The organism is Variovorax sp. LjRoot130 (assembly GCF_964253755.1).
GTDB lineage: Bacteria > Pseudomonadota > Gammaproteobacteria > Burkholderiales > Burkholderiaceae_C > Variovorax.
The window spans coordinates 333,293-390,117 of record NZ_CAXURM020000002.1 but is presented as its reverse complement, the minus strand read 5'-3'; the positions used below and the strand labels follow the sequence as shown (position 1 = coordinate 390,117).

The 56,825-nt window shown below is 63.0% G+C and carries 47 protein-coding genes and 5 pseudogenes (2 of these 52 running past the window's edge); 24 read left to right on the top strand and 28 right to left on the bottom strand.

From position 1 onward, the window contains the following. Positions 1-453: the final stretch of an IS91 family transposase gene (locus ACSQ86_RS31535; RefSeq protein WP_436310448.1), read on the top strand. It extends 726 nt beyond the left edge of the window; only the last 453 of its 1,179 coding nucleotides appear in the window; its start codon lies beyond the left edge, outside the window; its stop codon occupies positions 451-453. Between the two features lie 1,036 nt (positions 454-1,489). Continuing rightward, positions 1,490-1,837, top strand: coding sequence for a hypothetical protein (locus ACSQ86_RS31530; RefSeq protein WP_436307244.1), 348 nt, complete (start codon positions 1,490-1,492; stop codon positions 1,835-1,837). Positions 1,838-1,896: 59 nt separating this feature from the next. Here ACSQ86_RS31530 and ACSQ86_RS31525 read toward each other — a convergent pair. The 4 genes and pseudogenes from ACSQ86_RS31525 to ACSQ86_RS31510 form a co-directional block, all read right to left on the bottom strand. Beyond that, positions 1,897-2,079, bottom strand: a pseudogene (locus ACSQ86_RS31525) (ABC transporter ATP-binding protein); the annotation flags it as partial. Positions 2,080-2,314: 235 nt separating this feature from the next. Further along, positions 2,315-2,710 carry a DUF2917 domain-containing protein gene (locus ACSQ86_RS31520; protein WP_436310447.1) on the bottom strand — a complete coding sequence of 132 codons (396 nt, stop codon included), beginning with the start codon at positions 2,708-2,710 and terminating at the stop codon, positions 2,315-2,317. Positions 2,711-3,016: 306 nt separating this feature from the next. Next, entirely contained in the window at positions 3,017-3,427 is a 411-nt protein-coding gene (locus tag ACSQ86_RS31515) for a hypothetical protein (RefSeq protein WP_436310446.1), read from the bottom strand. Positions 3,428-3,448: 21 nt separating this feature from the next. Next, positions 3,449-3,682, bottom strand: a complete 234-nt coding sequence (locus ACSQ86_RS31510) for a hypothetical protein (protein ID WP_436307248.1) — start codon at positions 3,680-3,682, stop codon at positions 3,449-3,451. Between the two features lie 139 nt (positions 3,683-3,821). Between ACSQ86_RS31510 and ACSQ86_RS31505 the strand changes: the two genes are divergently transcribed. The 4 genes and pseudogenes from ACSQ86_RS31505 (at position 3,822) to ACSQ86_RS31490 (ending at position 9,417) form a co-directional block, all read left to right on the top strand. Further along, positions 3,822-7,637, top strand: coding sequence for a BTAD domain-containing putative transcriptional regulator (locus tag ACSQ86_RS31505; protein ID WP_436310445.1), 3,816 nt, complete (start codon positions 3,822-3,824; stop codon positions 7,635-7,637). Between the two features lie 142 nt (positions 7,638-7,779). Then, positions 7,780-7,929, top strand: a pseudogene (locus tag ACSQ86_RS31500) (IS30 family transposase); the annotation flags it as partial. Between the two features lie 352 nt (positions 7,930-8,281). Next, positions 8,282-8,929: a DUF4272 domain-containing protein gene (locus tag ACSQ86_RS31495; protein ID WP_436307250.1), complete on the top strand. Its 648-nt coding sequence runs from the start codon at positions 8,282-8,284 to the stop codon at positions 8,927-8,929. A 65-nt stretch (positions 8,930-8,994) separates the two neighbouring features. Further along, positions 8,995-9,417 (top strand): hypothetical protein, encoded by a 423-nt coding sequence (locus tag ACSQ86_RS31490; protein ID WP_436307251.1) that lies wholly within the window; start codon positions 8,995-8,997, stop codon positions 9,415-9,417. Between the two features lie 300 nt (positions 9,418-9,717). Here the strand turns inward: ACSQ86_RS31490 and ACSQ86_RS31485 are convergent, their stop codons facing one another. Beyond that, positions 9,718-10,044 carry a hypothetical protein gene (locus ACSQ86_RS31485; protein ID WP_436290834.1) on the bottom strand — a complete coding sequence of 109 codons (327 nt, stop codon included), beginning with the start codon at positions 10,042-10,044 and terminating at the stop codon, positions 9,718-9,720. 126 nt (positions 10,045-10,170) lie between these two features. Here ACSQ86_RS31485 and ACSQ86_RS31480 point away from each other — a divergent pair, with 126 nt between their 5' ends. From ACSQ86_RS31480 to ACSQ86_RS31465, 4 genes and pseudogenes are all read left to right on the top strand, one after another. Further along, the gene (locus tag ACSQ86_RS31480) at positions 10,171-11,937 is read left to right on the top strand and encodes a winged helix-turn-helix domain-containing tetratricopeptide repeat protein (protein ID WP_436310444.1); all 1,767 of its coding nucleotides are present in this window, start codon (positions 10,171-10,173) and stop codon (positions 11,935-11,937) included. Positions 11,938-12,583: 646 nt separating this feature from the next. Beyond that, entirely contained in the window at positions 12,584-13,459 is an 876-nt protein-coding gene (locus ACSQ86_RS31475; RefSeq protein WP_436310443.1) for a tyrosine-type recombinase/integrase, read from the top strand. Positions 13,460-13,468: 9 nt separating this feature from the next. Next, positions 13,469-14,663: pseudogene (locus ACSQ86_RS31470) on the top strand (IS91 family transposase). A 579-nt stretch (positions 14,664-15,242) separates the two neighbouring features. Next, a complete protein-coding gene (locus tag ACSQ86_RS31465; RefSeq protein ID WP_436310442.1) occupies positions 15,243-16,208 on the top strand; it encodes a LysR family transcriptional regulator in 966 nt (321 codons plus the stop codon). Positions 16,209-16,243: 35 nt separating this feature from the next. Here ACSQ86_RS31465 and ACSQ86_RS31460 read toward each other — a convergent pair whose 3' ends face one another. Genes ACSQ86_RS31460 through ACSQ86_RS31450 form a run of 3 tightly spaced genes read right to left on the bottom strand, consistent with a single transcriptional unit; the run spans position 16,244 to position 18,530 of the window. After that, positions 16,244-16,963 carry an alpha/beta hydrolase gene (locus ACSQ86_RS31460; protein ID WP_436310441.1) on the bottom strand — a complete coding sequence of 240 codons (720 nt, stop codon included), beginning with the start codon at positions 16,961-16,963 and terminating at the stop codon, positions 16,244-16,246. Between the two features lie 3 nt (positions 16,964-16,966). After that, the gene (locus tag ACSQ86_RS31455) at positions 16,967-17,893 is read right to left on the bottom strand and encodes a Bug family tripartite tricarboxylate transporter substrate binding protein (RefSeq protein ID WP_436310440.1); all 927 of its coding nucleotides are present in this window, start codon (positions 17,891-17,893) and stop codon (positions 16,967-16,969) included. 31 nt (positions 17,894-17,924) lie between these two features. Further along, the gene (locus ACSQ86_RS31450; protein WP_436310439.1) at positions 17,925-18,530 is read right to left on the bottom strand and encodes a cupin domain-containing protein; all 606 of its coding nucleotides are present in this window, start codon (positions 18,528-18,530) and stop codon (positions 17,925-17,927) included. Between the two features lie 201 nt (positions 18,531-18,731). Here ACSQ86_RS31450 and ACSQ86_RS31445 point away from each other — a divergent pair, with 201 nt between their 5' ends. Beyond that, entirely contained in the window at positions 18,732-20,294 is a 1,563-nt protein-coding gene (locus tag ACSQ86_RS31445) for an acetolactate synthase large subunit (RefSeq protein ID WP_436310884.1), read from the top strand. A 127-nt stretch (positions 20,295-20,421) separates the two neighbouring features. Here the strand turns inward: ACSQ86_RS31445 and ACSQ86_RS31440 are convergent, their stop codons facing one another. From ACSQ86_RS31440 to ACSQ86_RS31425, 4 genes are read right to left on the bottom strand one after another with little or no spacing between them, the layout of a single operon-like run. Continuing rightward, entirely contained in the window at positions 20,422-21,822 is a 1,401-nt protein-coding gene (locus tag ACSQ86_RS31440; RefSeq protein ID WP_436310438.1) for an FAD-binding oxidoreductase, read from the bottom strand. Beyond that, complete coding sequence (gene hglS / locus ACSQ86_RS31435; protein ID WP_436310437.1) at positions 21,819-23,201, bottom strand: 2-oxoadipate dioxygenase/decarboxylase HglS; 1,383 nt, start codon at positions 23,199-23,201, stop codon at positions 21,819-21,821. The genes ACSQ86_RS31440 and hglS overlap by 4 nt, the downstream gene beginning before the upstream one ends. Then, positions 23,198-24,184: a Bug family tripartite tricarboxylate transporter substrate binding protein gene (locus ACSQ86_RS31430; RefSeq protein WP_436310436.1), complete on the bottom strand. Its 987-nt coding sequence runs from the start codon at positions 24,182-24,184 to the stop codon at positions 23,198-23,200. The genes hglS and ACSQ86_RS31430 overlap by 4 nt, the downstream gene beginning before the upstream one ends. Beyond that, complete coding sequence (locus ACSQ86_RS31425; RefSeq protein ID WP_436310435.1) at positions 24,181-25,320, bottom strand: cupin domain-containing protein; 1,140 nt, start codon at positions 25,318-25,320, stop codon at positions 24,181-24,183. The genes ACSQ86_RS31430 and ACSQ86_RS31425 overlap by 4 nt, the downstream gene beginning before the upstream one ends. An 843-nt stretch (positions 25,321-26,163) precedes the next feature. Here ACSQ86_RS31425 and ACSQ86_RS31420 point away from each other — a divergent pair. The 3 genes from ACSQ86_RS31420 to ACSQ86_RS31410 all read left to right on the top strand — a co-directional run bounded on the left by ACSQ86_RS31420 (position 26,164) and on the right by ACSQ86_RS31410 (position 30,055). Further along, on the top strand, positions 26,164-27,153 hold the full coding sequence (locus ACSQ86_RS31420) for an ABC transporter substrate-binding protein (protein WP_436310434.1): 990 nt from the start codon (positions 26,164-26,166) through the stop codon (positions 27,151-27,153). Positions 27,154-27,234: 81 nt separating this feature from the next. Beyond that, positions 27,235-28,155: an alpha/beta fold hydrolase gene (locus ACSQ86_RS31415; protein WP_436310433.1), complete on the top strand. Its 921-nt coding sequence runs from the start codon at positions 27,235-27,237 to the stop codon at positions 28,153-28,155. 400 nt (positions 28,156-28,555) lie between these two features. Continuing rightward, the gene (locus tag ACSQ86_RS31410) at positions 28,556-30,055 is read left to right on the top strand and encodes a phospholipase D family protein (RefSeq protein WP_436310432.1); all 1,500 of its coding nucleotides are present in this window, start codon (positions 28,556-28,558) and stop codon (positions 30,053-30,055) included. 1,307 nt (positions 30,056-31,362) lie between these two features. Here ACSQ86_RS31410 and ACSQ86_RS31405 read toward each other — a convergent pair. From ACSQ86_RS31405 to ACSQ86_RS31395, 3 genes and pseudogenes are all read right to left on the bottom strand, one after another. Next, positions 31,363-32,032: pseudogene (locus ACSQ86_RS31405) on the bottom strand (RraA family protein). A 46-nt stretch (positions 32,033-32,078) separates the two neighbouring features. Continuing rightward, the gene (locus tag ACSQ86_RS31400) at positions 32,079-33,287 is read right to left on the bottom strand and encodes an alpha-hydroxy acid oxidase (RefSeq protein ID WP_436307255.1); all 1,209 of its coding nucleotides are present in this window, start codon (positions 33,285-33,287) and stop codon (positions 32,079-32,081) included. 84 nt (positions 33,288-33,371) lie between these two features. Continuing rightward, entirely contained in the window at positions 33,372-34,172 is an 801-nt protein-coding gene (locus ACSQ86_RS31395) for an IclR family transcriptional regulator (RefSeq protein ID WP_436293121.1), read from the bottom strand. 122 nt (positions 34,173-34,294) lie between these two features. Between ACSQ86_RS31395 and ACSQ86_RS31390 the strand changes: the two genes are divergently transcribed. Continuing rightward, positions 34,295-35,266, top strand: a complete 972-nt coding sequence (locus ACSQ86_RS31390; RefSeq protein WP_436310431.1) for a Bug family tripartite tricarboxylate transporter substrate binding protein — start codon at positions 34,295-34,297, stop codon at positions 35,264-35,266. 547 nt (positions 35,267-35,813) lie between these two features. On the opposite strand, the gene ACSQ86_RS31385 is transcribed toward ACSQ86_RS31390, so the two are convergent. The 3 genes from ACSQ86_RS31385 to ACSQ86_RS31375 form a co-directional block, all read right to left on the bottom strand. Further along, entirely contained in the window at positions 35,814-36,884 is a 1,071-nt protein-coding gene (locus ACSQ86_RS31385) for a hypothetical protein (protein ID WP_436307257.1), read from the bottom strand. Between the two features lie 941 nt (positions 36,885-37,825). Continuing rightward, the gene (locus ACSQ86_RS31380; RefSeq protein WP_436307757.1) at positions 37,826-38,254 is read right to left on the bottom strand and encodes a VOC family protein; all 429 of its coding nucleotides are present in this window, start codon (positions 38,252-38,254) and stop codon (positions 37,826-37,828) included. A 127-nt stretch (positions 38,255-38,381) separates the two neighbouring features. After that, the gene (locus ACSQ86_RS31375) at positions 38,382-38,867 is read right to left on the bottom strand and encodes a hypothetical protein (protein WP_436307258.1); all 486 of its coding nucleotides are present in this window, start codon (positions 38,865-38,867) and stop codon (positions 38,382-38,384) included. A gap of 356 nt (positions 38,868-39,223) precedes the next feature. On the opposite strand from ACSQ86_RS31375, the gene ACSQ86_RS31370 reads away from it, so the two are divergent. Together ACSQ86_RS31370 and ACSQ86_RS31365 are read left to right on the top strand one after the other, a co-directional pair. Then, the gene (locus ACSQ86_RS31370) at positions 39,224-39,709 is read left to right on the top strand and encodes a hypothetical protein (RefSeq protein WP_436307259.1); all 486 of its coding nucleotides are present in this window, start codon (positions 39,224-39,226) and stop codon (positions 39,707-39,709) included. 181 nt (positions 39,710-39,890) lie between these two features. Then, positions 39,891-40,916 carry a lysyl oxidase family protein gene (locus ACSQ86_RS31365; RefSeq protein WP_436310430.1) on the top strand — a complete coding sequence of 342 codons (1,026 nt, stop codon included), beginning with the start codon at positions 39,891-39,893 and terminating at the stop codon, positions 40,914-40,916. A 62-nt stretch (positions 40,917-40,978) separates the two neighbouring features. Here the strand turns inward: ACSQ86_RS31365 and ACSQ86_RS31360 are convergent, their stop codons facing one another. After that, positions 40,979-41,461, bottom strand: a complete 483-nt coding sequence (locus tag ACSQ86_RS31360) for a response regulator transcription factor (RefSeq protein WP_436307261.1) — start codon at positions 41,459-41,461, stop codon at positions 40,979-40,981. 1,140 nt (positions 41,462-42,601) lie between these two features. Between ACSQ86_RS31360 and ACSQ86_RS31355 the strand changes: the two genes are divergently transcribed. The 3 genes and pseudogenes from ACSQ86_RS31355 (at position 42,602) to ACSQ86_RS31345 (ending at position 44,978) form a co-directional block, all read left to right on the top strand. Next, on the top strand, positions 42,602-43,573 hold the full coding sequence (locus ACSQ86_RS31355) for a JmjC domain-containing protein (RefSeq protein ID WP_436310429.1): 972 nt from the start codon (positions 42,602-42,604) through the stop codon (positions 43,571-43,573). Between the two features lie 68 nt (positions 43,574-43,641). Continuing rightward, a pseudogene (locus ACSQ86_RS31350) lies at positions 43,642-43,968 on the top strand (IS21 family transposase); the annotation flags it as partial. 170 nt (positions 43,969-44,138) lie between these two features. Beyond that, complete coding sequence (locus ACSQ86_RS31345; RefSeq protein ID WP_436310428.1) at positions 44,139-44,978, top strand: phosphate ABC transporter substrate-binding protein; 840 nt, start codon at positions 44,139-44,141, stop codon at positions 44,976-44,978. A 138-nt stretch (positions 44,979-45,116) separates the two neighbouring features. Here ACSQ86_RS31345 and ACSQ86_RS31340 read toward each other — a convergent pair whose 3' ends face one another. The 7 genes from ACSQ86_RS31340 to ACSQ86_RS31310 form a co-directional block, all read right to left on the bottom strand. Continuing rightward, positions 45,117-45,431, bottom strand: coding sequence for a helix-turn-helix domain-containing protein (locus ACSQ86_RS31340; RefSeq protein WP_436310427.1), 315 nt, complete (start codon positions 45,429-45,431; stop codon positions 45,117-45,119). Positions 45,432-45,846: 415 nt separating this feature from the next. Next, a complete protein-coding gene (locus ACSQ86_RS31335) occupies positions 45,847-46,362 on the bottom strand; it encodes a cupredoxin domain-containing protein (protein ID WP_436310426.1) in 516 nt (171 codons plus the stop codon). Positions 46,363-46,500: 138 nt separating this feature from the next. Then, positions 46,501-47,190: an amino acid ABC transporter permease gene (locus ACSQ86_RS31330; protein ID WP_436310425.1), complete on the bottom strand. Its 690-nt coding sequence runs from the start codon at positions 47,188-47,190 to the stop codon at positions 46,501-46,503. Continuing rightward, positions 47,190-47,927: an amino acid ABC transporter permease gene (locus ACSQ86_RS31325; protein WP_436310424.1), complete on the bottom strand. Its 738-nt coding sequence runs from the start codon at positions 47,925-47,927 to the stop codon at positions 47,190-47,192. Before ACSQ86_RS31325 ends, ACSQ86_RS31330 begins: the two co-directional genes overlap by 1 nt. A gap of 37 nt (positions 47,928-47,964) precedes the next feature. Beyond that, a complete protein-coding gene (locus ACSQ86_RS31320; RefSeq protein WP_436310883.1) occupies positions 47,965-48,852 on the bottom strand; it encodes a transporter substrate-binding domain-containing protein in 888 nt (295 codons plus the stop codon). A gap of 37 nt (positions 48,853-48,889) precedes the next feature. Next, positions 48,890-50,044: a trans-sulfuration enzyme family protein gene (locus ACSQ86_RS31315; protein ID WP_436310423.1), complete on the bottom strand. Its 1,155-nt coding sequence runs from the start codon at positions 50,042-50,044 to the stop codon at positions 48,890-48,892. A gap of 105 nt (positions 50,045-50,149) precedes the next feature. Beyond that, positions 50,150-50,602 (bottom strand): hypothetical protein, encoded by a 453-nt coding sequence (locus ACSQ86_RS31310; protein ID WP_093110930.1) that lies wholly within the window; start codon positions 50,600-50,602, stop codon positions 50,150-50,152. A 97-nt stretch (positions 50,603-50,699) separates the two neighbouring features. Here ACSQ86_RS31310 and ACSQ86_RS31305 point away from each other — a divergent pair, with 97 nt between their 5' ends. Beyond that, on the top strand, positions 50,700-51,638 hold the full coding sequence (locus ACSQ86_RS31305; protein ID WP_093110928.1) for a LysR substrate-binding domain-containing protein: 939 nt from the start codon (positions 50,700-50,702) through the stop codon (positions 51,636-51,638). Positions 51,639-51,921: 283 nt separating this feature from the next. Here ACSQ86_RS31305 and ACSQ86_RS31300 read toward each other — a convergent pair whose 3' ends face one another. Then, entirely contained in the window at positions 51,922-53,106 is a 1,185-nt protein-coding gene (locus ACSQ86_RS31300; protein ID WP_436310422.1) for an acetyl-CoA C-acyltransferase, read from the bottom strand. A gap of 414 nt (positions 53,107-53,520) precedes the next feature. Next, entirely contained in the window at positions 53,521-54,084 is a 564-nt protein-coding gene (locus ACSQ86_RS31295) for a TetR/AcrR family transcriptional regulator (RefSeq protein ID WP_436310421.1), read from the bottom strand. A 190-nt stretch (positions 54,085-54,274) separates the two neighbouring features. On the opposite strand from ACSQ86_RS31295, the gene ACSQ86_RS31290 reads away from it, so the two are divergent. The 3 genes from ACSQ86_RS31290 to ACSQ86_RS31280 all read left to right on the top strand — a co-directional run. After that, the gene (locus tag ACSQ86_RS31290; RefSeq protein ID WP_436307270.1) at positions 54,275-54,778 is read left to right on the top strand and encodes a DinB family protein; all 504 of its coding nucleotides are present in this window, start codon (positions 54,275-54,277) and stop codon (positions 54,776-54,778) included. A 369-nt stretch (positions 54,779-55,147) separates the two neighbouring features. Beyond that, the gene (locus tag ACSQ86_RS31285; RefSeq protein ID WP_436310420.1) at positions 55,148-55,678 is read left to right on the top strand and encodes an AAA family ATPase; all 531 of its coding nucleotides are present in this window, start codon (positions 55,148-55,150) and stop codon (positions 55,676-55,678) included. Continuing rightward, positions 55,675-56,825, top strand: the 5' portion of a protein-coding gene (locus ACSQ86_RS31280) for an acyl-CoA thioesterase/bile acid-CoA:amino acid N-acyltransferase family protein (protein ID WP_436310419.1). It continues 121 nt past the right edge of the window; only the first 1,151 of its 1,272 coding nucleotides appear in the window; its start codon is at positions 55,675-55,677; its stop codon lies off the right edge, out of view. Before ACSQ86_RS31285 ends, ACSQ86_RS31280 begins: the two co-directional genes overlap by 4 nt.

The following is a 56,825-nucleotide window of genomic DNA, read 5'->3' as shown; positions in this document are numbered from 1 at the left end:
CCCGAGACGGTGTTGGACTACCTGTCGCGCTACACGCACCGCGTGGCAGTCTCCAACGAGCGCATCGTCGGCATCGATGCCAACGGGGTGCGACTGCGCGTGCGCGCCGACGATCATGGCGGCAAGCGAACGGTCCTCATCGACGGACCGACCTTCATCGCTCGCTTCCTGCAGCATGTGCTGCCGCCGGGGTTCAAGCGCATCCGCCACTACGGGTTGCTGAGCCCGGCCGTCAAGGCCGAGCGCCTGGCGCAGGCCCGCTTGGCGCTGTCGATGCCGGCGGCCAATGCCCAGGCTCGAGAGGACGCCGCCACGTTCCTCCAGCGCGTCACGGGCATCGAAGTCTCGTGCTGCCCGCACTGCCGCTTGGGGCACTGGCGTACCGTGCAGGTGTTGCCACCACAGCGCGGCTGCGCTGCACCGCAAGCCGTTGCATGCCGGGGTCCGCCGTGATACCCGGCTGGCGCATCACCGTCCAAGAACTTGTCCGTCACCGACATCGCGACGGCGGTGCGGATCGTCCCGACATGTATGGCCGAACCATCGGTATGCCGCGAACGACCCATCGCTTGCGCCTCAACCGCCCAACGGCCGTCACCAATCGCCGCCTGAGCACCCACGCTCACGCCTCCACACCCCGCACGTACTACCGTCACCGCGTCTGAACCTTACATTCCCCAACAGCCCCGCACGCCACCGCGGAGCGGCGGTTCAGTCCATCGACGTTTATCTGCCGCCGCAACACCAGCGCGCTCGATCAGCGTCGGCACGGCGTCAGATAAATGCTCTCCGTTATGAACATCTATTCATAACGGCCAAAAGCTGTCATTCGCTTAGATCCCCAAATTTGATGAGATCTACCATCAGTTGAGCGCTGCGGCCGGGCTTTCGCAAGCGCTCGGTCATCCCGTCTTGACTGCGGACGCAGATCAGATTGCTGACCCCGGCTGGCAGTGATGCGGCAACAGTTCAACGACGCGACTGGTTGGTTGAGTAGGCAGCGGCCTCGCGGTAAGACGATTGAGAGTGCATCAGGCATGAACTGCAGCGCGATCTCGGTCGTGCTGCTCGGGCAGGCGCACACCACCGTCCCTGCCCCATCGCCGCAACAGGTGTGATGCGCATGCCCAAGCAGGACGAGTTCGATGTTCGTGAAGTGGCGCAGCAATGCCTCGAGCGGCGCAGATCCACGCAGCGATAAGCGTCGAGGTGTGGAATGCCGCTGATCAAAGCGGGAAAAGCGAGTAGCGCACGCAATTTGTCGTAAGAGATGCCCGCCACGGGACGTCCGCCGAAGTTGCACGCGAAGCTGCCCAGCAAGCCGATCCGGAGACCGTGATTGGCGGGCCGTGCAGGCCGATTCAGGTTCTTGCCAGTCATCTCGCTCCCATCGGGGTAGCGTCAGCTTGCGAACGATTGGCGAACGATGGCGCAGTAACTTCGGCCAGCTTCATCGATGATCAAACCAACCCACAGGAAGGAACAAGCCATGAATTTTTCTCGCCATCATTCTGCCGGCCCAAGAAGGCTCTTGACCGCTGCATTCCTTGGCTTCGCCGCTCTCGTCCACCAGCATGCGCTCGCTCTCGAATTCAACGATGGCAGCGTCTATTTTTGTCCGACAATGACAACTGCGGCGGGAGGGGAAATGAATGGAATCATGTGCGATGCGGAGCATTGCTACAACAGCCGGTCGCCCAAACTCGGCACTGCACAACGGCTCTTTCTGGAATCCGCGAAAGAGAAGTGCCGCTATTTGTCCGATCAGGAAGTCACGCTCCACTGGCCTGAATACGCGCCCACAACCGCGGCGGTTCCCGAACCCACCGCCAAATAGCAAGGCGGTCAAGGATTCGACCGGGCTTCCTCCTGGAACCTCCTGGGGCGAACGAATGGCTAAATCGCTATCAACTGCCGCACACCGTTGGCTTCCATGTCCTTACCCCGGCCGCGTGCGATGAGCTCGCGGCGCTCCATGACCAGGTAATCGTCGGCCAGTCCCTGCGCAAAGTCGTAGTACTGCTCCACCAGCAGGTTGGCCATGTCGCCACGGTCGGCCAGCATGCGGATGACGCGGCCCGAGGCACAGACGCGCCCTCTATGACCCCTATCGTATCGTCCGGTAGGCGGGGCTTCTGATGGCTCACTGCTTGGCGACAGCGGGGATGGTACTAATGTTCTCTACCCAGTCGAGCGCTGATTTGCCTAACCGGGGCGGGATTTGCACCAGCGCCCAAAAACGGAGGATGCGGCGCGCATCACCGCGAGACCTTCGAGCACGGATACGCCCGCGTTGGTATTCAATCAGCCAGAGCTACAGTCGAACGGGCTGTGGCCGGTGCTCGCGCTGGCCGGCTTCACCGCGTTGGCCTTGATCGCAGCCGCGGCGGCTTGCCTTCATGCGTGCGAAGAGCCGGCGCAGGCGCTCACTCAGTTTCGGCTCGATGGCGACCGGCGGCTCAAGCATCACCAACGTCAACGGAGCGTATTGGCATGCGTTCACAAGCGTCCGGCCGCTGCGAGTGATGCAGAACGACTCGCCGGCGTTCAGATTGACGTCTTCGCTGGCAGCATCTTGAGTGACCCACACTGATGCACGCATAACCCGCAGCTTCATGCCGCGCACGTTGTTGAGGCAAATCATGCCTCCACGCGGGACGATGATGTTCGGCGGTTCCGTGCAGTCGATGAGATCCAGGTTGGCAAGCATGGTCGATTCCTTCGTGGCGGATTGGGTGGTTCAGCGGGACTTGCCTCTAGCACATGCAGGGCGTTCGATAGCGTGCGGTTACGTTCATGCGGCACTCTGTTCGTCATCGGAGCAAGAGTAGCGGCCGGGCTGCGCGCCACATCCTGCGATCCCGGTATTCGCTTGCAGCTTTCCGCCCCTGTGCCACTGCCCTTCATGATGCGATTTAGGGGAGACACTCGCCGTCGGCGCGGGCCGGCCCGATGGCCAGGAAGCCGGCCAGCAACAGGGCGATCCACAGCCGGTGCATGACTCGCTGCGCAAAGTTCACTCGCCGAGGAGGCAGAGCCAGTGCCAACGCACCACGCGCTGCCCGCAGTAGTTGGCGACGATGCGCTGAGACAGCTCCGCATTGCCGGACAGGTCCCAGCGCCTATCGACCCAGACCATGGCCTCGTTGAGCTCGTCAGGGTCGCCGCTCAGGTCGTACCTGTCGATCAAGGCCGTGGCGAGCTCCCGGTTCGAAAGATCGTCCCCGCTCGCCGCTTCGTTGCGCAGAAGATCGAGCCTGGACTGGCCCATGGGACGGGGCGGCGCCGCCGCGGCTGCCCGTGCCGGGTTCAGAGTCGCTGCATCATTCTGGGGCGGCCTATTCATCGCGAACGCCACGAGCGCGCCGGACACGATCGCCCCCGCAGCGAAGCCGCCGATGACTTGGATGATCCACATCGCCTTCATGTCTGTATCGTCATTCAATGCCTAGAACTGGCTCGGCAGTTGCGCATCCTCGCCGTGCAGGGCGGCATGGACATGCGCTGCAGCGACCCAGGTGATATAGGCCTGGAACAGATCTTCCCCGTCCGACCGGCCCGCAGCCGTCTCCGTTGCCGGGACTTCCGCGCGCACCGGGGGCACGTGGAGCGCGGCATAGCCCACCCACCCGAGTACGCCGCTCAAAAAGACAGGAATGATGACTGCACGCAGCTTCGACATGCCGCTCTCCTCGGTAAGATGTTGCGAGCCATGCTGGCTCGAGGGGCTTCAACGGTGAAGCTGCCAGACAGTACCGAGCCATCGTTCGCCAATCGTTCGCCGCGGACGCCACCCTCCGCCCAGTGATGATCGAAAGCACTTGAATCAGCCCGCACTCCCCTTCGACAACGGCCTCCAACTCAGGTTGCTGGGCGGCTTCGACTGCACACTGAACGGGCGTCCGATTGCCGGGATTTGGTACGACAAGATGCGTGCGCTGCTCGCCTACCTTGCGCTGGAACCGCAGCAGGATCACAAGCGGGAGGTTCTGGCCGAACTGTTCTGGAGCGGCAACGATCCCGTCACGGCGCGCGGCAACCTGCGCCGGACGCTGTCGGATTTGCGCCGCGTGGTGGAACTGCCCGCCGGCAGGCCCTTGTTCTCGGCCAGCAAGAGCACCATCCGTTTCATTCCGAACGCCTTCATCGACGCGATAGAGTTCAGCGGATGGGCGCTGATTTCGCCGCACGATCGCGACTCGCCACAGCAACGAAATGAGAGAGTCGTTGACCTTTATCGCGGTGAATTCATGGCAGGTTTTTACTTGCCGGACTGCCCCGATTTCGAAGACTGGCTTCTTGTCCAGCGTGAAGCCCTGCACCGCCGGGCGCTCGCCATGTTGGAGCAGTCGGCGAATTTTCACGAGCCAATCGGCGACTATGGCATGGCCCTGCAATTCGCCTTGCGTCATACCGACCTCGAGCCGTGGGACGAAGCCGCACATCGTCGGGTGATGCGCCTATACGCCTTGAACGGTCAGAACGGCGCGGCCCTCGGGCAGTTCGACGCGTGCTGCCGTCTGCTGAAAAAGGAGTTGGGCGTCATCCCCGGCGAGGAGACACGGCAGTTGGCCGAGCGCATCCGCAACGCTGAATTCGTGCGCGACTCGCCAGAGATCCCGACGGCGCCGTCGCATGTCGTCCCGCAAGCGCACGCGGAGCGACGACAGGTCACCGTGCTGTTCTGCGAGCTGGCTCCATCCGGAATCGACGACCCCGATGACGCGATGGAACTCCTGCTCGCACCCCGAGCGCACTGTGTCGAGATCATCCGGCGGCTCTCGGGACATCTCGTGCCAATGCATGGCGGCGGATTGCTGGCATATTTCGGCTACCCGCAATCCCATGAGGACAGTGCTGTGCGGGCCGTGCGAGCCGCCTTGGCCGTCACGCGGGAAGCCGCTCGCAGCATTGAGATCCGCTCAGGCGTGCATACCGGGCTGATCACGACAGGCAGCGACCCATCCCTGCCGGACATTGTCGGCAAGACCTCCGGGGTCGCCATCCAACTGCGCCATTGCGTCGGGTACAACGGAGCAGCGATCAGCCAGGAGACGCACAGCATCGTGGCCGGCTATTTTGATTGCACGAATCTGGGCGCCCAATCCTTGCCAGACTCGTCGCGGCCCGTGGCTGTGTTCAGAGTCGAAAGGGAAAGTGGCGCCCGCACACGGCTGGATGCTGCAACGCCGCTGACGCCGCTGGTCGGACGGCAGGCCGAACTCACGCAACTCACGGGTTTGTGGGAAGCGGCAAAACAAGGCGCCAGCCTTGCGGTGCTGGTGCAGGGCGAGCCGGCCATCGGCAAGTCCCGTCTGGTGCATGTCCTCAAACAGGGGCTGGCGGGCGAGCCGCACGCCGTCCGCGAGCTACGCTGTTTCCCGGAATACAGCCAGTCACCGTTTCATCCACTGCTGGTGCTCCTCGAGGCAAACCTGGGCTTTGCCCCTGGCGACACTCCGGAGGTGAAGTCCGCCAAGCTGGCGCAGCATGTCGCAAGGAATTACCCCGCATTGGCTCGGGAAGCCGTCCCCTTGCTGGTCTCGCTGTATTCGCTGCCGCAACCCGCACACTCCCGCGCGACCGGTCTCTCACAGCAAAAGCAGAAAGAACTGACGATCAAGCTCCTGCGCGCGATGTTGAAGGGGCCGACGGCGAAGCTGCCGATGTTGCTCATTGTGGAAGACCTGCATTGGGTGGACCCTTCCACACAGGATTTCTTGACGGCGCTGATCGAGCAAAAAGGACCGGAGGCCCTGCTCGCGATCTTCACCGTGCGGCCCGGGTTCATTCCGCCCCATGCGGCTTCCGTGCTGTCGCTCCCGCCCCTCGCCGAATACGAAATGGAGCAATTGATTGCCGCGGTCGGCGGGAAGCTTCCGGCAGCGACTGTCCGCCGTATCGTGGAACGCGCCGATGGCGTGCCACTTTTTGCAGAGGAGCTGGCAAAGACGGCCACTCGGGTCGATTGGGCAAGCATTCCGGGCACATTGCACGATCTCCTGGCGGCCCGCATGGACCAACTGGGGGAAGCGAAATACACCGCTCAGATCGCCGCCACGATCGGGCGGGAATTCGGGGTTGACCTGCTGCGCAAGGTGTCCCCATCCAGTCCGAATGCGCTGGCGAATTCTCTGAGTCAATTGATGGATTCCGGCCTGATATTGAAGGTCAATGAAGCGACCTGCCAGTTCAAGCACGCGTTGATCCAGGAGGCGGCCTATCAATCGCAGACCCGGGCCGATCGGCAGGCGACTCATCGTCAGATCGCGCAGGTCCTGCAAAGCAATTTCCCCGACAGCGTCACGGCCCAGCCGGAACTCCTGGCACAGCACCTGTCCTCCGCCGGAGAAATTCGGCAGTCCGTCGAATACTGGATCAAGGCAGGGCAACGAGCGATCTCCGGCTCGGCCAACCAGGAAGCGATCGCACATTTCAATCGCGGGCTGCGATCGCTGATGACGCTGCCCGCGGCGCCAGAAAGGGATCAGACCGAATTCTCGATCCTCGTCGGCCTCTGCCCTGCGCTGCACGCGACGCATGGCTACGGGTCCGAGGATGCCACCCGGGTCACTGCGCGAATTTCTGCCTTGCGCGGGCTGGTGGCGGACAGTCCGGAATTTTTTCTGGCGGAATGGACGCGCTTGAGAAACACCGTTGCGACCATCGGTCCCCGCGGCGTACCGCAAGCCGCCTTGCGGCTCTTGGACCTGGCGCGCGATGACCCGATCGGAAAACAAGCGGCACACTATGTGGCCGCCGTTGCATCTTTCTGGCTGGGTGAGTTCGAAGCCTCGAGCACGCACGCCGCGAACGCTATTGCACTCCATCGTCCGGACCAACACCACCTGATGCTGGAATTGTTCGGCGAGGACCTGTCCGTATCGTTTGCCGGGCATTTGTCATGGGCGCTTTTTTTTCTCGGTTTCGCGGATCAGGCGCGCGAGGTGTGTGAGCGGATGCTCGAGCAAGCACGAGCGATGGATCATCCAAAGACGCTTGCGATGGCGCTTCTCTTCGCGACCATGTTGCATCGCTGGTTGAACAAGCACACGGAGACCCTGAGCTTGTCGGCCGAGACCATTGCCCTCACGCGACAACATGGCATGTCGCATTGGATGGCGACGGGTGAAGCGCTGCACGGCAGGGCCCAGATCATGCATGAAGGCAGGCGGGACCTCTCCGAACTCAAATCGCTCGTTGTCCGTTTGAGCGCGGCGGCGCCTTCGTACTCGGCGCAGCGTTTGTCCGACATGGCTGAGGTTCATATGCACTTGAAGCTGTACGACGAGGCGCTCGGCTTGCTTGCGCAGGCGAAGGCGGATGAGAAAAGCACGGGGAGTTGCCAGTTTGCGGCCGAGCGTCATCGCCTCGAGGGGGTGTGCCTGCTGGCTCTTTCACCGCCCGATACCATGGCCGCCGAAGCTTCTTTCGACCAGGCGCTTACCATCAGCCGTCGGCAAGGGGCGAAAACGCTGGAACTGCGGGCTGCCATGAGCATGGCGCAGCTGTGGCGGCAGCAGGGCAAAAAGGAGCAAGCGCGCCGCATGCTGGCGAAAGTTCACGATCGGTTCACCGAGGGTTTCGATACCCCGGATCTTGTGGAAGCGGCGAACCTATTGCGTGCCCCGATTTAAATATGACCCCGTCAGGTTTCGAGTTCGATTACAGCGCTGACTTGCCATTCATCGAAGCGTACAACGCGCGGAAGTCTGACGATGCGCGCACTCGCTTGCGCACGGAGATTCCGTCTATGCCCTACGAGGGCGCATTGGCGCGACCATCTACCGCAGTCTCTTCATTCAAGCCCGCGGCGCCCTGAAGAAGGAACTGCTGCAGCATCTGAGGCGCAGGCGAGGCATGCGCCGCTCGCGCCATCACACGCAGAAGACAGACATCCACGGGAGAATCATTGACGCGGTGTCGATTTGCCGGCCGTGATGAGGGCAGAGGGCGACCAACAGAACGCCCGAGAGTGGCTTCCGAAGCGCGTGCGCACTGACCGCACGGCGGTCAACAATTGGCCAGGACCGGACCTTCCGGCATCCCTTCCACCTCACACAAAACTGGAGCATCTTCATGGCTGGTCCCGGCATGAGCAAAGAGCGGTATGAGGCCATGCCCAAGGCCCAACGGTGGGCGTACTGGACGCTCATCGTCGTCGTCGGGAGCTTCATCGCGTACATGTGGTTCCTGCACTATCCGACGGGCAGAATGCGGCCAACAGCGGACGCTTGAGCCCCGGCCAGAATTCGCCCTGAAGCAGACATAGGACGTCGAGATGCACGAGATTGATTGCGAACTCATCAAGCGGGAGAACGAGGCATTGATTCGCGCGTACGGCGGCGAAATATGCGACTGGCTGCCAACTCCCGACCAAGATACCCCAGCACGAGATGCTCAAGCCGCTGCGCGTCGCGCTCTGGTCCTGAATGCGATGCTGCAGATTGCGTTCAAGGCGCCCATCTCCGTCGTCAGGCAGTGGATTGATAGCAATGGCTTGGACGGGGAGCTATCAAGTTCTGAGCGAGCTATTCTCGAAAAGGACGACGGCGACCTCACCGAGCAGGACCGCACCAACCTCTACTGGTACATCGAGGCGCTATGGGCGCTCGCGTGGGCAGCCGGAAAAGTCGAGGACCTTGCCTTCAACAAGCCTGTCGGTCGTGAACTTGCGTCGCTTATGCCGAATCTGCGAGAGAACGAGAGTGGCGAAGCCTTCATGAGTCGAGCGAAGCTTCGGCCTCGGCTGGAATTGTTCAGGATGACCGACCTCTACTACAGGCTCCATTGGTGGACGAGGACGGCCCAGTTGCATGCGGAACCATCAGGCGACGTGAGCTTGGACATCGTGATGGAGCGACGCAAAGCTCTCGAATGGCTATTGAACGACAACGGAAGCTGGGATGACGTGGAGCTCAGCACCTAGAGGCGGATGCCCGCCAGAAGCCGACGCTCTAGGCGCACATCCATTGACCAACTTAGCCCGCCTACATGAAGACGCCCCACATCATCAACGAATGGCTCGTTGAAAAGGTCGAGCAACATCCATGGGCGAGCGTGCATGAGAGGCGCACCGTCGCTCACGAATGGCGAAGGCAGCTCGGCGGACGGAGCATGAGCGCCGCGTTGACCGCTGCCATCACACCTGCTGATGACTTTTCCATCTCCGTCCGCGCGGATGGAATCCTTGATGAATACGTGGCAGCCGCGAAGAACGGCGTACTGACGACTCTGCTCGCGCAGAGCTACGTATCGGTTCTCGGATGCAACATCGAGCTCTCTGGCTTTCGCGATGACGGCCAAGACTCTTCGTATGCTGCATTTTTCATGGTTGCCAAGGAGGCGACCGAACGGCTGCTCGGGGTTGTCCCGGGCTTTGAACACAATATCGCTTGGGGTGGCCGACAGCCGTAGACGGCCAGAAGCAGCCGGTCGCCAGCGACGGCAATGTAGCAACGCAAAGATGGCCTCGGATCGCTGACACTGGCCAGCTCCGCCCGCGCATGCGCGGGCAAAAGGAACTTCAATCGCCCTCCGCAAATCCCGAGACCGGCCGGGTGCCTGGGATACCTCGATCTGGGGCGTCTCGACCGCTGCGCGGCGCTCGGTTGACCTAGCCTGGTGCGTTCTCAGGCCGCACTATCGGTCTTGAACTCGGGGTCGGCTCTGCCGAAGCGGTGACGGCGCAGTGCGGGCGCGGCCGGCCCTCCTGCTTCAAGGCGTGGCGATGCGTTCGCCGCGCGCCTCGGCGACGCGTTCGGCGTGCCACCAGGCGAGCAGACGCTTGAAGTCGCCGCCGAAGCCGACCCTGAGCAGCTCTTCGTAGATGACCGAGCAGTTCGCCGCTTCGCCCATGTCGAGCAGGCGCTCGGTCGCGGCCCGGTCGCAGCGCAGGTAGGCCGCCTTCAGGCTGCGCACTTCGCGGTCGACGGCCGCGTGGGTGCCGTTGGGCGGCTGCGCGCGCGGGTTCGAAGCAAGGGTCGCGAGCAGAAGCGAGGCAGCGATGGTGGCTGCGATGGACAGAGTACGATGGTGGGTCATGGGGCCTCCGATGGCGGGTGAGGGTGCCGCTGCCATTGCGCTCCACAGCTCGCGCGCCGTCATGAAGGAACCGGCGCGCGTGGTGAAAAAGGCTGAAAATTCCTCCCTACAGGCCGGGGAGACCAGATGCAGGTTCGAGCCGCCAACCGGTTGCGCTTCGAAGAGTTCGATCTCGACGTCGGCTGCCGCACGCTGCGCCGGGCCGGTCGGAGGCTCGACCTTCGCCCGCGCAGCTTCGACGTGCTGGTCTACCTCGCCGAGGCCGCAGGCCGGCCGGTGGGCAAGGACGAGATCCTGGCCGCCGTCTGGCCCGATGTCGTTGTCGGCGAGGAGTCGCTGACGCGCTGTGTCTCCGACATCCGGCAGGTTCTCGGCGAGCACGGGCAGCACATTATTAAGACGCTGCCACGGCGCGGGTATCTCTTCGCGGCTCCGGTCGAGCCTGTGCCGGCCTCACGCGCCGTCGATGCGGGGCCGACCACACCCGCTGGCGAAGCGGCAGTGCCGTCCTCGTCGGCTCGGGCGGCGATTGGCACGGTCGCGGGTGAGGCCGCCGCGCCGGTGAGGCGAGGCGCTGCTGCCGTCGCGCTCTGGAGCGGCCTCGCGGCTGCCATCGTCGCTGTGGCAGCGTTGGCTTGGTGGTGGCAGCAGCGCAGCGCACCGGTGGTGCCACCCGCACCACCTCGCCTGTCGATCGTCGTGCTACCCCTTGCAAGTGATGGCGGCGACCCGGCGCAGGACCGGCTGGCCGCCGTGCTCACCGACGAGATCACGGTCGACCTGTCGCGCATCCCCGAGAGCTTCGTGATCGCACGGGCGACCGCGGACAGCTACCGCGGCCGCAGCGTCGACGCGCGTCGCGTGGGCCGCGAGCTCGGCGTGCGCTATGTACTCGACGGCGGACTGGTGCGCCTGGGCGACACGGTGCGACTGACCCTGCAGCTCGTCGACGGCGAGAGCGGGCGCGCCCTGTGGGCAGACCGTATCGATGGCGAGCTACCCGACCTTCCTGCGCTGTACCGCCGAGTCACCGGGACGGTGGCGAGGTCGCTGGACCTGACGCTGCAGGAGGTGGAAACCGCACGTGCTCGAGCGCGGCCCGGTGCCGACTCGCAGGAGCTGTTGCTGCAGGCGCGGTGGCTGCTGCAGTTCAACCGGACTACGCCGGACTCCCTGCAGCAGGCGCGCCGGCTGCTCGAGCAGGTGAGCGCGCGCGACCCGGGGTCGGGGCTCGCCTTCGCGCTGCTAGCACAGACCTATAACTACGACGTGTCGCAGCGCTGGCTGAGCCTGCGCGGCGCGACGCGCGAGCAGTGGCTTCAACAGGCCGACAGACTCTCGGCGCAGGCCTTCCAACTGGATCCCGCCGATGCACGCGTCGTCGGCGTGCGCGGTACGACGCTCGCGCTGGCCGGCCGCTCCGAGCAGGCGGTGGAGTTGCTCGGGCGCCAGATCGGGCTCAATCGCAACGATGCAAGCGCCTGGTTCTGGCTCGGTTATGCCCGTTGCACGCTCGGCCGGCAGGATGAAGCGATCGCCGCCCTCGAGCAGGCACGGCGGCTCAGCCCGCGCGATCCGAATCTCAACGGCATCTTCGTCGTCACCGCGGCGGCGCATCTGTACCTGGGCCGCGACCGCGAGGCGCTCGAATGGGCGCGGCGCTCGGTGCTCGAGCGGCCGCAGCACGCGGTGGCTCATTCGTGGGTCGCCGCGGCGGCAGCGAACTTGGGCGAGACGGAAACCGCGCGCGCGGCGCTGGCGGAGTTCAGACGGCGGCTGCCCTCCTACACGATTTCGTCGTTCCGCGACGAGCGGCTGTGCGCGAACGACCTCTGCCGCGCCCAGCGCGAGCGTTACTACGCGGGGCTGGAGAAGGCTGGGCTGCCCGAATAGGTTGATTCCGCGCTGCGGGCTTCTTCGGGTGGCTGCGCATGGGTCAGAGCGGCTGAGCGAGCGGCGGACTTGTGGCGACGAGCTCAAGACTACGGAAGTCGCTGATGGGTCGACAAGAGCAGTTCGTGTCTTCAGCCAGCTGGCGCGAGAGCTGTCATCAACTTTGAGGATGCCGATTCCTCACGTTGGTTGTATGCGCGATCGGCCAGAACCTGCCGTTGAATCGAGGAGCCTGAGGTTTCAGCTCCGGTGGCAAGGGCCTTTCTTCTCAAGAGGTTAACTGGCAGCTTGACGCCTTCTGCGTCAACTGCCCCGACCCCGTGTCCGCGCTGGACCTCGTTCTCGAAGCACCTGCGGGCTCGGTGCCAGCGCAGGTCGTTGACCAAACGCCGGCGATGCCTGCTCGGGCAGTTGACGGGTGGTCTCACGAAGAGCTTGCGCCAGCGCATCCCCTGCGCCTTTTGAGGCTAGACGATTAGCGCCGGAGCGTCAGCTTTGGAGAAATCTGTACAGCCGGTATGGGCCCACGGACTAAACCGCTCGCGCGGTAGCCCGCCGCCGACGCCGCGGCGGGTGGCAAACATTGCGCCCCTGTCTATGTTGAGGAGCGAGGCAATTGGCCTCGTTCTTCGACAGGAGCAGGATCATGACCCCTTCGACCCAAGCCATCACGCCGCTGCGCCAACGCATGCTCGACGACATGCGCATGCGCAAGCTCGGACCCAAGACCCAGGCTGCCTACATCCGTGCTGTTCGGTACCTCGCCAGCTTTCTGCAGCGTTCCCCCGACACAGCCACCGCAGAGGATCTGCGGCGCTTCCAGTTGCACATGGTCGATCGGGGCGTCTCGCCGATCACGCTCAATGCCACCATCACGGGGTTGAAGTTCTTCTTCGACGTCACGCTCGACCGCGGCGAACTGATGGCCAGGATGAGCTACGTTCATGTGCCCCAGAAGCTGCCCGTGGTGCTCAGTCGCGACGAGGTCGCACGCCTGATTGCTGCGGCCGCCAACCTGAAGTACCAGACGGCACTGTCCATCGCCTACGGTACGGGGCTGCGGGTCAGTGAGATCGTTGCGCTGAAGGTCAGCGACATCGACAGCCAGCGCATGACGCTGCGCGTCGATCAGGGCAAGGGCCGCAAGGATCGCTACGCCATGCTCTCGCCCGTCCTGCTGGAACGGCTACGCGCCTGGTGGCGATATGCGCATGCGCACGGCAAGATGCTGCCCAACGGTTGGCTATTCCCCGGCATGAATCCGGTCGATCCCTTGACTGCGCGCCAGCTCAACCGCGCCGTCCACGACGCTGCCGAGGCGGCCAAGATCGACAAGCCCGTCTCCATGCACACGCTGCGCCACACCTTTGCCACGCACCTGCTGGAGCAGAAGGTGGACATCCGTGTGATCCAAGTGATGCTGGGCCACAAGAAGCTGGAGACGACATCGGTCTACACGCACGTGGCCACCGAGATCCTGCACGAAGTGGTCAGTCCGCTGGAGAAGCTGCAGGCCGCATAGGCCATTTCCATGGCGCACTGCGCCCTGGAAGTCGCCGACATCTTCCGCACCCACGCCCGGCTGGCGCCAGGCGCAGCGTGGGCACCTGAGCCTCGGCCAGCTCAAGGTCATGTCGGCCATCGAACAGTGCCGCAGCGCGGCGCTGGGAGGTCACGTGTTGCGTTGCGAAGGCTGCGGGCACGACCAGATCGCCTACAACTCGTGCCGCAACCGGCATTGCCCGAAGTGCCAGGCCGCCGCAGCGCGGCGTTGGCTCGACGCACGGCAGGCCGACCTGCTGCCGGTGGACTACTACCACGTCGTCTTCACCTTGCCGGCACCGATCAGCGCCATCGCCTACTACAACAAGGCCGCAATCTATGCGCTGCTGTTCGATGTGGCCGCCGAGACCTTGATGACCATTGCGGCCGACGCGAAGCACCTGGGCGCCAGCATCGGTGTGACCCTGGTGCTGCACACCTGGGGATCGGCATTGACGCACCACCCCCATGTGCACGGTATCGTGCCGGGTGGAGGCCTGTCGCCAGACGGCGAGCGCTGGGTCGCCTGCAGGCCCGGCTTCTTCCTGTCGGTGCGCGTGCTCTCGCGGCTGTTCCGGCGACGCTTCCTCGAAGAACTCGAGCACGCTCACTACGCCGGCCGGCTGCAGTTCTTTGGCGAGTTCGCCGCGCTGGCCGACAGGCAGGCGTTCACCGAGTGGCTGGCGCCGCTGCGCAAGTGCGAATGGGTCGTCTACGCCAAGCGCCCGTTCGCCGGACCCGAGGCGGTGCTGGCCTATCTGTCGCGCTACACCCACCGGGTCGCCATCTCCAACAGCCGGCTCGTGGCTATGGACGAACGAGGCGTCACGTTCCGCTGGAAGGACTACCGGGCCAAGGGCCGCACACGCTGCAAGACGATGACGCTCGATGCCGACGAGTTCATGCGCCGCTTCCTGCTGCACGTCCTGCCGGGCGGCTTCCACCGCATCCGCCACTACGGGCTCCTGGCCAACGGCAATCGAACCGCCTGCCTCGCACGCATTCGCAAACTTCTGCTGCAGCAAGTCGATGCCGCTGCGCGCACATCGGATGTTGACTCCGAGCCCGAACCCGTGCGACCGAGCTTCTTCTGCCCGCACTGCGGCGGCCCGATGATCATCCTGCAGACCTTCGTTCGTGGGCAACCCATCCGTGCGCCGCCTCAGCAGGCTCGGGCACCATGAGTACACATCTGCAACAGCGTCCAGTCCGAGCTTCGGCCCTTCATCCTTCTGGGCCGGTGCGCAGTCTCGCCTTCGCACTCGACGAAGGCATACCCGCCGGTGGCGTCGCTGGGCAACTGAGTGCGCCGCGATCGATCCGCTGCGCCTCAACCACGCCATCGGCCGAACTCTTGACCTGCGTCGCCGCCACGACTTCGACTCGCACCGACCAAATCCCCATAGCTTCGTAGCCTTCTCAGGCCTCGGTGGCGCATCCCGCGGTTTCCTCCATGGAGGCTTGTCCAACACCTGCCCTCAGGCCGCTGGCGAGCTCGGCGCTGTCGTCGTGCACGGACAGGTGTCGGACAACCCTAGACCATAGCGGCTGTCCATATTTCTCGGAAGCAGCCATTGAGGCGCCAAGGGTCACCATCCACTCATCCCTCCGGCTGCAGTTGAGCGGATCCAAGAAGAATCAGTCGATCTTGGCGCCGGACTGGATTGTGAGGTCTGTTGACAACTTCGCTTCCTCCTTACGACGGAATTACGCCGCGTGAAACGGGCACAAAGGGCGGCCATCCACAACGAAAAGGAGCCACCATGCCCCCCGGCCGGCAAGAGACAAGCCAAACATCGCTGAACCGACTGAACTTCCAGCACCTCCAATACTTGCAGGCGTTGGTCGAGGAACGCCATGTCACCCGCGCCGCCGAGCGGATGGGTATCGGCCAGCCAGCTATGTCTACCGCCTTGGCACGCCTGCGCGAAGTGTTCAAGGATGTGCTGCTCGTGAAGACGACGACGGGCATGCAGCCGACGCCCCGCGCGCTGGACTTAGCCAGGCGGGTACGGGAGATCTCCGACATGCTGAGCGGCCGCGGGTTCGAGGCTGAAAACTTTGAACCGAGCACCTCACAGGCGCGATGGCGCATCATGGCGTCCGATGGCATATCGCGTACTTTGCTGCCAGAGATGATGGCCCTGGTCACGCACAAGGCGCCGCACATGCGATTCACGGTGCAGCCGGGTGACCCTCGCCGCTTGTCGGAATACTTGCGCGACGGCGAGTTCGATCTCGCCTTGTCATTTGTCCGGTCCCCGCCTTCCGAACTGCGACAGACCGTCCTCTATCCTCAACGACTCCTATGCATAGCCCGGGAGGACCATCCGGTCGCCAAGGGCGAGCTGACCTTGGAACAATTCGTCTCCAGCCAGCATGCCCGCTGGGGTGCCCCTCCCGTGGCTCATGCGACCATGGAAGCGATGGTCGATGAAGCGCTAGAGGCGCTCGGCCATTCGCGGCCGGTAACGCTCCTTGTATCGAGCCTGACCTTGCTGCCAGATGTGGTCGCCGGATCCGACCTCATCGCGGTTGTGCCCGAGCACATGGCCCGGGCAGCCGCGCGCGCGCTGCCGATCCAGCTCCTCCCACTCCCCTTCAAGGTGCCGAGCGTGGATGTCAGCATGGTCTGGCATGAACGCCTGCACCATGATCCCGCGCACAAGTGGATGCGTGAATCCCTGCGAGACATCGGCAAGAGGCTTTCCATGCGACCTACGCTATAACCGCTGTCCTGCCGTCGAAGCTCAGGCCGATTTGCTCACCCCTTTGTCAAGCGCCCTGCGACAAAGGCCACCGCATCCGCAAGGCGCTCGCCTTCCAGTTCGCGATGCGGTCCTGGGTAGGCAACTAGCCGCTTGTTTTCGGAACCAATGGCATCGAACAGATCGAGCGTGCCTTGCCGATCGAAAAACTCGTCATTCCACTGCTGGGTGAACCAGACGTCGCAGGCAACGCGCGATGCAAACTCGGCAAGGTGCTCGCTAGCCGCATAGTTCGTGGCCCACAGCCCGATAGCGGCAGCGCGAATGCGCGGTTCGCCTGCCAGCATTGGAATCCCATAGGCAGTGCCCATGGACACGCCCACGTATCCAACGGGCAGCTTGGCGTATTCCGGCAAGCGCAAGAGGCTGTCAAGCGCTGCGGACATGTCCTGTCCCATGCTGATCCGACCCACGCCGGCACGCCACGCTTCCCTGAAACTCTGGCGTGCAGCAGCGGCGTCGAGATTGCCATCGTCGCGTCGCTCGCCGTGTACCGGCCCATCGATCGCAAGGACCGTGAGACCGAGCGGCAAGCAGGCCTGGGCGATCATGAGAATGGCGTTGGACGTCTTGTGTCCACTGCCACCGTGGCACGCGAGCACCACGCCTCTGGACGCGCTCGACGGCGTCCAATACACCGCGGGGACGCTGACGCCGCCACGCTCAACAGCCAACGCGCGCGGCTCGGGAAGTGAACCTAAAGTCTGTTGTGTCATCGGTTAATCGAGCTTGATGTCGTTGTCCTTGATCACGCGACCGAACTTCTGATAGTCCGTGCTGATCTCCTTGTTGAAATCCTCCAAAGACTCTTTCGAGGGCTCGAACCCCGCCTCGCGAATCGTCTTTTGCACGGCGGGGTCGCTGAGGGTCTTCTGCCATTCGCTGCGCAACTTGCCAAGTACCGGGGCAGGCGTGGCGGCCTGGACAAAGATGGCTTGCCAGCCCACGACCGTCGCCACGGGATAGCGCTTGCCGATCGGGTCCACTTGGGGAAATGCTTCCATCGGTACATTGCCGGTGTGCGCTACTGCCCGAATGTGGCCTGCCGCTACCTGAGGTGCGGGCGAGGTCGGTGGATCGATACTGCAAGACAACTGCCCGGAGACAAGATCAGGCAAGGCTTGGCCGAACGTCTTGTAGGGCACGTGCAGCACATCGATGCCTGCCTCCTTCTTCAGGAGTTCCAACGCCAGATGCGGCGGCGAGGCAACACCATACGTCCCACACGACAACTTGCCAGGGTTCTTCTTGGCGTAGTCGATGAACTCGGCAAGGTTATGAATCGGCAGCTTCGGATTGACCGTCATAAGGTACGGCGTGTCGGCCGTGCGCGCCACCGGAACAAGGTCCTTTCGGAAATCGAAGGGCTGTTTCTTCACCCACGGGTTGATCACCATCGCACTGGAATTGACCAGCATCGTGTAGCCGTCGGCCGGTGCTTTTGCGACGAAGTCCGCGCCTATGGCACCGGTTGCACCAGGCTTGTTGTCGACCACGATGGGTTGGCCCAGCAGCTGTGACAGCTTCTGGCCATAGGCGCGCGACATGATGTCAGGCGCGCTCCCCGGTGCGAAGGCAACGATGAGCTTGATCGGGCGGTCGGGATAGGTGCCCTGGGCCGCAGTCGATCCCGTCGCGATCAGCATCGCGGCGGCGCAAAGTATTTGTCGGCGCATCTCAGGCCGCCTCGCTCGCCTTGCTGCCGAGCACGGCGTCGAAGCGCCACCCCATCTCCTCAATGCGATGCCGGACATCAACTCCGAAGGATTTCTCGATCTTCTCGCCAGTCGCAGGGGCGTACTGCACGTCCGCCGCCATTTCCTTGGCCTCGCCCTGGATCAGGACAAGCAGCACAGCCTCGGGCGTTTTCCCCGTGTTGCGGAAGGCACGCATCACGTTGGGCGGCACCGAGATCATGTCGTGCTCGTCGAGCACCGTGCTGTACTGGCCTTCGTCGCCCCACATCACATCGAACTGGCCGCTCAAGCACATGAAGGTTTCAAGCGTGCGGGCATGCGAATGCAGGTCGGGGCCCTGGCCAACCGGGCAGCGGCACAGATTGACGGTGAGACCAGGAAACCCCACGATGCCCGGGTTCTGGCTGCTAGCACCGACCCCCTCTCCGGGCGCCATGTACAGATAGATTGAATCCGCGGCAATCGACTCGAGGGCCGCGGCCGGAATTCCGCCGGCCTGGTCGAATCGACGTTTCTTAGGCTGAATCGTCTTCGCGCGCACGATGCGATTTTCCATCTCTTCGGGCGTGGGATTGAGCGTAGGCATGGGATTGTCTCCATTAAAAATCAGAGGGCCGGACGGTCCGCAGTACGGCGCCGGGGTTAGCGAAATCTAGATGCGGGGAGCGTCTGGCGCCATGGGCGCTGGCTGATGGCGCCATCAACGATCCGGATGACGAAGAATCCTTTTCCCATGTTTGAATCCTCACAACTGCTTCGGCAGATGAAACACTCACAGGAGATCGACATGAATGGCGCCGAATCCCTGGTGCACACGCTGCTGGACGCGGGTGTGGACACCTGCTTCGCGAACCCGGGCACTTCCGAAATGCACTTTGTGTCGGCTCTCGACCGCATCGACGGCATGCGCTGCGTGCTCGGCCTCTTCGAAGGCGTTGTCACGGGCGCGGCCGACGGCTACTACCGGATGGCCGAGCGCCCCGCAGCCACCCTTCTGCATCTCGGCCCTGGTTTGGCCAACGGCTTGGCCAACCTGCACAACGCAAAAAAGGCGCGCTCGGGCATTGTCAACGTGGTGGGCGAGCACGCCACTGGGCACTTGGCCCTTGACGCCCCGCTGACGTCGGACATCGAGGGCCTGGCACGCCCCATGTCGCACTGGGTGCATACGGTGAGCAGTGCGGAGGCCATCGCGCACGATGGACGCGAGGCCGTGGCGCAAGCTTCCGGGCGTCCCGGGCGCATCGCGACTCTGGTACTTCCAGCGGACATGGCGTGGTCGGCCGTCGGTGGACAGCCGCAGCCTCTGGGCGCCACACGCAGGCCTGAGGCCCGCTCCGTCGAGCAGGAAGCAGTGATCTCGGCGACGCACACCCTCAAGCACCATGGTGCCTCCACGCTGCTGCCGCTCGGCGGCTGTGCCGTTCGGGCGCGCGCCACGGAGTGGGCCGGGCGAATTGCCGCTGCCACGGGTTGCGCCGTGATGTCGGAGTTCTATGCGGAGCGGATCGAGCGCGGCGCGGGCAGAGTCGCCATTCCACGTCTGCCCTACGCGGTGCAGGGAGCGGTTGATCTGCTCTCGCGTTTCGAGCACATCATTCTCGTGTGCGCCGCCGAACCGGTGGCGTTCTTCGGCTACCCCGACAAGCCGGGCCGCCTTGCATCTCCCGGGACGAACATCCAGACACTCGCGACGCACGCCGAGGATCCAGCCGAGACGCTGCGCATGGTAAGTGAGGAACTTGGCGCGATGCGCGTCAAGCCGATCACGTGCGCGCGACTCGCACCAAGTGCCGACCATGAGGAGGGGCCACTCACGCCGGCATCGATCGGCACCCTCCTGGCGACACTCATCCCTGAGAACGCGATCGTCGTTGATGAAGCCATCAGCACCGGTCGCGCGTTCGACCTGACCACCCGCGACGCCGCTCCCCACGATTGGCTGACGAACATGGGAGGCGCCATTGGCTTTGGGCTGCCCGTGGCGGTCGGCGCCGCGATCGCCGCGCCCGACCGAAGGGTCATTGCGCTGGAGGGAGACGGCAGCGCCATGTACACACTGCAGTCGTTGTGGACCATGGCGCGCGAGAGCCTGAATGTCACGGTGGTGGTTTTTGCCAATCGCAACTACCAGATCTTGCGAGGCGAGTACGCCCAGGTGGGAGCGGGATCGCCGGGTCGACGAGCTAGTGACATGCTCAGCATCGATCGGCCGACGCTGGATTGGGTGGCACTGGCGTCTGGACAGGGGGTGCCCGCCTGCAGGGTCTCCACGTTGGGCCAATTTGCCGATGCGATGCGCAGATCACAAGCCTCTGAAGGTCCGAGCCTGATCGAACTAGTCCTCTAGGAACGGAGCTCCCACGTCACATATCGCTTGTGACAAGACCTAGGCCGCGGCTATGGCCGAAAGGCTCAGCCCGAGGGTGGGGTCGCCATGATCGGCCGCGGCGCCTTCGCGCGGCGAATGCGCTCTATTACAGCTGCGCATTCCCCAAGGCTCGCCTTGGGTCCAAGAACATCTTGAGAGAGTGTGCAAGTTCGCGCGTGAGCGGCGAGGTGAAGCGCTCGTAGTAGGAGGCGTTGTACGGCCCGACACCATGCTCGGCGCTGTAGCTCCCCTCGAACTGAAAAACGGCGAGGTCGTACACCGTATCTCGAAGCACCTCTATGGTGGCGGTGTCTAAGTCGCTCGGGACCACCAGATTGAGGTGGATCCCTCCATCCCCCAGGTGTCCGAAATCACAGATCCGAGCGGAGGGGATCATGTCCTGAACAACGTGTACGGCCGCCTCGCGGAACTCGGCGAACCTGGAGCGACTCACGGCCAGGTCGAACGCCACTAGCCTGCCGCAAGCTTGGACGGACTCGCTGATCGAATGTCGAATGCGCCACAGCTGTGCCGGCTTGTCGACGATGGCGTCCGCGAGTTCGCCGGCGACCATCCTCTTCTCGAGCCAGTTCATCAGCATGGCTTCGAGATCCAGTCCCTGGCCGGGAGGTATCGCACTGGAGACTTCCACCAGGATGGCATAGGCGGGCATAGTGGCGAACGGAACAGGGACGTTGCGTTGATGCAGCGCGACCGCCTCGAGCGCTGCGCCGGAGATGCCCTCGAAGGCACTCACCATTTCGCCGAACTCGCGTTCGAGTTCGCACATCAATCCGATGGCGGCATGGACATCGGACAAGGCGATCAATGCGGTGGCGCTTTGCTGCTGCACCGGGTGCAGTTTCAGGGTTGCGCGCGAGATGACGCCGAGGGCGCCGAAGGTACCGCACAACAACTGAGCCCAGCTCAGGCCGGTGTTGTCCTTGCGCAGCCCCTTCGCGGAGCCAACGCACTCGCCGGCCGGGTGCATCAGCACCGCACGCACGTCCATCAGGTTTTCTCGAATGCCGCCGTAGCGGATGAGCCGCGCGCCGCCCGTGTTGGTGGCAATCATGCCGCCGATGGTCGGATCCGCGCCCAGATCGATAGGGAGAACCAGACCGTGCGCAGCGGCCACACGGTTCACATCCGAGAGGCGAAAACCAGCCGATACCCTGACGCAGCGATTGACCGGATCCACTTCCAGGACATCGCGCACCCTTTGCGTGGACAGCACCCACTGCCGGCCGTCCGGCGTCGGCGTCGCGGCCCCGACCAGCCCCGTGGCGGCGCCCTGCACGACCAAGGGCAGTTGCAGCTCCGAGAGCGTCTTCACGGTCCATGCAAGTTCCGCCTCCGACCCCGGACGCAGGACGGCCACGGCGCTCCCGCCGGCATGCCTCGCCGAGCGTTCATAGGGCTCCTTGTCCGCAGCGCCTGTGAGCACGCCTGGGTCACCCAATCGGCACCGAAAAGTCTCAATCTGTCGCACGGCCTCGTCGATCATGCCGTCACCTGCACTGGTCGACCACTGGACAAGGCCGCAAGCGCCGTCCGAAGCGAGGCGTCGGAGAGCTGCTGGTACAGGTCGATCTCGTCGAGCACGCCGGCGCCCAGTGCGCTCTCGAAGGCTTCCCGATTGCCTTCGTCCTGATAGCCCGCCTGGGCGTCGCCGCCGAGATTGGAGCGGAAGATGCCGGCCGCGCTGACCGGAAGGAAATCCTCGTAGGTGACCGCCTTCGCGCGCAGCCAGCCGCCTTCGACCAGCTGGTTGACCGAAGCCTCGGTAGGCGGTGCGACCTGTTCGGCCCGCCGGACATCCGCTTCATAGGTGAAAAAGGCCAGGCCCGCCTGGCGCAGGCTCGGCTCGTCGTCGGGAAACGCGCCGAAGGTAGAACGCAACGCATCGTCGATCGATGTGCCCGCTTTGGATTGCGCCAGCGCTTTCGAGAGCAAGGCGTCGTACAACGCCCGGCCCTTGCGCGTCAGCGCGCAGCCCCTCTGCTCGATCTCGCCGAATCGCGCGGTGTGCGTCCCTTGATCGCCTGTAGCACCCACGAAGTGGATCGGCTCCTCCAGCGCCAGGAAGCTGGTCTGTCTCAGCAGGATCGGCACGGCGCGCGGGGGCGGCCCCTCGATCGTCTTCTTCGCCTCGATGCCCGTCTCGGGCATGCCGGCCTGCGCGGCGTCGATGTCGAGCGTGCGCGGCGTCAGGTGATTGATGTGAGGCCCCTTGAAGCACACGATGTCCGCGACCAGAGGATGGGCGGCCCTCAGCTTCCGGTAGGTCGTCAGTTCGACCGTGGCTTCGGAATGCCAGCGGAAGGTTTCCAGTGCTTGCGTGACGAACGCGTCGGCCTCCTGGCGCGTCAGCCCGCCCTGTTTCTCGGCGCGCTCGATCGCATCCAGGCAAGCCGAGGTGAAGATCCTGCGCCTCGCGACGATCTGCGCCGCCTCCTGCCGCAACGCTGGATCGGCGATCAGCTCCAGCCGAAGCAGCGATGTGAAGACCCGAAACGGGTTGGCTTCCAGCGACCCTGCATAGACCGGTCTGAAAGCAGTCGCGTGCACGGGCACGCCGGCGATCGACAAATCGTAGTAACCCACGGCTTGCATGCCCATCACCGCGAACAGCCGTCGCAGCGTCGCGAGTTCCTGGGCCGTGGCTACACGCACGGCGCCGTGGCGCTCGACATCAAGTCGCTCCAGTTGCCCTTCGGCGCGCAGGCGATCGGCCAGCGCCGGGTCATGTCTCAAGACCTGCGCATTGACCTTACCGACCAGCTCACACAACGTGCCGTACTGCGGGACCTCCCTGCGGTACATGTCGGACATCGCGAGAGAAAACATTCCCCGGATCTCATCGGGAGGCAGCAGCTGGCTCATTCGAGTTCGATCCCGGTGTCGGTGGCGATCTTGTGGAACTTCGTCATGTCGCCCTGAATTCGCTTCGCAAGCTGAGCTGGCGGTACAAATTCCGGTACGAAACCAGCGTCGAACATCGTTGCCTTGGTCGAGGGGTTCTCCGTTGCCTTGCGCACGGCTGCGGTCACTTTCGCCATCACGTCTGGGGGCGTGCCGGCTGGAGCGAAGACACCTTGCCACCACGTGGCATCGAAGCCCTTCAAGCCCTGTTCATCGACCGTGCGAACGTTCGGAAAGCGTGGATCTCGGGCCTTGCCGGTCGTCGCCAATACCTTCAAGCGCCCACCATCGAGGTAGCTCTTCGCTTCGCCCATCTGGATGCAATCCGCGGCGCCACCCATGACGTCTTGAACTGCGGGCGCATTCCCCTTGTAAGGCACGTGAGTGACCTTGATTCCAGCCATCTGCGACAGCAGTTCGCTGCTGAAGTGATTGCCGCTCCCGAGACCTGCCGTGGCGATATTCAGCTTGCCGGGATTGGCCTTCGCGTAACTGATGTAGCCTGCCAGGTCGCTGAATGGCACATTGGGATTGCAGACGAGCAAGGTCGAATACCAAAAGACGGCCCCAGCTGGTGCGAAGCTCTTTAGCGGGTCATAGTTGATGGACTTACTCGTGGCCGGCAGCAAGGCATGGGTGATTGAGTTTCCATAGATCAGCGTGTATCCATCCGGTGTCGCGCGGGCGGCCTCCTGAGCGCCCAATCGCCCTCCTGCGCCCCCCTTGTTGTCCACGACGACCGGCTGACCAAGTTCGGCGCTCATCAACCGCGCCACCTGACGCGCGCCGATGTCGGTGCTTCCACCTGCAGCTGCGGGAACAATCATCCGAATCGGCCGCGCCGGCCAGCCCTGGGCCGTTGCTGCCTGGCAGAGCACCAAAGCCCCTGCAAGAGTCGCCGCCGCTGACACAGCGGCGCGCGCTTGCATGCTCGCGCGCTTCATGCTCCGAGCCTCTCTTCTGCATCAAATGTCATCCGGACGTCGGCGTACTTCGAAATGATGTCCTCACCGAAACGGGTCTTGAACTCCTCGCCGATGCTTCTCGAGAACGACACGGTATCCTGCATACGGTCCGGCCCCTGGATGATCACCAGCAAGCGTGCCGGCTTGCCGCTGGTGTTGCGGAAAGTGCGCATCACCTTGTTGGGCACCGCGAAGAGGTCGTTCGGCCGCGCCGGAACCATGCTTTCGTTGTCGAATCCAGTGCAAATATCGAAGTTGCCATCCAGAACGTAGAAGGATTCCTGGGTATCGGAGTGCGCGTGCGGCGGGGGGCCGTCGTCGCCGGCGGTGCACTCGGCGATCGAGATGTACAAACCCTGGGTGCCGTACATTGGCGCGGTGCGTGAACGGCCGATATGCCCTTCAGGCACGATCAGCGGGTACACCGAGCCTGCGGAAAGGCGTTCCGTGGCTTCCGGCGGCAGGCCGCTGGTGCGATTCAGGTCCTTCTTGTAAGGGACAAGTGTGGCGAAGCGTGTTGTGCGCGCGTTAATTATGGCGGGATCGACCGGTTCGCCCTTGGAGTTGTCGAAATGAAGGCCAAGCTCTGCGCGGGTCTCATCGCTGAGGTTGGCACCGGCCGACTCGTCAAAGATCGCGTCGTAGTTACCAGAAGGAGAGATGCTCAGGACGGCCACCAGTCGAGCGGCCGAGGCGGACAAGTTTCTGATTTCGTGGCGCACACCGCTGGGAATCGAAACCAGGTCCCACAGGCCCAGCGTTATTGAATCAGCCAGCTCCGAGCCGAACGCGACTTCAACGCTGCCTTCGACACATACGAAATTCTCGATGGCGTCTCTGTTTCGCCATGACTTCGACTTGGCACCGGCGGAGAGCTCGATCGCACCCGTGCATGCAGTCGCCGGGCATGACAGTGCGGCCTTCGAGAACCTTCCTTTCGCGCCGGCGGCGCACATCATTGGCGTCAGCCGGCCCCCCCACAACGCCGACGCTTCTGCCTCGAAGCGCTTTGCAGGCGCTTCGGATGGGCTCTGATAGGTGGGAAACGAGGCCAGTTGCTGGGCCATCTGTGCCGAGCTCAGAGCGCCGGGCCGGGTGGCGTTGGTTTGGGTCATTGAAAGTCTCCTTTGAAGTCCCTCATTGGACCGACCCTCGGCGATTCAGGCCATGCCTGCCCTTCAATGCGTCATTCACCGCCGTCAATGACCGGCACGGCATCCAGGCAAGCTTCAGAGAATTCGTGTCGTTCGAACTTCAGTTCTTGCTCTGGAACTCTTTGATCCAGGGCGCCCTGGCGAGAAGGCCGTCGATCCCTCACGGTGGACCCCAAGGGCCGCTTTGCCTACGTGGCGAATATTTACCCGGACAGCGTACGGCCTACACCATCGATGCCACCACGGGCGCCCTGCGCCCGATAGCAGTGCCGACGGTGATCACAGGGCGTATCCCCGCTTTCGTCACGTCACTGTGCTGATCGGGTCTTCGTTTGGAGCGCGAAGCCGAAGGACCGCAATTGGCCGGGACGGTGAACTCCCCAAGGTTACCGAAAGCTGCCTTTGGCCGGCGGGGCAACAACATCGAAGGACATCTCACCGGCGCCGTTGTGGACTCACAGTCCCGGCCACAAGGAGTCCGTCGCGACCGGCTGGTCTGGAGGGAGCGAGATTTCGTCTTCCCTCCAGCAATGTGCTCTAGTCGCGCGACTGGCCGATCGCGCTGCGGCATTACGCCGCGTGTAGTGAATCCAACGGACTGGGCGTGCCGCCGGCCGCCACGTTGAGCAGGTGTGTGTAGATCATGGTCGTGCTCACGCCGCTGTGGCCCAGCAGCTCCTGCACAGCCTGCGATCACGTGGAATCCCGCGACGCCGGGGCTCGAAAAATAGCCACCGACGCTCGTTTGAACACCGTGCGCAGTCGTACAATCCGCATCCCACGGCGGGACCGGCGGAGGTACCTATGTCCAAGCTGTTCGGTGTTGTCATTGCATGTGCGCTTGCCTTGCTGCTGCCCTCGCGCGCGGATGCGCAGCAGCTTGCCACGGTTCACCGGGTGGGTTTTCTCGGCCCCAGCGCTTCGTCAATTTCTGGGCCTTCGCTGCTGGACGAGTTTGCGACGGCGCTGGTGAGCCACGGCTTCGTGCAAGGCAGGAATGTCGTGATCGAGAGCCGATGGCCTGAGAACAATCGTCTCGACCTGTTGCCGCAATCCGCCAAGCAGCTGGTAGACACCAACTCGCAGGTGATCGTTGCAATCGGGGCCAGCGCAGCTCGCGCGGCGGCCGGCGTGACCAAGGAAATCCCGATCGTGTTCGAGATCGTCCTGGACCCGGTGGCTTTCGGGCTCGTGGCCAATGCAGAGCGGCCCGGCGGCAACGTGACCGGCTTGACGACCTTCGATCCACTGCAAGCCCGCGAACAACTGAAGATCCTCAAGGAGGTGTTGCCGAACGTCACGCGCGTTGCGCTGCTTGGCGACGACGGCGCCGCGCCCAACCTGTTCCGGGCGAACGAAGACGCCGCACGCGCGCTTGGCCTGGAGGTGCAGACGTTCAAGGTGGTGAGAGGCCCGAATCCGGACTTCGACAAGGAATTGCACTCTGCCAAGGCAGCCGGCGCAGGTGCTGTTGTTGTGATCTCCACGCCCGTCACCACGCCAAACCGCAAGGAGATTGCCGCATTGGCAACCAAGTACGGGATGCCAACGCTCTCGCCGATCGACCATGTGGATGGCGGCGGCCTGCTCAATTACGGGACGACCTTCTCCGAATCGACCCGGCAGGCGGCCGACTACGTGGCCAAGATCCTTGGCGGGGCGAAGGCGGGCGACTTACCCGTGGCAATCGTCAAGAGGCCGGAACTGGTGATCAACACGAATGCGGCGCGACAACTCGGGCTGACGCTTTCGCCGGCCGTCCTGAGCAGGGCGAATCGCCTGGTCGATCAGTGAGGGCGCCACTTGCGCGTGACGACAGCGATTCCCAGCCGCAGCGCGCGCGTGTGACTCCAACCTGAACCCAAGGAGAACGAGATGATGTGGCGTGCATCTCTGGCAACTGTGATGACCGTCGCAACTGTGCTGCTTACTTCGTGTGCACAGACTCCGCCGCGGACCTGGGAGCTGCCTGTAGGCGCGAAGGCCCTGCGGGTCAACGGCTACGACATGGCCTATGTCGAGCGCGGCGCGGGTCAGGCGATTGTCCTTGTGCACGGCTCTCCTCTCGACTATCGCTACTTCGCCGGGATCATGGAGCCGCTTTCGGCAAAGTACCGGGTGATCTCCGTGAGCCTTCGCCACTACTACCCGGAACCATGGGATGGCAAAGGTGGAGCCTTCTCCATGCGTCAGCACGCGTCTGACGTTGCCGCGTTCGTTCGCGCGCTCGGCGCCGGCCCCGTTCACCTCGTTGGCCATTCCAGGGGTGGCTCTCTCGCGCTCTATGCGGCAACGGCGAATCCCGACTTGTTCCGCACGCTCACGATCGCGGAGGGAGGCAACGGCATGTCTGCTTTTGAATCTGCCGATCCCACCGCCGCGGCCACGGCACAAAGGGCGCAACAACAGCTTGCCAATGCTGTCGCCATGTTTGAGCGGGGCAAAGTCGACGACGGCCTCGCCTACTATTTGGACGAGATCGCCGGTCCCGGCAGCTGGAAGGCACTGGCCGAGCCGGGCCGTCAGGCACTTCGAGGTAACGCTTGGACGCTCAAGGGGATGGCCAGCGACAGATTCGATCCGTACTCCTGCGCCGACGCGGGCCGCATTGCCTCGCCCGTCCTCTTGCTCGGCGGCGAGAAGAGCCCCCCTCAATACGGGAAGTACCTCGACGCGATGCAGTCTTGCCTCCGGAAGTCTGAGCGTGTCCTCATTCGCAACGCGGGTCACGGCATGCCGCGGCAGAACCCCGACGGGTTCAGTGAGGCCATCGTCGCATTCATTTCCAAGTACTGAACCGCGGCGCCTGTAGTGCGGCCTGTGCTCAGCTGCAAGCTTGAACGTCGGCTTTGGCGTCACACGATAAGCGCGGCGAGGGCCCGCTCAGGGTCGGCAGCGCCAGTCCGATCCTTTGACCAACTTCAATTCATGCACGAAACCCTCCGCCATGAAAGTTCGTTCTGGCCGCATTCTTCCTCTAGCGCCGGACGGTTCGGCGAGGCTGATGCATTGTGCGAATTCGCGCCTACTGCCCGCATGGGCAGGCTACAACGCGTTCGCGCAAGGCTAGCATCCAAGTCGCACGGCGCCACGCGCTGCTGTTCCCATGAACACCTTTCACGCCGATCCCCCTCCGAATTCCCGGGCGAGGCTGTTCCTTGCCGCTGCAGTGTTGTCGCTCGCAGCATGCGTGGGCTTGCCTACGCGCACTCCCGAGGCGATGCCGCCCGCGAGCCATGCGATTGCCGACACGGCCGCAACTTTGCTCGGGAAGATCGCCGCTGAGGCGCTGCCCGATCGTTCGAGCTCGGCGTTCAGGTTATTGCCCCTGGCCGCATCGGCTTACGAAACCCGCATCGAACTCGCGCGCCAGGCAGAGCGCACGCTCGATGTGCAGAGCTTCGTCTTCAACGGCGACCGCACCGGCGCGTACCTGCTGGGCGCGCTGCGCGATGCGGCCGCGCGGGGCGTGCGGGTCCGGCTCTTGATCGACGACCTGCACAGCGACTCGGTCGAGCCGCTGCTGAGCGATCTCGCCGCTTTCGACCGGGTCGAAGTGCGCCTAATCAATCCTTTTGTGCGGGCACGTGGCTCGCGCGCCAGCAAGCTAATCAGCTCGCTCGACCAGCTGTCGCGCGTCAACCACCGCATGCACAACAAGCTCTTCGCCGCGGACAACGCATTTGCCGTCTTCGGTGGGCGCAACATCGGTGACGAGTATTTCATGCGGGCAGCCAGAGGCGGCAACTTCGTCGACCTTGACCTGCTCGCGGCCGGTCAGGTAGTGCGCGATCTCTCGGCGTCCTTCGACGACTACTGGAACAGCGAACATGCCTGGCCGATCGACCTGATCGTGCGGCCCGGGTCGACGCTGGCCGAGCGCCGGCTGCGCTTCGACGCCCGACAGGCGGTGATCCAAGCGCCGCCGCCCGATCTGGGCGTGCCCGCCCGCTTTGCGCAATACGCGACCCTCCCCGACGAGTTGCGTGCCGGGCGCCTGCGCCTGGTGCCCGTGCCGGCGCAGGTGCTGGCGGACCCGGTCGACAAGCTCGCCGGGGCACGCGTCGCGGACCGCGCCGGTACGGTGCGCGCCGGTGCCGGCCAGGCAATGGCCAACGCGCACAGCGAAGTCTTCGTCGTCTCGCCCTATTTCGTTCCGGGCGAACTCGGCATGCAGGTGACCGAGCAAAACAGCCAGCGCGGCGTCCGCCTGCGGCTCCTGACGAACTCGTTGGCGGCCACCGATGAACCGGCCGTGCACGCCGGCTACATGGCTTATCGCAAGGAGATGGTGTCGATCGGCGCCGAGGTCTACGAACTTAGTCCGTCGCTCGCGCGCGAACGAGGGCGACTCGGCCGCTTCGGCGAGAGCACCGGCGTGTTGCATGCCAAGGTGATCGTGATCGACCAGGCGCGTCTGTTCGTCGGCTCGATGAACCTCGACGGGCGCTCGGAGCGCTACAACACCGAACTCGGTGTGCTGATCGACGGCCCGGAGCTGGCCCGCGACTTCCTGTCCATGATGGATTTCGAATCCAGCACCTACCGACTTCGCCTCGGTCCCGATGGCGAACTGCGGTGGGTGCGTGGCAGTGGCGAAGCAGAGATCGTGCTGGACCAGGAGCCGGAGGTCGGCGTTCTGCGCAAGCTGCTTGCGCGCGTTCTCGGTGCGCTGCTGCCGCAAAATTGGCTCTGAGTGAGGATCGCCCTCAAATCCACCAATCCGGCAGCTGCAAGGGACAGCGGCGAACCAGCGTTCTCCCAGTTTGCCCCCAAAACAGGCCGCTGACCTGAATGTCTCCTTATGGCCGACGGACTGTAGCCGGTACCGGGCTCGGAGCTTCGGGCCCACAGCTGACGTCCAGGTGCGGGGCCAAGGTTGCCCGCATGTGGACATCGAAGGCTTGCTTTAATTCCCCGTACAACTCACTGGACTAGCGGTGGACGAACTCAATTTCGTATTCCTCACCGCCGATGCGTGAAACGCGACCGACTCAGTCCTCTCTAATGCAGAACGACTTCCGTACAGTTCTCGCGTCCACGCCAGCCTGAATCTGATCGGGGTTGTCCGCATGGGAGATTACTACGCGAATCTGCTGGTTTGACGCGAACGCACGGGAAACCTTATCGCGAAACTCGGCGTTCCCGGCGCCCTTCCACCGGTCGAAGCGATCACGGCAGACAACGCGGCCATCCTTCGGTGGCAAGAAGTGGTGCTCCCAGAGACTCACCACGAGGCTTCCATCTCGCGCCTCGGCGCACACAGACCACTGCACATTTTTCAGCGTTGCGCCGTACTTTGAAAAAGCTTCGGCGAACCCTAAGTTACACATAAGCGCTCCTGTGAGTCACCCCATTCGTTAAAGATCAACGGCTCGGACGGGCAATCGCAACCGTCCCCCTCCTCGCTTGGTCCTGGCCGGTGATCGTGGCTCGACTGTATGCGGCAAGACGCCGCGATCTCAGTATGGCGCGCACGTCTAGCCAGATCAAAAAACTTGATTCAAGAACTTTTTGGGGAAAAAATTAATCCCTCTCGTCGGCAGCATTCCATTGGCGAGCCCTGCTGCTGGCACCGTGAAAAACGGAGCATGCACGCCGTGAACGCAAGTGGTCCGAAACTGAACAGACATCGTCGTGCGCGCGCCGCGAACGTCGGCTATCTGGCGAATTCTGCAGCGCGGCCGAGCGGCCGCTCCTGGCCGATAACGGCTGTCGACCAATCCTAGCGGTACGGCGGCACGCAATCCAGCGCGCGGTGGGCATCCGTCGTTGGCCGCAGGTTCCGCGGCTCCAACTGGTCGACGCATCGAGCCGACGTGTGTGGTCGGCAATCACTGCTGGCGACGTTGGTCAAGGCCAAGCTTAATGACGCACAGGGCCAACTCGATGCTGAAAGTCACCGGAATTAGCCTTGGTACTGACCCCGTACGCGCTCTGGCTAGGCGTTGTTGTACATGCTGGCAGGTTGCGACCCGCCCCTGGGAGTTTGCGAGTCCACTCTCAATCCTTCAGCATTCCGGCGGCACGCAAGGCGGCGGGCAGCCACTTCGATTCGGTTTTGCCGGCGTGGATGTCTTTTAGGCGCTTGGCCTCGTCGGCCATCTTCCCGGCAGCCAGGTCCATCATGGCCGGCGCCTTGGCCCGCTCGATCACCACGACGCCGTCGGCATCGCCCACTATTAGATCGCCCGGGTTCACCACGCAGCCGCCAGCCGATATGGGGTGGTTAATGCGGCCCGGCACTAGCTTGGTGGGGCCGGCGGGATTGAAGCCTACGCTCCACACTGGCATACCCAGCTCCAGCAATTCCAGCCGGTCACGTATGGCGCCGTCCACCACGACGCCGGTCAATCTTCTTGCAGACGCTCAGCATCAGCATTCCCATGAGCGCGGCTGTCTGGTCGCCCTTGCCGTCCACCACCAGGACATCGCCCGGCCGGGCTAGCGCCATGGCGGCATGGATGGCCAGGTTGTCGCCCGGGCGCACCTCTACCGTAACCGCGGGACCGGCGCAGGACATGCGTGCGTCCACTGCCGCCACGCGGCCATGCAGCGTCCCGCGGCGGCCCGCTACGTCGGCCAAAATAGCGGCCTGGAAAGTCGCGGCCCGTGCTACTACGTCGGGAGCGACGCGAGTGATTTCGCGGACGATGTCGGGGAGCGTGGTCATGTCGGTTCTTTTGTATAAAGCAGAAGACGAGAAAGGAAAGAAGAACCTATACCTGCACCAGTCGTGCGGGCCCCAGGTCGTTTAGACGGTTCACGCCCAGCAGTGCCATGTCACGGTGCACCTCGTCGCGCAGCAGCGTGATGGCATGGGCCACCCCGGCGCGGCCCGCCAGCGCCGCGGCATAGGCCATGGGTCGGCCCACGAACACGTGATCTGCCCCCAGCGCAAGGGCCTTCAGCACATCGGTGCCGCGGCGCACACCGCTGTCCAGCATCAGCGCCATGCCGCCTTTGGCGCGGGCCGCCTCGGGCAGGGCCAGCAGGGGCGGCATAGTTCCGTCCAGCTGGCGGCCGCCGTGGTTGGAAAGAATCACCCCATCAGCCCCGGCCTGCTCAGCGCGCCGCACATCGTCGGCCGCGCTCAGGCCCTTCACCACCAGCTTGCCGGGCCAAGACCTGCGTATCAGCGCCAGGTGCTCCCACGAGAGGTGGTCGCGCAGGCCGAACTGCCGCACCACGCCGCTGGAGATGATGGGCACACCCCGCTGCGCGCTGGCGTTCTCGAAGTGCGGCATGCCCCGCTGAAGCAGTGTCTTCGCCAGCGTGCCTATCAGCCAGCGTGGGCGCGTCAGCCCGTCCCACGCCAGGCGCACGCTGGGCCGCAGGGGGGTGGAGAAACCCACGCGCACATTGTTCTCGCGATTGGCCAGCGTGGCGGTATCCACTGTCACTACCAGAGTCTTGAAGCCCGCGGCCTTCACCCGCTCGAGCAGGCCCTCGATATGCGCCGGATCGCCCGGTATGTAGGCCTGGAACCAGCCGCATGTGGGCGCCGCTTGCGCCACCTCCTCCATGCGCGTCAGCGACGCGCCGCTCAACACATACGGTATGCCGGCAGCCTCCGCAGCCTCCGCCATGACCACGTCTCCTTTGAAGGCAAACAGCGCGCACAGCCCCATGGGCGCGATGCCGAAAGGCGCTTGGTATTCCATACCCATCAACCGGGTGCGCTGCTGCCGGTCCGACACGTTCACCAGCACGTTGGTGCGAAACATCCAGCGGCGGAAGGCGGCCAGGTTGGCATCCAGACTCACGTTGTCCTCTACCCCGCCCGAGAGGTAGCCGAACAGCGGGCGCGGCAGGCGGCTTCGGGCCGCAGGCTCCAGATCGCCCAGGCTGAGGATGGGCCGCAGGCTGGCCGGCAAGTGGCGCCGGGCATTGGGGGCGGGCCCAGACTGCTGTCTTGGTGAGTTCATGGCTCGCATTGGACAACCCGCCGCGCCCGCACCTCAATCCGTTACGTCTAGCGAAACGCAGGCCGGGGTGTGGGAAGGCTCCGCTCAGGGGTGCCAGGAAGCCCGAAGCGCGGTCGCCGGCATGGCGCCCAGCGCCTCTCCCAGCATTCGCGCGGCCATAAGGGTCGGAGCCGCGTAGCGCCGCAGGCGTGGCGCCGTCATACGCTCCATTGGGCCCGAGCTGCTGACAGAGCCCAGCACTGCCCCGTGCCGCCCCCGCACTGCCACCGACACGCTGGCGATGCTGGAGCGTCCCTCCCCCCGCGTCAGGTGGAAGCCCTGGCGGCGTATGCCCTCGTACAGGTCCCCCGGTTCCCCCAGTGCCGCAAGGATCACCCGGCCCGCTGAGCCTCGGTCCAGCGGAAAAACCTCGCCGGTGCGGATGTGGTGCTGTATTCCCTTCGGCCCCTCGCAGCGCATCAGGCAACTGCGCAGGTTGCCCTCGAAAATGAAGAAGGAGGCCGTCTCTCCCGTGAGCGCACTCAGCTGTCGCAGCATCGGCTCTATCGCCGAATCCAGATCGAACTGCGCCTGGTAGCGCGAACCTATCCAGCCTGCTGCCGGGCCCAGGCGCCAGGCCCCGTCCTCGCGCCACACCAGGAAGCGTGCGGTAGCCAGGCTGCGCGCGAGCCGCAGCGTTGTAGGCTTGTGCATGCCGGTGCGGCGCGCCAGCTCGTTCAGCGGCAAGTACACCTCGTCCCCATCGAAGGCCGTGAGGATGGACATCGCCCGCACCACTGCCTTCACCGTCTCCTGCCCGGGCACGGACACGGGTTTGTCCAGCAGCAATTGCTTGAGCAGGGCCGCCGTGCGCACAGGTACTTCCTGGGTTTTCTTGCTTGGCATATCGATCTCCACGCTGCGGGCTATGGTAGCAAGCTTGCCAATCTGTTACGCCATACGAAACGCATTGTCGGATGCGGAGCCCCTCTACATGATGCGGCTTTCAGCCACCAAAGATCTTTGCCATGACTCGCAACCTGCCACGTCGCACCTTCCTCACTTCGGCTGCAGCCCTCGCAGCGTTTGGTGCGCGGGCACAGGGGGCCTACCCCAACCGGCCGATCCGCATGGTCATCCCGTTTGCCGCGGGTGGCGCCACCGACGTGCTGGGCCGCGACCTTGCCCAGGCCATGACGGCCACGCTCGGCCAGTCCTTCGTGGTGGAAAACATGGGCGGAGGCGCCGGCGTGCCCGCCCTCAACACGGTGGCACGCTCGCCCGCCGATGGGTACACCACGTTCTTCTGTGCGTCGGGCAATATCACCGCGCAGCCTTTATTGGCCAAGAACCGCGTGGACATCCTCAGCCAATTGACGCCCGTCGGGATGGTCGCCACTGCGCCGCACGTGCTGGTGGTCAGCGCCAAGCTGCCGGTGCACACGGTGGGTGAACTCGTGGCCTATGCAAAGGCGCACCCTGGCACTCTGAACTTCGGCTCGGCGGGCGTGGGCGGCCTTGCCCACCTGGGAACCGAACTGTTCGCCCGCGCGGCCGGCATCAGCATCACCCACGTGCCCTACAAGGGCGCGGCCCAGGCCATGACTGATCTCGTTTCAGGCCAGGTGCAAGGGATGTTCGGCACCATGCCTTCGTTCACCGGCATGATCGAGAAAGGCGCTATACGCGCCTTGGGCATTACCGCCCCCAGCGGCGCCACGCCCTTGAAAAATCTGCCACTGATTGCCAGGACAGTGCCCGGTTTCCAGTACAGCAGCTGGAACGGAATCTTTGTGCCCGTCGGCACACCGGCACCGCTCATCGAGCAACTCTACATCGCCATGGCCAAGGCCTCAACCGACAAGGGCTTGGCGAAGCGGTTTGATGATCAGGGCGTAGACATCGCCTTGGCCAACTCGGCCCAGCTCGCCGCCGCCGTGCACAAGGAAATCGCCGTGTGGGACAAGGTGATCCGCGACGCGAAGATCGAACTGAACTAGTTGGTGAAACGAAAGGTCAACTGGAGTGACTTTTCCGCACCCTATGGGCTGACGTCAGGTTGGGGTGACACGCCGCCTACGCTAAAGCTGCGCGGGCTCCGACTGATGTCCGTCCGCTTCTGGCCGAACTACGACCTCGGACGTGGGAGCGTGATGAGTGCGAGGATGCCATCGCGGAACTCGCAGTTCACCCACGAACAGCTGGCCTATGGGGCGAACCCCGAAAAGCGAAAGAACAACCGGTTGATGAGACTTTGCACAAACCACCATTGGCCTACCAGCAAGCCTGTGATTACTCCTGCCATAGGCCAGACCTTCCTGCCGGTCTGAAAGAGAAGTCGCGCCGCGAGCAAAACACTCGCGACCCCCAGCAAAGACAGGTACGTGTAGTACGAACTGGTACTCCAAAGAGTCTTAGAAGCCAGGATGGTGAGGCAAGACGCACAGGCGAACGGCCCCCAAAGTTTGACTTGTTGAAAGGTCATAGAGCTGATTCTCGAGGCTGGGGCGAACTTCCGCTAGTGGCCGAATGGAGCCGGTCAAACCATCAACTTCTTCCCAGCAGATCGCGGCAGCCGAGGTCCTCGACGGCTAGGTGAACACGCTCGAAATTGTTCCACCAGATCACCGATGGAATCCCGTTCGCATGCTGCCAGACAGGCGTCGCGATCAGCCAGAGCACGGACAGCCGATAGTCGTCCTGCAAAGCGCGCCGGTCATAGCCCTGCACGCCGCACACCGTCAATTCTTCATGGAAGCTGTCCAGCAGATGCGTCTCGAAGCGCTTCCGCAAATCGGGATACCACTGCAGGGCCATCATGCATGCCAAGTCATCCGATCCCATGTCGACGCGCCACGCATCCCAGTCAAACAATCTGCAGCCATCCTTTGCGCCATCGCGCGGCAGGAAGCAGTTCCAGGCATGCGCGTCGCCCTGGACGATTGTCATGTGGCGATGAGTTTGGTAGCGTGCGGCCAAGCGCGGCGCGGCTTCGAACAAGTGCTCGTAAAGCGCACGTCGATCATCGGAAAGCCGATCGCCCATTTCCTCGGCAAAGCGCGCAAACTGCGCCATCAGATTCTTCGTCGCTTCGTCGGCAGCGCTAGCATCCTGCCAGGAGCCGACCGTCACGCCGAGTCGCGAGTCGTCCCACCACGCCGCTTGGGATCGAGCTCGCGTGCGGACGATGGCCTCGCATTGCGCAAAGGTGGGAGGCAAGGGCCAGCGCGTCGCAACGGCGTGCGAGTCCGTGAGGTCTTCAAGCAATATATGCCAGGTGCCCGTGCCTTCATCCCATTGGGCGTCGAAGCAGCGCGGCGCGATGCCCACGGGCATCACGGGCACGAGGTCCCGGTAAAACGCGACCTCGTGCCGGCCACCAAGCCATGGTCCGCCGGGGCGGTCCTTCAAGCCGGCTTTCAAAATGAGCGTTGCCGGCGCACCGGCTGCCGCGCTCGCATAAACGAGGCGCAACCTGAAGATGTGTGAAAGCACGGTCGCGAACGATGCCTCGATCGACACGTCTGTCACACGACCCCCGTCGAGTGCCCCTGACTTGAGAAGCGCCTCGGTGAGGTATGCAGGCTCGGCGGCTCTCGGCGGTAAAGGATTCGTCATGCCGAATTGTGATCTGCGCCAGTACGGTTATGCCATCTTAGGCATCCGGCTGCACGCACCCGTTCCATGTCTTCGCTCCTTCTTCCATTGGGCGTCGGGATTGGATGTCTGGTGCTGGCCGATTCGCGCCGCTCGTCAAGCTCACAGCGAGCCAAAGGCAGTCAACCGAGGCCAAGTCCGAAGGTGCAAACCTGTTCAAGGTTCGTCACGGGCGGCATGGCCCGCTTTGCGCGGAGAGGTCCGCATGATGGACCGGCCAGGGGATTCACCTCGCATGATGCCGACCAAGAGCAGCACAAATGAAGCTAGCCAGAACCAGACCCCTGGCAAGGTAAAAAGGTCGGGCACCAGCGCCCGATAGCTGGGGGTTCCAACAATCGAAAAACAAGCAATCAGGTTGATGAGAAGTGCGACTGCGATTGGGGCGGGCGTTGGCGCTTTGGAGTGAGGTCGACCTGCTCGCGCCAACCTTCCAACTTGAAGCAGGAAGACGACGTTCGTGAACGAGGATAGAACAAAGATGGTTGGCGCAAGCAGCCAAGCCCAGGGTGAGATGAACTGAAGCGCAACCTCGACGCCGATGACTGTTCTCGACTCTGCTTGGAGCGTCGGAAGGAAAAGGCTCAGTAGCCATATGGCGGCAGCCAACCGTGAGCAATACGGGCGCGCCGGTCGCGCGTCTCCCCGTCCATGCTGCGCGTCCTCATGTGCTGACGCTGCTCCGATGACTGTGGATTCGCTGACTGAGCTATGTGGCGAATCTGGCATGAGGCGTGTCCAAAATGAAGGGCCACCACGAAGGTCTGGTATTGGCCGGTCACGGCTGTTCGCCGCCCCAAGCTATGTTGCGGTCGAACAAGCGGGCTGGTCGGTCGCAGGGCAGTAGTTCGCGCCGCAGGATCCGCCTTTGCACTTGCATAGCCCGCGTGCCATGCGCAGGATCAGAACGTTACCTTGACCGAGGGCGCGCTACGCCGGGCCTCGCCGTGGAACACGGCCTCGATGTTGTTGCCGTCGGGGTCGAGCACGAAGCAGGCGTAGTAGCCGGGGTGATACTGCCGCTCGCCGGGTGCTCCGTTGTCCGTGCCGCCATGCGCGAGCGCGGCCTTGTAGAACGCATCGACCATCGCTTTGTCCTGGGACTGGAAAGCCAGGTGGTGGCGCCCGGTCAACTGGCCCTGAGCGGCTTTGCTGTCGGCGGTCGACACGAAAAGCTCATCGGCCCAGAAATAGTCCTCGCCAGCACCACCCATCGGAATCTTCAGCACCTCGAAGACAGCCTTGTAGAAAGCTTGACTCGCGGCAAGATCGCTCACCACGAGCTGGATGTGATCGATCAGGCGCCCGCGGTGCAACTCCTGTGTTTCCATGCATACGCTCCTTTGACTTTGCGCCAGTTTGCACGCGGCGTGTCCGGCGGGCGTGAGAACGTCGAGACGTTTCACGTAGGACCCCCATGGTGAATGTCGGCCCCTGGCCGACTGTAGCCGCTCTCGGTCACCCTTCGATGTTGGGTACGAAGTAGGTGACGACGCGAGTTTGCCCGTCGTCCGAGTAGGAAACATGGAGCTTTCGCCCGTCCAACTGCCATCGGTCTGTCAAGACTGACCCGTCGAGCCATCGCGACCATTCGGGCTCGCCCAGCCGACGTCTCAATGATGAAGGGCGGTCAGAAAAGTCTAGGCCGCCAGGTAGCTCATGGCCGTACTGTGAATAGCCGTCCACTCCTTCCGCATAGAAGAAGATGCCGGTAAAGAAGAGAGCCCCGGTTCCGATGGCCTGCTCGCCCTTGCCCAAGAGCATGGCTTCGTCGGTAAACACAAATGAGACACCGGCGGAAGGGCGCTCCACGTAGGCAATGTAGTCACCGTCTGGCAGTGACCCCTCTTCGGATGGCTCGATGCTCAGTTCCCGCAACGCTTCCAGCAAAGGGACGGAATTCAAGGTGCTTCCGAAGTTCGGCATCAAGCTAGCGACGTTCATTTGGGGTGGGCGCCGGTGGTCATTGGGGGCGTGTCGGATGGGGTGAACTGGAAGGCGACCTCAGAGGTCCGGCTTTGGCCGACAGCTCCAGTTCGGGGTCCGGGTTCGAAGGTCCGCTCCTGCTGCAGCCGGATCTGACAGTGTCGAAGGAAGCTTTGGCGAGTCAGTCAGGCTGAGGTGCCCGGCGTGGCCTGCCCCAACTTCATCTGGCAGCGACGAACTTTCAGATGCTGACAGCCATCGCCCGGGGTTGCACGCTGTTCCCCTTTCGTGGAATGGCGCCTAGTACTAAAAGCTGACATCGTGACGATGCCAACTGCAGATTCGCATACAGGATCTGCTGAGGGCGACCTTTGGTGACCACGCGTGACAGCCGCACCAGCTGTCGATTGTTCCGTCATGGCGTCATCGTCCCGCTCAGGCGCGGCAAATCGAAGGTGGCCGAGATGACGGAAGTCCACGAGGAGACAAGCATGAAGAAGCGGTATTGGCTGAGGCCGGTCGTAGTGGCTCTGGGTGTTTACGCCGGAACGGCCCTGGCTGCGCAACTCGAAAACCTGAGCGGGCAGTCTTGCGGGGACTCCACGGGCACCTGGCACTTCGTCAACAACCAGACGGGAGGCGCCGGCGCCGGCACGCTCAGCGCGACCTGGTCATCGGGGAATTCCTGCAGCGTCAGTCCCTCGAAGGTGCTCCAGAGCACCCAGCATTTCAACTGCACGGGTGCTGGCACGCTGCTCAGTGCCTCGACGAACCTGCCTGGCAGGCTGGTGCTGTCCGACTTCAGCTGCGAGACCAAAGAGCCGCCCCCGTGCGACCCGAAGAAGGAGATCTGCAAGTAGCCGATTTCGATCTCGCGCGCGCTCGGAGGGAGGGGGAAATCCCTCCGATTCGCGCGGTTGCCCGCCATCCGCGCCGCACGCTGCGTCGGAGACTGGCGTGTCGAGTGCATGACGAATGGCTCGACTTGCGGGTCCGAGCCCCAACGAAGACTTGTCTCTCATAACCTGGAAAGCCGCGCCGATGAGCACGAACCCTTCCCACTTTCGGTCGGTCGCCTTTGGCTCGCTGGCGGCTTGTGTTGTGGCGCTTGCCAGCAGCGCGATGGCTCAGACGGTGGTTGACCGGCCGCCCAACCTGAAACCTCTGCCCGCTTCGAGCCTCTCGCTCGTAGCCGACGCGTCCGCTAGCTCCATTTTGCGCTTCAGCACGACGAGTTGGAACAACGGAACCGGGCCGCTTCAACTCGAGGCAGGATCCGTCGACACAGGGTCGGGTAAGCAGCAAGTGTTTCAGCGCGTCTTCCTGAGCGATGGCACATCGTTTCTCCGTCTCGCAGGCTACTTCGAGTGGCACCCCGCCCACAGCCACTTCCACTTCGACGACTATGCGCTGTACACGCTGCAACCCGTCAACGCTCCGGGCGGCTCAGTGCGAACCGGAAGCAAGATGACCTTCTGCGTGATGGACACCACCAAGATGGACACGACGTTGCCCGGGGCGCCCGGGCAAGCGGTTTACAACACCTGCGGCCGGTCTATTCAAGGCATGTCCGTCGGCTGGGGCGACACCTACGGAAGCCATCTCGCCGGTCAAGAGATCGACTTCACGGACAACGCGGATGGCATCTATCAGCTGAAGATCGAGATCGATCCGAAGAAGGTCATCATCGAATCCGAAGAGAACGACAACGTCTCCTGTGTTCTCTTGGATATCAAGAAGCCGAGCACGGTCACCGTGCTGGACAGCAGCGGAAGCTGTTCAACGGCGGTGTCGATCACTCCGAACACGGCACAGGCCGGAACGTCCGTTCAGGTCACCATCACGGGCTATGGATTCAGCGACGGCATGACGGTGACCTTCGAGGGCGGCAATGGTCCGCGACCGATCGCGAGCAATGTCCGCTTGGCCAGCGATACCTCGACGCTCGACATGATCACCGCCACGGTGACGGTGCCGTTCAAGAAACGTGGTGGCCGCAACCCGGTATGGGATGTTCGTGTCGGTCCGGGTGGAGTGCTGCCCAAGGCATTTACTGTGACGGAATAAGGAATGGCAACAAGAGGTGCGCAGGACGGATCTGCGCACGAGGCGTCCCGGTCATTGCATCCTCAGTTGCAGCTCGAGGCCGCGGGATGCGGACGCAGCGCTACCAGGGCGCGTCGGCGCACCCCGAGCTTGCGAAACACGCTTTGCAAGTGCTTCTTGACCGTGTCTTCCATGACCCCCAGCTGGTTGGCGATTTCCTTGTTGGTGCACCCGCAGCGCAGCAGGTCGACGATCTGTTGCTCGCGGTGCGTGAGCGTGGTGCTGCTGCGTGCCGAATGGATTGGCTTGGCTGCGACGATGCAGGGGGAGGCCGACAGCAGGTCCGCAATTGCGTTCGCCAGCGCGCGTATCGTTTGAATGGACTCACCATCCAGGCGGTCTAGCATGGCCTTGTCGAGCAGCAGGACAGCTGGCGACTTCTGCTCAATGCTGTAGCCCAGGCGCGCTGGGTCAGTGAGCGACTCGGCGTGCAATTCGATTCCCGGCTCGTGCATCAGCCTCGCCATCTTTGCCAGAAGCAACGCTTGGCGGTCTGACGCGATCATGACCGTGATTGGACGCGGCAACTGAGGCGTGCTGCTTTCTCTCCGTTCATCGTGCCCCTCTCTCGGTAAAAGCATGCCAGTCCTTCAAAATGTTCAGTGGTTCCTTCGTTCGTCGCAAAACCTCGACCCCGATGAACACGCGGGATCCATATCATGGAGACGAGGCTACGCCGCAAGTCCCCGTCGCTCCATAGGCGCTTTGTCATGAAGGCGCATGGGTGCTGTGTACTAGCGCCATCGAAGGCATCAAGGGGCGAGTTCGAGCGCGACCCGAGGTAGCGGCCCCTCGAGTGCGGAAGCAACCCGCAAGAGCTACACGTGGTCCCGGGTCGACATGTGGCCGAGACCGTGAGTTGAGGATGCGGCTGCGAAGGGCCACAGCGATCGAGGGCGACGGGCCGCGCTTACCCACCGGTTGCACGTGTTCCTCTTTTGTGGAATGGCGCCCAAAACCAAAAACTGACATCGTGACGATACCAACTGCAGCAAGGACGCCGTCGTGGTGCTTAGACAACGTGGAGCCCGCCTAGCGCTTGCAGGTATTTGCCTGGTAGCCCTGTCGGCAACCGCGGGTGCACCGCTGTTCGCAGCCGAAGCTCAAAAGCCGTCCTCCGTCGACGTCGTCCCGATCGAACAATCAGTCGGCGTCGATCTCCAGGCCGACGAGTCTGGCTTGGTAAGCCGTGGCGGCGCGCTCTACAGCCCGTTCAGCACCGCTTTTGACACGGCCGCGTCAACACCTCACGCCTACGCCACGTCGACAAGACAGAACGCGGACGACAGATCGCCCGACCTCGTGACGACGGCGGTCACCGCCCTCGTTGCTGTTGGGTTCCTCGTCGTTCTTGTTCGCGTCCTCATTGCGAGTTAGGGGCGCCTACGTCTTGACTCAAAGGCAAACCTCTGCAGATGAGCGGTTGCACGCTACGGTGGCGCGGCGAATCGTGATGGGCAGTACCGTGCTCGACCACGAGCGAAGGAAGCTGACCCACGCAAGGAAGGGCCGGCACGGATGAAGCCATCGCGATTGACGAGGTGTCCGGGCGAGACGAGGCCCCGACCTTCAAACACCCAGGGTATCGCGGACCTGTTGCGGGCACCATCAACTTGTACGACACAACAGTAAGTGCGTTCGTGGACATGAACAACAGCAACAGCAGTTTGAGTGGGGAGCAGACCAAGAGTTGCCGCGTGTGGACGGACGACTCCGATCGCTTTTCTGTGAACAAGATCGCGGCGTTGCGTCACAATTTCCACGAACATCCGCTCTTTCAAGTGGCTGAACTCGCACAGCTGGCAAAGGAGCTCGTCCCCTTCAAAAAGTGCCGGTTCATTCGGCCAGGCACCTCGCAGGCTTCCAGTTTCACGCACGACAGCGAGCATCCTGACGGCCGTGGCATCGACGAAGTGTTTCGACACATCGAGGAGCCTGGCTCTTGGGTCGCCCTCTACAACATCGAGGTCATTCCTCGCTACGCGGACTTGCTCGCCAGCATCGTCGACACCATGCGGCCCTATGTCGAGCGCGAGCAGCCTGGCATCTTCAATGTCAATGGCTTCGTATTCATTTCGGCGCCGCCTTCGGTGACCCCTTTCCACATCGACCGCGAGAACAATTTCTGGCTTCAGTTGCATGGCCGCAAGACCATGAACGTATGGGACCACACGGATCGGGTCGTGGTGCCGGCCGAAGCCGTGGAGGATTTCATCGTCGGCCATTCGCTGAGAAAAGTCCGCTTCAAGGAAGAGTTTCGCCAGCGCAGCCACCAGTTCGAGACCCAGCCGGGCGACGGCGTCTATTTCCCGAGCACCTCACCGCACATGACGAGTTCCGGCCCTGGCTGGGCGCGGCCTGGGGACGGCGTCTCGATCTCGATCGGAGTTACCTTCTACACCTCGGTGACGCGCAGGATGGCGTGTGTTCATCAGGTCAACAGGCTCATGCGGAAGATGCAGATGTCACCCGCATTCCCTGGCGAATCGGCCGCCGCGGACGCGCTCAAGGCGCCAGTGGGCATGTTCGTTGGCATGGCTCGTTCTTCGCTGTCACGGATGATCGCCCCGTTGCGCGGCGTCAAGCTCCAAGCAAAGGCGCCGCCAGGCTCCTTCTAGGATCGGCTTCGGCAAGGCGGTGTCGAGCTCAACCATCAGCGCCCAGTTGGCGGTGAAGCGTGAAAACCGACTGGAGCGAGGACTGGGCCGTGATCGCCGGCGAGCGCACCAAGCTACAGGTGGCGCACTTCAAGCTCGGCCGCAGCCGCGCGTTCGTCGTGCGTGCCTACCCGCTGCAGACCCACGAGATGCTGTTCGATGTGCACAACCGCGCCTTCGAGGTGCTCGGCGGCGTGCCCCGGCGCGGCATCCACGACAACATGAAGACGGCCGTGGACCGTGTGCGTCGCGGCAAGGAGCGCGACGTCAACGCGCGTTTCAGCGCCCTCGTGAGCCACTACCTGTTCGAGGCCGAGTTCTGCAACCCGGCTTCAGGCTGGGAGAAGAGCCAGGTCGCTCCAGAGCCACACCACCTTCTCCGATCCCCCCGCTACCTTCGCAGTTCGCTGCGGAGCGGGCAAGGTGTGACAATGGCTCTGATCCCGCTCGGTCGAGCGAGCAGCTCGCGTCAGGCCGTGTGCTCACATTCATGTTGAATGCGGTTCACACCGAACCGGAGAAGATCATGTCAACCATCGGATCTGTGTTGTGGTCGAAGGCACTTGCTTTGGCCATAGTTGTTCCGCTTGCACTCGTGCTGCTGCCGGCGCGGGCGCAGGAAAAGATCATTCTAGATGGTTCGACTGGAATGCTCCCGCTCGCGAGGGCCCTTGCGAGCGCTTACCGCCAGCAGGTCCCAGACGCGCAGATCGAAGTCGGGATAGGGCTCGGCACAGGCGCACGCCTCAAAGCGCTGGCAGAAGGGAAGATTCAGATTGCCCTCGCTAGCCACGGCATCAAGCCCGAGGATGCGCGCGCGGGCGATCTGAGAGTCTTTGAGGCCGCAAAGGGCGCGGTTGTCTTCGCAGTCAACGAGACTGTCCCGATCGCCAACGTCAGCGAGATCCAAGCCTGCGAAGTCTATGGCGGCAAGATCGACAATTGGCGTCCTTTGGGTGGCAGCGATAGTCTCGTCGCAGTGCTGACGCGCCCCCCAGCAGAAGTGGACCCTGAAGTGATTCGAGCAAAGATCGATTGCTTCAAGGACCTGAAGGAGGTTGCGACAGCAAAGGTGATGCCTCGCGGAGGCGACATGGCGAAGGCACTTGCGGAGACTCCACACGCGCTGGGCATGACCAGCATGACCGTAGTGGAACAAAGCGGGGGCAAGGTCAAAGCCCTTTCACTCAATGGCGTGGCACCGACGATCGCAAACGTGAAGAGCGGCCGCTATTTTCTGACCCGCGATTTTCTGTTTGTCGTCAAGGGCGAGCCAGTTGGCTCGACGAGGAAGTTCCTCGACTTCTTGCTCAGCCCGGACGGAGATCGCGTCATCCTCGCCAACGGTGCCGTCCCTTTGCGTTAAAGGCAAGCAAGCGCTGACAACTGGGCCAGCTTCAAACACTGAACAGGAGGGCGCTTGACGGGCTGACGGCATTGCCGACGTAGCGAAATGTCGGTTTGTGGCCGGCGACGGACATCAGCCATCGTTTATCGACAAGACTCAAACGGATGCGAGCCGATCCACCGTATCAGGGAAGCGCTGGACAAGACGGATCAAAAGTGCAGCCTGCGCATTCGGCCTGGCGCGGCCCTGTTCCCAGTTCTCCAGCGTCCTCGGATTGGTGCGCAAGTAGCGGGCGAATACAGGACGGGACAAATGGAGGCTTTCGCGCAGGGCGATCAATTCGCTCGCCGGGATCGCTGGCGCCGGCATGTCCTGAACTTCATGCGTGCGCAGCGTGCGCTTGCCGCCGCGATGCTCTGCGAGGGCCTCGAAGCCCTCAGAAATCTCGGCAAAGAGGTTTCGCTTCGTCATTTTCTGGACTCCAGTTCGCGTTTCAGCATGCTCTTGAGCGCCTTCTTTTCGTCGGGCCTCAAGTCGGTCGCCTCATCCTTGTCATAGAGGGTGAACAGCCAGAATTGCGAGCCGCCATCCCACCAGTAGTAGATGACCCGCAGGCCGCCGCTCTTTCCCTTGCCCCGCCGGGCATCGCCGTGTCGCAGCTTGCGCAGAACACCAGTGCCTTCGATAACGTCCCCCGCTTCCGGGTTCTGAAGACATTCCGTCTGGACGCATCAGCGCCGGGAGATCGTTGGACCACACCGGTGAGTCGCGTGCCGCTCTGTGAGCGGGGCATGCCCGGTCGCAGAACAAGTCGAGCTCGGCCGTCGGCCAGGCCCTCGTCGCGACGTCGTCGCCTTCTTCGAGAGGTCTAACGTGAGGGCAAAGCTTAGGGCGGACTCGGTTTGGCACTGGAGGAAGCCACAACCTTGACCTTACCGACCATGCCGGCTTCATAGTGGTCCGCCACGAGGCAGGCGAAGTCGAAATCGCCGGCCCGGTTGAAGGTCCAGACGATCTCGCCCGTCTTGCCGGGAGCAACGTGTGCCATATAAGGCTCGTCGTGCGCCATGCTGGGAAACTTCACCATGAGCGCTGCGTGCTCGTCGAGTTCCTTTTTCGTACCCAAGACGAACTCGTGCATCAACTTCCCATCGTTCTTGATGGAAATCCTGACCGTCTCGCCCTGCTTCACCTGGATGCGGTCAGGGGTGAAATGCATGTCGTCCGTCATCTTGAATGTCAGAGTTCGCTTCGCCGCTCGAGCGTCTCCCGCGATTCCCCAATCCTTCTGCTTCTTTCTGATCGGACCGGACGGCTCGCTGTGGTCTTCATCACCATGCGCAAATGCAACGCCAGAGAGCGCCAGCGTGCTGGCCAGCATCAATGCCTTGATCGATTTCATGTGGTTCCTTGGGTTGAAACAGTGCAGCGAACTTAGGCCATCAATTCAATGCTGCGAGATTTTGGAGAAGAAGTCCTGCAGCACCGGAAACTAGCCGTACCACTTCGAGACGTCGTTGATTTCGATCATGAAGTTCATTCAAAGCGCCGGCGCGGCCTTGCGCCGTTGCAGCCAGGTAACCCACCAGGCACCTGCCGTGCACAGTGCCAAGTAGACGACGGCAACGAGGATATAGACCTCGACAACGCGCCCGTCGCGCTGTCCCACCTTGGTCGCCGCCCCGAGAAAGTCGTTCAGGCTGATCACGTAGACGAGCGAGGTGTCCTTGAGCAGGGCAATGGTCTGATTGATCAGCGAGGGCGTCATGTTGCGAAACGCCTGGGGCAGGATGACGTGGCGCAAGGTCTGCCAGGGCGTCATGCCCAGCGACTGGGCCGCCTGCATCTGCCCCGCGCGGACGCTGCCGATGCCAGCGCGGATGATCTCGCAGTAGTAAGCGGACTCCGCGAGTACGAACGCCACCAGCGCCGCATAGATCGGTCCAACAGTAAGGTTTGGATCGCCTGTGGCGATTCTGAGCACCACGGGCATCAGGAAGTAGATCCACAGGATCGTGAGAATGAGCGGAATCGAGCGGAACAGGTTCACATAGCCGGCAACGGCGGTCGCGATCGGACGCGGCGCGAAAATGCGGGTGATTGCCAGCAGGGTTCCGACGCCGATGCCCGCTGCCATGGCGACCACCACGAGGAAGGCGGTCATCTGCAGGCCCTGCATCAAGTACGGCCAGGCGCGTTGCAAGGACGCCCAGTCGAAGTCGTAACCCATCAGGCGCCTCCCAGTAGGCCCGGCACGCGCACCCGAATCTCGATACGGCGCATCAGCACGATCACGCCGTAAGTGATCGCCATGTAGATGACCGTCGCGGCGATGAAGGCCTCGAAAGGATGGGCGCTGAACTCACTGAGCTGGCGCGTCTGCCCGGTCAACTCCATAAGCCCGATGGTGAGCGCCACGGCCGAGTTCTTGAACACGTTCAGAAAGTCCGAGGTCAGCGGCGGGATGACGATGCGTAGTGCCTGCGGCAGGATCACATGCCGGTAGGCTGCTGTGGTCCCCAGCCCGAGCGCCATGGCCGCTTGCTTCTGGCTTGGTGGCACCGATTCGATGCCTGCGCGCACCTGCTCGGCCGCCTTCGCGGCCGTGTAGAGCGTCAGTCCGACCAGTACCGTGAGGAACTGGTTGGTCGTCGGATTCATCTGCTTGACCGCATTGCCCCATTCGATGGGCAACAGTTCCGGCACGACGAAGTACCAGAGAAACAGCTGGACCAGCAGTGGCGTGTTGCGGAAGCAGTGGATGTACACCGTGGACAGGTAGCGCGCGGGACGATTGGGCAGCGTCCTCGCCACGCCGGCGGCCAGGCCGAGACCTAGCGCAAGCGTCCAGGCCATCAACGACAGGAGCACCGTCCACAACAATCCACGCACAAGCATCAGGCCGTACAGGCCCTCCCCGGTGACCGAGGGCTTGAAGAAGATCAGCCAATCCCAGGCGTAGTGCATCGTGTGAGGCAGTTCATGAGATTTCGTCGCCGGGCGATCACAACGGCTGGTCGTTCGGGTTGCGAATGAGTTGCTGCATCTCCGGCGACATCGGGAAGTTGACGGTGACGCTTCCCTTGACGGCGATCGGCCTAAGGAAGTATTTGTCGTACAGCGACGTGAACTCTCCCGAGCGCATCATCCCCACGATCACGTTGTCGACGAGCTTCTTGAAGGCGACATCGCCCTTTCGCAGCATGCAGCCATAGGCCTCCTTCTGTTGGGGCACGCCCACCACTTCCCAGTCCGCCGGATTCCTGGCGCGAGCGATGTTGCTGAAGAGAATGATGTCGTCCTGCGTGGCCGCCACTGCCCGTCCGGTTTCAACCGTCAGGAAGTTCTCGTTGATGTCCTTGGCCAGGATGATGTTGATGCCCCACTTGTTCTGCTCGTTGAGGCGGCGCAGCATGCGCTCGGCGGTTGTTCCTGCGCTGACGACGACATTCTTGCCGACCAGATCGGACCAGTGTTTGATGCCGGAGTTCTTGCGCACGAGCAGGCGCGCTCCGACGACGAAGAAGGTGGTCGAGAACGAAACCTGGTTCTGTCGCTCGACGTTGTTGGTGGTGGAACTGCACTCCAGGTCGACAGTCTGGTTGGCCACCAGAGGAATGCGCGTCTGCGGAGTGACCTCCAGGGTCTTGACCTCCAGCCTCGCGAGTTTCAGATCTTTCTTCACCTGCTCGACCACGCGCTGCGAGATGTCCCAGGCGAAGCCCGTCTGCTTGTTGTCGTCGTCCAGGTAATTGAACGGAATGGATGCACCGCGAGTCGCCACAGTGATGGTTCCGGTGTCCTTGATTTTCTTGAGCGTGCCATCCAGCGACTGCGCGGCCACGCCAGCGCACAGCGCGAGGCCGGCCGCGGCAATAAGGGTTTTGATCATCGGCTTGAAAGTCATCGCGGGCTCCAAATGTCTTGGACTAACGTTTGAAACTGGTTTCGAAGGCGTTCAGGGCGCCCAGCAGCTCGTCGAGCAGCTCGTGCGGATCCTGCAAGCCGACGGACAGGCGAATCACCGGGCCGCGCACGTCACTGAAATTGCGTTCGGCCAGCTCTTCCGCCGGGTAGAAGGCCGCGATGCTGCGCACGCCACCCCAGCTCGCGCCGATGGAGAATAGTTTCAGCTCCCGGAATAGCGTGCGGTAGGCCTCATAAGGCGAGTCCACAAGCTGCAGCGACATCAGGCATCCCGACAACTTGAAATCACGGGCCCACGTGGCATGGTCCGGTGCGCCGGGCAAAGCAGGAAAGAGCATTTGGCGGACCAATGGGTGCGCCGAGAGCCGGGCAGCGATCATTTGCGCGCTGGCTGCCTGGCGCTCCATCCGCACCTGCATCGTGTCCAATCCGCGCGACACGAGGAAACAGTCCTCCGCGCTGACGGCCAGTCCCATCAGCGATTGAAGACCTCGCAGGGATCGGTACAGGCGCTCGTCGTTGGTGGCGACGCTACCCATCAGCACGTCCGAATGGCCACCCATGTATTTGGTGCAAGCGTGGATGCACAGGTCCACATCGTGCGCCAGTGCAGAGAAGCCCAGCGGACTCGCCCAGGTGTTGTCGATGGCCGTCACCACACCGTGGGCACGGGCGATGGCGGTAATGGCCGGGACGTCTTCCAGCTCCATCGTCACCGTCCCTGGCGACTCCAGCCAGATGAGCCGCGTTGTCGGTCGGATCAGCCGTTCGATGTCCGCGCCGATGCGCGGCCTGTAGAACTCGACCTCGACGCCGAGCGCTTGCAGCCGCTCAACGGCGAACGATTTGGCGAGGCCGTAAGCGGCGTCGGTCATCAGAAGGTGATCGCCCTTTTTGAGCAGAGCCAGAAGCGTGCTGCAGATGGCCGCCTGCCCTGAAGGGAAGACGACGCAATGCGCGGCGCCGTCCAGCTCGGCGATGCGCACCTCGAGTGCGCGCTGCGTTGGCGTACCGGTGGTCCCGTAGCTGAAGCCGTCCGGCATGCGGCTGCGCCGGTGCACGAAATCGTCGAGCGAATCGAAGACGACCGTCGAGGCGCGCCACACCGGCGGGACCAGACTGGCAAACGCGTCGTTGGTTGGAGTTTGTGAGTTCACGATGGAAGGTTGGTCAGTTCCACAGATGCAGGATTTGCGCCCTGCTCTGAAGTTGGCTTGCAGGCGATGACGTCGTTCTTGCCACGGCGGGCAGTGCTGCTGAGCTCATTTGCCAGGCGCGGATTCGATGAGCTGCAAGGCTTGCTTCATCTGCTCGACGGCCATGTTTTCCAGATCGGTGTACACCCGCATCTCGATCGCCAACCGGGCGAAGATCTCCTTCGCTGCGGCGACCTTGGTGGCGTCATTCGTCTTGGGATTGGCCAGCGCGGCTTCCAGGCGTTTGAACTCGCTGGTCAGGAAGGCGGGTTGTTCCCCCAGCGTGCGCAGGCCCGCGTTGGTCATCGAGCGGATGCGCAACACCATCTTCACGTCCGACTGCTCCATCTCTCCTTGCGCGCGCTCTAGTGCGAGCTTCGCGGCGAGGGCCGGTTCGCTGTCGAGCTTCTTGGTCGCTGCGATGCTGTTGAACTTGGCGATGTCGGACGAAAAGTCGTGCGCCCAGGCGGGCACGGCAAGAGCCAGGGCAGTCACTGCCAGGATGGTCTGAAGTTTCATGGCGCTTCTCCAAGGGGGTGGCTGAAGCTACCGACTCTATGGCCGTGGTGATAATCTGAATCACGCCTGAAATTCTCTCTCCATAAGTCGTTGTTATATGTTGCTCCGGGAAATCGAGGTGTTCCGCTCCGTGATGTCGGTAGGGTCTGCCAGCAAGGCCGCCGCGCTCATGGGTGTCACGCAGCCCGCCGTCAGCCAGTCGTTGCGCAGGCTCGAGGAAGCCGCCGGCTTTGCCCTGTTCCGCCGGCTTCGAGGCCGCCTGCATGCGACGCCCGAAGCCCAGGCGTTGTTGCTCGAGGTCGAGCGCGTTTTCGTCGGCCTGGACAGCATCGAGCACCGCATGCGCAGCCTGAAGCGTTTCGGGGTGAACACCCTGCGCGTCGCGGTCTATCCGGCATTCGGACTGACCTTTGTCCCGCGAGTGCTATCCCGGCTTGTCGCCGAGCGACGGGACTCCGAAGCCCGGCCTCAGATCTCGCTGCAGGTGCTCAGTTCGCGAGAGGTGCACGAGGCCGTTCTGGGGCGCCAGGTCGACTTCGGGTTGATGGCCGATGAGATGCCAACGACGGGCCTGGAACATTCCGAGTTCGCACGCTTTCCCGGCGTTGTGGTGATGCACGCGAAGCACCGCTTGGTCAACGTCAAGACCATCCAGCCGCGCCAGCTCGCGGAAGAGCCGTTCCTCGCGCTCAACCCCGAGGACGCCTCGCGACGGCGCCTGGAGCGCGCGCTGGCGGATTGCGATGTCGGCCTGAGCGTGGTTGTCGAAACCCCGTACGCGGCGAGCGTTTGCGAAATGGCCATGCGTGGGCTAGGCATCGGCGTCGTCAATCCGATCACTGCCCTCGAGTATGCCCAGCGGGGGCTGGTCATCCGCCCCCTGTCGCTTGACGTGTCTTTCGCCGGACTGCTGGTGCTGCCACCGGGGCAACCCCTGTCGAGCGTTGCGCTGCGCGTCCTGCAACTCATGAGAATCCAACTCGCGGAAGATCAGAAGGCACTGTCCGTCTTCTTGAAACCAGGCTCAAAGCGATAGCTCGCTTGTCCACAACAGGCTTGCTGCGCTTGCACCGGCGGGCACTTCACCGATCCGAACGAGCAGTAGACGCAACAATCTCGACGCTGTTGCCGGCTGGAGCCCGCCTGGGATGCGGCATCGCTTGCTTGTCAGCAACCCCGCTCGGCTGTTCGGCTTTTAAGCGAGATGCGAGGAAAGCATTGGAATGCTGGTGCCGAAGAGCACCTTGCGTTCGCGTCCGTGCCCTCACCGAGCCCGGACGCCCCTCCAGAAACCAAAAACACGTTGCCTCGAATTTCCATCAGATGATCTCCAGCGCCACAGCAGTGCCCTCGCCGCCGCCGATGCACAGCGTCGCCACGCCGCGCTTCTTGCCTTTCTGCTGCAGCGCATGGATCAGCGTGACCATGATGCGTGCGCCGCTGGCGCCGATCGGGTGGCCCAGCGCGCAGGCGCCGCCGTGCACGTTGACGATGTGGTGCGAGACGTCGAGCTCGTGCATCAGCGCCATCGGCACCACGGCGAAGGCTTCGTTGACTTCCCACAGGTCGACGTCCTTCACGCCCCAGCCGGTCTTCTTGAACAGCTTGGACACGGCGCCCACGGGCGCGGTCGAGAACCATTCGGGCTGCTGAGCGTGGGTGGCATGGCCGACGAGGCGCGCGATCGGCCTGGCGCCGAGCTTCTTGGCGGTGCTCTCGGTCATCATCACCAGCGCGGCGGCGCCGTCGTTGATCGACGAGCTCGAGGCCGCGGTGATGGTGCCGCCCTCTTTCTTGAAGGCCGGCTTGAGCTGCGGGATCTTGTCGAGCTTGACCTTGCCCGGGCCCTCGTCGATCTCGATCACGGTGTCGCCGCCGCGACCCTTGACCGTGACCGGCGCTATCTCGGCCTTGAAGGCGCCCGAGGTGGTGGCGGCCTTGGCGCGCTCCACGCTGGCGATCGCGAAGGCGTCCTGCTGCTCGCGCGTGAACTTGTACTTGGCCGCGCAGTCCTCGCCGAAGGTGCCCATCGAGCGGCCGGGCTGGTAGGCGTCCTCCAGGCCGTCGAGCATCATGTGGTCGAAGATGCGGTCGTGGCCCATGCGGTAGCCGCCACGGCCCTTGAGCATGAGGTAGGGCGCGTTGGTCATGCTCTCCATGCCGCCCGCGACCATCACCTCGTGCGTGCCCGCGAGCAGCAGGTCGTGCGCGAGCATCGCGGCCTTCATGGCCGAGCCGCACATCTTGCTGAGCGTGACGGCCCCCGCGCTGTCGGGCAGGCCGCCCTTGTAGGCCGCCTGGCGCGCCGGCGCCTGGCCCTGGCCGGCCATCAGGCAATTGCCGAACAGCACCTCGCCGACCGCCTCGGACGCGATGCCCGCGCGCTCGACGGCCGCCTTGATGGCGACGCCGCCCAGGTCGTGCGCGGCGAGGGTAGAAAAGTCGCCCTGGAAGCCGCCCATCGGGGTACGGGCTGCGCCGACGATGACAATGGATTCGGTCATAGGATCTCCTTAGATGGGTAACGAAAGACCGGACGACTACCGTGCGGGCAAGCGGATCGCGCCGTCAAGGCGGATCACCTCGCCGTTGAGCATGTCGATCGCGGCGCCCATACCGGCATCAACGGCCTCCTCTTCGATTGCAAACTGTTCGCCCTTTAGTGCTTCAGCTCCAACTCAGCGCCGCCGGCGGGCCTTGGACACTGCGCGAGCAGATATCCAGCCGAGGCGCACGGAGATCCCCTTGGCTTCGTGTTCTTGCTTCGAAGGCCAAATGCCGGCTTCGCAGCGTAAGCAGACGCTTGAGAAAGTTGGACCTGCCGTCCGCTCACCGTCGCTGTGCGGACCCTCACACGAGCGATCTCAATGGATGGGCTTTTGGCGATCTACGCGGACCACACGGAGATGGTTTCCGCGCTAGCCTTTCAGATAGCCGGTCACGAGGCGCGCCGCCTCGTCGATGAGCGCTTCCATCCGATCGTCGGTTAGCACTTTGGAATGGCGCAGCACCGCGTTGTGCGTCAACGCCTCGATCGTGGTGACACATACAAATGATGCGAGCTCCAGGTCATCGACACCGAGTTCGTCCCGAGCTCCATCGAGATAGGCCCTGAACAGACTGAAATTTTCACGACTGAAGGTTTCCAGCTTCTCGAGCTTTCCCACGCGCGGGATCTGCTCGGCGAGCACTCGATGCAGTTGGGGATCGAGACGGTGCGCTTCTACCGCGCCAGCGACGAATTTGCGCATTGCCTTGTCCAGCGGCTGGGTCGAGACCTGCGTCAACTCGCTCCGCACCGTTTGCATGATCTGCTGTTGGTGGCGCTCGATCACGGCGGCGACGAGTGCCTCCTTGCTGGGGAAATATTGATAGAGCGAACCGATGCTCACCCCCGCAACTTCCGCGATGCGGTTGGTGCTGGCCTTGTCGAAGCCGTCCTTAACCAAAATGCGAGCGGTTGCCTCAATCAGGTTGTCCACAGTCGCGCGCGATCGCTCCTGAGTGGCGATTTTCCTGGGCCTAGTGACTGGTTTTTGCGCCATTTTTTGATGCCGTCAATGCGAGTAGCAAAAGCGAATGATCGCTCATATTCTGAGCACACGCGGATAGGCGACGCAACTTCTTGCATGCAAGACCTGTCGCGCGCAACCCCCTCAGGAGACCCATGACATGGACGACACATTGCACCACCTCTTCAGATACAAAGCTTGGGCGAACGACCAGCTATTGACGGCGCTGGCCCGGCTTGGGGACAACTCCCCAATCACCGCGTTGGCCATCAAGGCTTTGAGCCACACATACGTGGTCGACCGCATATTCGCCGCACACATTAGGCGAGAAGCTCACGCGTACACATCGGCCAACTTAAGCGAGATGCCAACGCTGGAAGATCTATCCGCTGATCTCAGAAGAAGCGATCAGGAATACATCGACTATGTATCGACGCTCGATCTTGCCCAATTGGCCGAACGAATCGATTTCGCGTTCACTGACGGCGCAGTGGGGCGTATGTCCCGCGAGGAAATGCTCATGCATGTTGTCACGCACGGAACAGGTCATCGTGGACAGGTCAGCGCAGTGATGCTGCTCAATTCCGTTCCGCCTGCCAAGGATGGATTTACCACTTATCTACACGAGGCGGAGGCGTTGACGAGAAGGCGGGCTCTTGCTTGAACGCCGTTGGATGGCGCTGTCGAGCTATTGAATGGCACGACAAGGCGTCCGACGCAGAACTCGGCGCAGCGGTGATGGCGGCCTTGCTTGCCAGCGAGTGATGCCTTCGCCAGCAACCGCCTAAAAGCGGAAGTACAAACCGAACCTCTGGCGGGACCTTCGGTGCATGGGCATCCGCCGTGAACGGTTTGCTTAGACCTCTGGAACTCGCTATCCTTGCTCCCCATGGCTTGCTCGCACGTCGCGTCGATTATTCGCACCATCCGAAGGATGGTGGGTTAGCGCGCGGCCTGAGTAGCCAAAGCAACCCGCCCCACGAGGCGGTTTTTTTCTGTCTCCTGGGGCTCCTCAGTGCTACTGGAGATTGGAATGCTCGAAATCGAATCTGCGCAGACTGCCGCCACCCTTTCCCTGCCAGGGGTCCTGCACATGGTCTGCGGGAAAATTGGTTCCGGAAAGTCGACGCTCACCAAGCGCCTTGCAGCGCAGCCGAAGACGGTTCTCATCAGCGAGGACGACTGGCTCGCACGTCTTTACCCGAACGAGATTCACGCCCTCGCGGATTACGTTCGCTGTGCCGGCAGATTGCGTGAAGCGATGGCCGGCCACATGGAGGCACTGCTCGCGGCCGGCACGTCGGTCGTGCTCGATTTCCCCTCGAACACCGTCACGACAAGAGGATGGGGCCGCGCCGTTTTCGAGAAGGCCGGGGCAGCCCATCGCATGCATTACCTGGATGTTCCCGACGAAGTTTGCAAGGCGCGCCTGCGTGCTCGCAACCTCTCGGGAGAACATCCGTTCGAAACGACGGATGCGGAATTCGACCAAATCACCAGTCATTTCGTCGCGCCAACGGCGGAGGAAGGCTACAACGTCGTGCGCTATGAGAGCGGCCCATGAAGTTCGACACGCTGCCCCAAACCTGTCTCGTCGATGAAACCCTTGCAATTCGCGTTCTCGAGCTTCAGCCTGGCGCGCGAATCACCCTGAAGCTGTGGAGTAGCTTCAACAATGTCGTTCTCTTGTCGAGCGCAACCTTCGCGGCCGATTCAAACGGTGTTGTGGACCTTAGCGGCCAGGCTCCCGTTTCGGGCTCGTACCAAGGCATTGATGCGATGGGCCTTTTCTGGTCTCGTGCGCCAGCTCACGGAGATGTTGCCGAGGGCTTCAAGGGAATGACCAAAGACCCGTTCACCGCAACCCTCGCGGCCGAGGGGGACGATGGCGCACCACCCATCTCTCAGCGCATCAAGCGCGTCTTCGCCGGTCCCGGAGTTGTGTCGCGTGAGGTCCGAGACGGAGGGTTTTTCGGCAAGATGTTTGAGCCCGACCAACCCGGACCGCATCGAGCAGTGCTCGTGGTTGGAGGTTCCAGCGGCGGATTGGTTTGGTCCCAGGAAATGGCAGCCCTGCTGGCGTCTCACGGGTATGCGGCTCTCGCGCTGGCGTATTTCGCCGTGGAAGGCTTGCCGCCAACACTCGACCGCATTCCGCTCGAGTACTTCGGCACGGCGCTGGAATGGCTATCAGAGCAGACGACCGTCGCGGCGAACAAGATAGGCGTTGTGGGAGTTTCGCGAGGCGGAGAGTTGGCGTTGCTGCTCGGTGCGACCTACCCTGAGATTCGTGCAGTGGTCGCCTATGTACCGAGCGGCATCCTGTGGCCGACGTTCCCTGAGAGTGGGCACGGTGCCTGGACACTGGGCGGGCGAGAAATTCCTTACGCCAAGACGCTTACCCATGAGGAGTGGAACAAGGAGCTGGCCGCTGGAAGCGCACGAGAGGGCAGCTTCGACTGGTATTTTCTTCCGTTGAAAGATGCCGCGTACGCAAGCAAGGTTTCCATCCAAGTAGAGAAAATCAATGGGCCGGTCCTCATGATTACCGGCATCGACGACAGACTTTGGCCATCGACCGAACTTACGGAGTTCGCTGTAGAGCGCTTCAAGCAGCACGGCTTCCGCCACCGTGTGGAGCATCTAGCCTACGCGGGCGCGGGACACAGCATTGCTTGGCCCAATGGCCCGACAACGATGCTCAAGGCAAA

Excerpts from the sequence above, each read along its gene's own strand:
- ACSQ86_RS31290 (WP_436307270.1), top strand. The coding sequence starts at position 54,275 with ATGGACGACACATTGCACCACCTCTTCAGATACAAAGCTTGGGCGAAC.
- ACSQ86_RS31520 (WP_436310447.1), bottom strand. The coding sequence starts at position 2,710 with ATGCTTGCCAACCTGGATCTCATCGACTGCACGGAACCGCCGAACATC.
- ACSQ86_RS31415 (WP_436310433.1), top strand. The coding sequence starts at position 27,235 with ATGATGTGGCGTGCATCTCTGGCAACTGTGATGACCGTCGCAACTGTG.
- ACSQ86_RS31325 (WP_436310424.1), bottom strand. The coding sequence starts at position 47,927 with ATGCACTACGCCTGGGATTGGCTGATCTTCTTCAAGCCCTCGGTCACC.
- ACSQ86_RS31395 (WP_436293121.1), bottom strand. The coding sequence starts at position 34,172 with ATGCCAAGCAAGAAAACCCAGGAAGTACCTGTGCGCACGGCGGCCCTG.
- ACSQ86_RS31355 (WP_436310429.1), top strand. The coding sequence starts at position 42,602 with ATGAACAACAGCAACAGCAGTTTGAGTGGGGAGCAGACCAAGAGTTGC.
- ACSQ86_RS31400 (WP_436307255.1), bottom strand. The coding sequence starts at position 33,287 with ATGAACTCACCAAGACAGCAGTCTGGGCCCGCCCCCAATGCCCGGCGC.
- ACSQ86_RS31485 (WP_436290834.1), bottom strand. The coding sequence starts at position 10,044 with ATGACCCACCATCGTACTCTGTCCATCGCAGCCACCATCGCTGCCTCG.
- ACSQ86_RS31455 (WP_436310440.1), bottom strand. The coding sequence starts at position 17,893 with ATGCTGATCGCGACGGGATCGACTGCGGCCCAGGGCACCTATCCCGAC.
- ACSQ86_RS31320 (WP_436310883.1), bottom strand. The coding sequence starts at position 48,852 with ATGATCAAAACCCTTATTGCCGCGGCCGGCCTCGCGCTGTGCGCTGGC.
- ACSQ86_RS31300 (WP_436310422.1), bottom strand. The coding sequence starts at position 53,106 with ATGACCGAATCCATTGTCATCGTCGGCGCAGCCCGTACCCCGATGGGC.
- ACSQ86_RS31380 (WP_436307757.1), bottom strand. The coding sequence starts at position 38,254 with ATGGAAACACAGGAGTTGCACCGCGGGCGCCTGATCGATCACATCCAG.
- ACSQ86_RS31515 (WP_436310446.1), bottom strand. The coding sequence starts at position 3,427 with ATGAAGGCGATGTGGATCATCCAAGTCATCGGCGGCTTCGCTGCGGGG.
- ACSQ86_RS31310 (WP_093110930.1), bottom strand. The coding sequence starts at position 50,602 with ATGAAACTTCAGACCATCCTGGCAGTGACTGCCCTGGCTCTTGCCGTG.
- ACSQ86_RS31365 (WP_436310430.1), top strand. The coding sequence starts at position 39,891 with ATGAGCACGAACCCTTCCCACTTTCGGTCGGTCGCCTTTGGCTCGCTG.
- ACSQ86_RS31465 (WP_436310442.1), top strand. The coding sequence starts at position 15,243 with ATGCCCCCCGGCCGGCAAGAGACAAGCCAAACATCGCTGAACCGACTG.
- ACSQ86_RS31390 (WP_436310431.1), top strand. The coding sequence starts at position 34,295 with ATGACTCGCAACCTGCCACGTCGCACCTTCCTCACTTCGGCTGCAGCC.
- ACSQ86_RS31430 (WP_436310436.1), bottom strand. The coding sequence starts at position 24,184 with ATGAAGCGCGCGAGCATGCAAGCGCGCGCCGCTGTGTCAGCGGCGGCG.
- hglS (WP_436310437.1), bottom strand. The coding sequence starts at position 23,201 with ATGAGCCAGCTGCTGCCTCCCGATGAGATCCGGGGAATGTTTTCTCTC.
- ACSQ86_RS31480 (WP_436310444.1), top strand. The coding sequence starts at position 10,171 with ATGCAGGTTCGAGCCGCCAACCGGTTGCGCTTCGAAGAGTTCGATCTC.
- ACSQ86_RS31420 (WP_436310434.1), top strand. The coding sequence starts at position 26,164 with ATGTCCAAGCTGTTCGGTGTTGTCATTGCATGTGCGCTTGCCTTGCTG.
- ACSQ86_RS31460 (WP_436310441.1), bottom strand. The coding sequence starts at position 16,963 with ATGACACAACAGACTTTAGGTTCACTTCCCGAGCCGCGCGCGTTGGCT.
- ACSQ86_RS31450 (WP_436310439.1), bottom strand. The coding sequence starts at position 18,530 with ATGCCTACGCTCAATCCCACGCCCGAAGAGATGGAAAATCGCATCGTG.
- ACSQ86_RS31510 (WP_436307248.1), bottom strand. The coding sequence starts at position 3,682 with ATGTCGAAGCTGCGTGCAGTCATCATTCCTGTCTTTTTGAGCGGCGTA.
- ACSQ86_RS31375 (WP_436307258.1), bottom strand. The coding sequence starts at position 38,867 with ATGAACGTCGCTAGCTTGATGCCGAACTTCGGAAGCACCTTGAATTCC.
- ACSQ86_RS31445 (WP_436310884.1), top strand. The coding sequence starts at position 18,732 with ATGAATGGCGCCGAATCCCTGGTGCACACGCTGCTGGACGCGGGTGTG.
- ACSQ86_RS31440 (WP_436310438.1), bottom strand. The coding sequence starts at position 21,822 with ATGATCGACGAGGCCGTGCGACAGATTGAGACTTTTCGGTGCCGATTG.
- ACSQ86_RS31385 (WP_436307257.1), bottom strand. The coding sequence starts at position 36,884 with ATGACGAATCCTTTACCGCCGAGAGCCGCCGAGCCTGCATACCTCACC.
- ACSQ86_RS31425 (WP_436310435.1), bottom strand. The coding sequence starts at position 25,320 with ATGACCCAAACCAACGCCACCCGGCCCGGCGCTCTGAGCTCGGCACAG.
- ACSQ86_RS31360 (WP_436307261.1), bottom strand. The coding sequence starts at position 41,461 with ATGATCGCGTCAGACCGCCAAGCGTTGCTTCTGGCAAAGATGGCGAGG.
- ACSQ86_RS31285 (WP_436310420.1), top strand. The coding sequence starts at position 55,148 with ATGCTCGAAATCGAATCTGCGCAGACTGCCGCCACCCTTTCCCTGCCA.
- ACSQ86_RS31330 (WP_436310425.1), bottom strand. The coding sequence starts at position 47,190 with ATGGGTTACGACTTCGACTGGGCGTCCTTGCAACGCGCCTGGCCGTAC.
- ACSQ86_RS31345 (WP_436310428.1), top strand. The coding sequence starts at position 44,139 with ATGTCAACCATCGGATCTGTGTTGTGGTCGAAGGCACTTGCTTTGGCC.
- ACSQ86_RS31530 (WP_436307244.1), top strand. The coding sequence starts at position 1,490 with ATGAATTTTTCTCGCCATCATTCTGCCGGCCCAAGAAGGCTCTTGACC.
- ACSQ86_RS31475 (WP_436310443.1), top strand. The coding sequence starts at position 12,584 with ATGACCCCTTCGACCCAAGCCATCACGCCGCTGCGCCAACGCATGCTC.
- ACSQ86_RS31495 (WP_436307250.1), top strand. The coding sequence starts at position 8,282 with ATGCACGAGATTGATTGCGAACTCATCAAGCGGGAGAACGAGGCATTG.
- ACSQ86_RS31490 (WP_436307251.1), top strand. The coding sequence starts at position 8,995 with ATGAAGACGCCCCACATCATCAACGAATGGCTCGTTGAAAAGGTCGAG.
- ACSQ86_RS31340 (WP_436310427.1), bottom strand. The coding sequence starts at position 45,431 with ATGACGAAGCGAAACCTCTTTGCCGAGATTTCTGAGGGCTTCGAGGCC.
- ACSQ86_RS31335 (WP_436310426.1), bottom strand. The coding sequence starts at position 46,362 with ATGAAATCGATCAAGGCATTGATGCTGGCCAGCACGCTGGCGCTCTCT.
- ACSQ86_RS31305 (WP_093110928.1), top strand. The coding sequence starts at position 50,700 with ATGTTGCTCCGGGAAATCGAGGTGTTCCGCTCCGTGATGTCGGTAGGG.